The organism is Barnesiella sp. ET7 (assembly GCF_024733785.1).
In the GTDB taxonomy this organism is placed as follows: domain Bacteria; phylum Bacteroidota; class Bacteroidia; order Bacteroidales; family Barnesiellaceae; genus Barnesiella; species Barnesiella merdigallinarum.
The window spans coordinates 171,200-228,870 of sequence record NZ_JANRHM010000003.1 but is presented as its reverse complement, the minus strand read 5'-3'; the positions used below and the strand labels follow the sequence as shown (position 1 = coordinate 228,870).

At 51.2% G+C, this 57,671-nt stretch carries 48 protein-coding genes and 1 tRNA gene (1 of these 49 cut by a window edge); 22 read left to right on the top strand and 27 right to left on the bottom strand.

Annotated elements, in window-relative coordinates; translation table 11 throughout:
• Positions 1-163: 163 nt before the first annotated feature.
• From NW211_RS03445 to NW211_RS03425, 5 genes are all read right to left on the bottom strand, one after another.
• Positions 164-1,372, bottom strand: a complete 1,209-nt coding sequence (locus NW211_RS03445; protein WP_258326923.1) for a hypothetical protein — start codon at positions 1,370-1,372, stop codon at positions 164-166.
• Between the two features lie 3 nt (positions 1,373-1,375).
• Complete coding sequence (locus tag NW211_RS03440) at positions 1,376-1,981, bottom strand: hypothetical protein (protein WP_258326921.1); 606 nt, start codon at positions 1,979-1,981, stop codon at positions 1,376-1,378.
• Positions 1,971-2,333, bottom strand: coding sequence for a hypothetical protein (locus tag NW211_RS03435; RefSeq protein WP_258326920.1), 363 nt, complete (start codon positions 2,331-2,333; stop codon positions 1,971-1,973). The genes NW211_RS03440 and NW211_RS03435 overlap by 11 nt, the downstream gene beginning before the upstream one ends.
• Positions 2,334-2,337: 4 nt before the next feature.
• Positions 2,338-2,676, bottom strand: a complete 339-nt coding sequence (locus NW211_RS03430; RefSeq protein WP_258326918.1) for a TerB family tellurite resistance protein — start codon at positions 2,674-2,676, stop codon at positions 2,338-2,340.
• A gap of 585 nt (positions 2,677-3,261) precedes the next feature.
• Positions 3,262-3,345: transfer RNA gene (locus NW211_RS03425), tRNA-Leu, on the bottom strand.
• Positions 3,346-3,488: 143 nt separating this feature from the next.
• Here NW211_RS03425 and NW211_RS03420 point away from each other — a divergent pair.
• Positions 3,489-4,565, top strand: a complete 1,077-nt coding sequence (locus tag NW211_RS03420; protein ID WP_087407868.1) for a mannose-1-phosphate guanylyltransferase — start codon at positions 3,489-3,491, stop codon at positions 4,563-4,565.
• 89 nt (positions 4,566-4,654) lie between these two features.
• On the opposite strand, the gene deoC is transcribed toward NW211_RS03420, so the two are convergent.
• From deoC to NW211_RS03380, 8 genes are all read right to left on the bottom strand, one after another.
• Complete coding sequence (gene deoC / locus NW211_RS03415; RefSeq protein ID WP_258326917.1) at positions 4,655-5,548, bottom strand: deoxyribose-phosphate aldolase; 894 nt, start codon at positions 5,546-5,548, stop codon at positions 4,655-4,657.
• On the bottom strand, positions 5,538-5,879 hold the full coding sequence (locus NW211_RS03410; RefSeq protein ID WP_087407870.1) for a nucleotide pyrophosphohydrolase: 342 nt from the start codon (positions 5,877-5,879) through the stop codon (positions 5,538-5,540). The genes deoC and NW211_RS03410 overlap by 11 nt, the downstream gene beginning before the upstream one ends.
• A gap of 6 nt (positions 5,880-5,885) precedes the next feature.
• Positions 5,886-6,338 (bottom strand): D-aminoacyl-tRNA deacylase, encoded by a 453-nt coding sequence (gene dtd, locus NW211_RS03405; RefSeq protein WP_087407871.1) that lies wholly within the window; start codon positions 6,336-6,338, stop codon positions 5,886-5,888.
• 236 nt (positions 6,339-6,574) lie between these two features.
• A complete protein-coding gene (gene uvrC, locus NW211_RS03400) occupies positions 6,575-8,371 on the bottom strand; it encodes an excinuclease ABC subunit UvrC (protein ID WP_087407872.1) in 1,797 nt (598 codons plus the stop codon).
• A gap of 6 nt (positions 8,372-8,377) precedes the next feature.
• Entirely contained in the window at positions 8,378-8,902 is a 525-nt protein-coding gene (locus NW211_RS03395; RefSeq protein ID WP_087407873.1) for an adenine phosphoribosyltransferase, read from the bottom strand.
• A 74-nt stretch (positions 8,903-8,976) separates the two neighbouring features.
• Positions 8,977-10,851, bottom strand: a complete 1,875-nt coding sequence (mnmG, locus tag NW211_RS03390; RefSeq protein WP_258326916.1) for a tRNA uridine-5-carboxymethylaminomethyl(34) synthesis enzyme MnmG — start codon at positions 10,849-10,851, stop codon at positions 8,977-8,979.
• A gap of 78 nt (positions 10,852-10,929) precedes the next feature.
• A complete protein-coding gene (gene ybeY / locus NW211_RS03385) occupies positions 10,930-11,343 on the bottom strand; it encodes an rRNA maturation RNase YbeY (RefSeq protein ID WP_087407875.1) in 414 nt (137 codons plus the stop codon).
• Positions 11,344-11,543: 200 nt separating this feature from the next.
• The gene (locus tag NW211_RS03380) at positions 11,544-12,776 is read right to left on the bottom strand and encodes a nucleoside recognition domain-containing protein (protein WP_258326915.1); all 1,233 of its coding nucleotides are present in this window, start codon (positions 12,774-12,776) and stop codon (positions 11,544-11,546) included.
• A gap of 621 nt (positions 12,777-13,397) precedes the next feature.
• On the opposite strand from NW211_RS03380, the gene NW211_RS03375 reads away from it, so the two are divergent.
• Complete coding sequence (locus tag NW211_RS03375; RefSeq protein WP_258326914.1) at positions 13,398-14,099, top strand: DNA alkylation repair protein; 702 nt, start codon at positions 13,398-13,400, stop codon at positions 14,097-14,099.
• A gap of 9 nt (positions 14,100-14,108) precedes the next feature.
• Here the strand turns inward: NW211_RS03375 and NW211_RS03370 are convergent, their stop codons facing one another.
• Positions 14,109-14,993, bottom strand: coding sequence for a glycosyltransferase family protein (locus tag NW211_RS03370; protein WP_258326913.1), 885 nt, complete (start codon positions 14,991-14,993; stop codon positions 14,109-14,111).
• A 234-nt stretch (positions 14,994-15,227) separates the two neighbouring features.
• Here NW211_RS03370 and NW211_RS03365 point away from each other — a divergent pair, with 234 nt between their 5' ends.
• The 5 genes from NW211_RS03365 (at position 15,228) to NW211_RS03345 (ending at position 21,179) form a co-directional block, all read left to right on the top strand.
• Complete coding sequence (locus NW211_RS03365; RefSeq protein ID WP_258326912.1) at positions 15,228-17,225, top strand: glycosyltransferase; 1,998 nt, start codon at positions 15,228-15,230, stop codon at positions 17,223-17,225.
• Between the two features lie 74 nt (positions 17,226-17,299).
• Complete coding sequence (locus NW211_RS03360; RefSeq protein ID WP_258326911.1) at positions 17,300-18,277, top strand: glycosyltransferase family 2 protein; 978 nt, start codon at positions 17,300-17,302, stop codon at positions 18,275-18,277.
• A complete protein-coding gene (locus NW211_RS03355) occupies positions 18,277-19,245 on the top strand; it encodes a glycosyltransferase family 2 protein (protein WP_087407882.1) in 969 nt (322 codons plus the stop codon). Before NW211_RS03360 ends, NW211_RS03355 begins: the two co-directional genes overlap by 1 nt.
• Before the next feature lie 9 nt (positions 19,246-19,254).
• Positions 19,255-20,385, top strand: coding sequence for a glycosyltransferase family 4 protein (locus tag NW211_RS03350; RefSeq protein ID WP_087407883.1), 1,131 nt, complete (start codon positions 19,255-19,257; stop codon positions 20,383-20,385).
• On the top strand, positions 20,382-21,179 hold the full coding sequence (locus NW211_RS03345; protein ID WP_258326910.1) for a DUF5672 family protein: 798 nt from the start codon (positions 20,382-20,384) through the stop codon (positions 21,177-21,179). Before NW211_RS03350 ends, NW211_RS03345 begins: the two co-directional genes overlap by 4 nt.
• Positions 21,180-21,206: 27 nt before the next feature.
• On the opposite strand, the gene NW211_RS03340 is transcribed toward NW211_RS03345, so the two are convergent.
• A complete protein-coding gene (locus tag NW211_RS03340; protein ID WP_087407885.1) occupies positions 21,207-22,415 on the bottom strand; it encodes a glycosyltransferase family 1 protein in 1,209 nt (402 codons plus the stop codon).
• 321 nt (positions 22,416-22,736) lie between these two features.
• Here NW211_RS03340 and nadB point away from each other — a divergent pair, with 321 nt between their 5' ends.
• The 3 genes from nadB (at position 22,737) to rbr (ending at position 27,356) form a co-directional block, all read left to right on the top strand.
• Positions 22,737-24,320 carry an L-aspartate oxidase gene (gene nadB, locus NW211_RS03335; protein WP_258326909.1) on the top strand — a complete coding sequence of 528 codons (1,584 nt, stop codon included), beginning with the start codon at positions 22,737-22,739 and terminating at the stop codon, positions 24,318-24,320.
• 157 nt (positions 24,321-24,477) lie between these two features.
• The gene (locus tag NW211_RS03330; RefSeq protein WP_258326908.1) at positions 24,478-26,616 is read left to right on the top strand and encodes a prolyl oligopeptidase family protein; all 2,139 of its coding nucleotides are present in this window, start codon (positions 24,478-24,480) and stop codon (positions 26,614-26,616) included.
• Positions 26,617-26,777: 161 nt separating this feature from the next.
• On the top strand, positions 26,778-27,356 hold the full coding sequence (gene rbr / locus NW211_RS03325; RefSeq protein WP_309249694.1) for a rubrerythrin: 579 nt from the start codon (positions 26,778-26,780) through the stop codon (positions 27,354-27,356).
• 110 nt (positions 27,357-27,466) lie between these two features.
• On the opposite strand, the gene NW211_RS03320 is transcribed toward rbr, so the two are convergent.
• Entirely contained in the window at positions 27,467-28,750 is a 1,284-nt protein-coding gene (locus tag NW211_RS03320; protein WP_258326907.1) for a DUF2851 family protein, read from the bottom strand.
• Between the two features lie 222 nt (positions 28,751-28,972).
• Between NW211_RS03320 and NW211_RS03315 the strand changes: the two genes are divergently transcribed.
• The 9 genes from NW211_RS03315 to NW211_RS03275 all read left to right on the top strand — a co-directional run bounded on the left by NW211_RS03315 (position 28,973) and on the right by NW211_RS03275 (position 37,977).
• On the top strand, positions 28,973-29,692 hold the full coding sequence (locus NW211_RS03315) for a 4-hydroxy-tetrahydrodipicolinate reductase (protein ID WP_087407890.1): 720 nt from the start codon (positions 28,973-28,975) through the stop codon (positions 29,690-29,692).
• 51 nt (positions 29,693-29,743) lie between these two features.
• Positions 29,744-31,150 carry a S26 family signal peptidase gene (locus tag NW211_RS03310; RefSeq protein ID WP_258326927.1) on the top strand — a complete coding sequence of 469 codons (1,407 nt, stop codon included), beginning with the start codon at positions 29,744-29,746 and terminating at the stop codon, positions 31,148-31,150.
• Between the two features lie 3 nt (positions 31,151-31,153).
• On the top strand, positions 31,154-32,050 hold the full coding sequence (gene lepB / locus NW211_RS03305; protein WP_258326906.1) for a signal peptidase I: 897 nt from the start codon (positions 31,154-31,156) through the stop codon (positions 32,048-32,050).
• Entirely contained in the window at positions 32,047-32,673 is a 627-nt protein-coding gene (locus NW211_RS03300; RefSeq protein ID WP_258326905.1) for a WbqC family protein, read from the top strand. The genes lepB and NW211_RS03300 overlap by 4 nt, the downstream gene beginning before the upstream one ends.
• A 149-nt stretch (positions 32,674-32,822) precedes the next feature.
• Positions 32,823-33,725: a serine O-acetyltransferase EpsC gene (gene epsC / locus NW211_RS03295; protein WP_087407893.1), complete on the top strand. Its 903-nt coding sequence runs from the start codon at positions 32,823-32,825 to the stop codon at positions 33,723-33,725.
• Between the two features lie 24 nt (positions 33,726-33,749).
• Positions 33,750-35,261 (top strand): THUMP domain-containing protein, encoded by a 1,512-nt coding sequence (locus NW211_RS03290; protein ID WP_258326904.1) that lies wholly within the window; start codon positions 33,750-33,752, stop codon positions 35,259-35,261.
• Between the two features lie 19 nt (positions 35,262-35,280).
• Positions 35,281-36,549, top strand: a complete 1,269-nt coding sequence (purD, locus tag NW211_RS03285; RefSeq protein WP_087407895.1) for a phosphoribosylamine--glycine ligase — start codon at positions 35,281-35,283, stop codon at positions 36,547-36,549.
• A gap of 4 nt (positions 36,550-36,553) precedes the next feature.
• Complete coding sequence (locus tag NW211_RS03280; RefSeq protein ID WP_258326903.1) at positions 36,554-37,528, top strand: hypothetical protein; 975 nt, start codon at positions 36,554-36,556, stop codon at positions 37,526-37,528.
• Positions 37,507-37,977, top strand: a complete 471-nt coding sequence (locus tag NW211_RS03275) for a YqaA family protein (protein ID WP_087407897.1) — start codon at positions 37,507-37,509, stop codon at positions 37,975-37,977. The genes NW211_RS03280 and NW211_RS03275 overlap by 22 nt, the downstream gene beginning before the upstream one ends.
• Here NW211_RS03275 and NW211_RS03270 read toward each other — a convergent pair.
• The 6 genes from NW211_RS03270 to nadA form a co-directional block, all read right to left on the bottom strand.
• Positions 37,974-38,513, bottom strand: a complete 540-nt coding sequence (locus NW211_RS03270; RefSeq protein WP_087407898.1) for an NUDIX domain-containing protein — start codon at positions 38,511-38,513, stop codon at positions 37,974-37,976. The two genes, NW211_RS03275 and NW211_RS03270, sit on opposite strands and share 4 nt — an antisense overlap.
• A gap of 11 nt (positions 38,514-38,524) precedes the next feature.
• Positions 38,525-40,906: a two-component regulator propeller domain-containing protein gene (locus tag NW211_RS03265; RefSeq protein ID WP_258326901.1), complete on the bottom strand. Its 2,382-nt coding sequence runs from the start codon at positions 40,904-40,906 to the stop codon at positions 38,525-38,527.
• Positions 40,907-40,915: 9 nt separating this feature from the next.
• Positions 40,916-41,491: a non-canonical purine NTP diphosphatase gene (locus tag NW211_RS03260; RefSeq protein WP_087407900.1), complete on the bottom strand. Its 576-nt coding sequence runs from the start codon at positions 41,489-41,491 to the stop codon at positions 40,916-40,918.
• A 173-nt stretch (positions 41,492-41,664) separates the two neighbouring features.
• Positions 41,665-42,534 (bottom strand): YitT family protein, encoded by an 870-nt coding sequence (locus tag NW211_RS03255; protein WP_087407901.1) that lies wholly within the window; start codon positions 42,532-42,534, stop codon positions 41,665-41,667.
• Between the two features lie 104 nt (positions 42,535-42,638).
• Positions 42,639-45,410: a leucine--tRNA ligase gene (leuS, locus tag NW211_RS03250; RefSeq protein ID WP_258326900.1), complete on the bottom strand. Its 2,772-nt coding sequence runs from the start codon at positions 45,408-45,410 to the stop codon at positions 42,639-42,641.
• A gap of 45 nt (positions 45,411-45,455) precedes the next feature.
• Entirely contained in the window at positions 45,456-46,448 is a 993-nt protein-coding gene (nadA, locus tag NW211_RS03245; RefSeq protein ID WP_087407902.1) for a quinolinate synthase NadA, read from the bottom strand.
• A 503-nt stretch (positions 46,449-46,951) separates the two neighbouring features.
• On the opposite strand from nadA, the gene NW211_RS03240 reads away from it, so the two are divergent.
• Positions 46,952-47,482: an RNA methyltransferase gene (locus NW211_RS03240; protein ID WP_258326898.1), complete on the top strand. Its 531-nt coding sequence runs from the start codon at positions 46,952-46,954 to the stop codon at positions 47,480-47,482.
• Here the strand turns inward: NW211_RS03240 and NW211_RS03235 are convergent.
• A complete protein-coding gene (locus NW211_RS03235; protein WP_087407904.1) occupies positions 47,477-48,079 on the bottom strand; it encodes a DUF4294 domain-containing protein in 603 nt (200 codons plus the stop codon). The two genes, NW211_RS03240 and NW211_RS03235, sit on opposite strands and share 6 nt — an antisense overlap.
• 437 nt (positions 48,080-48,516) lie before the next feature.
• Between NW211_RS03235 and NW211_RS03230 the strand changes: the two genes are divergently transcribed.
• Complete coding sequence (locus tag NW211_RS03230; protein WP_258326897.1) at positions 48,517-49,296, top strand: radical SAM protein; 780 nt, start codon at positions 48,517-48,519, stop codon at positions 49,294-49,296.
• 193 nt (positions 49,297-49,489) lie between these two features.
• Positions 49,490-50,050, top strand: coding sequence for a hypothetical protein (locus NW211_RS03225; RefSeq protein ID WP_258326896.1), 561 nt, complete (start codon positions 49,490-49,492; stop codon positions 50,048-50,050).
• Between the two features lie 180 nt (positions 50,051-50,230).
• Here the strand turns inward: NW211_RS03225 and NW211_RS03220 are convergent, their stop codons facing one another.
• The 4 genes from NW211_RS03220 to NW211_RS03205 all read right to left on the bottom strand — a co-directional run.
• Positions 50,231-53,176, bottom strand: a complete 2,946-nt coding sequence (locus NW211_RS03220) for a T9SS type A sorting domain-containing protein (RefSeq protein WP_258326895.1) — start codon at positions 53,174-53,176, stop codon at positions 50,231-50,233.
• A gap of 166 nt (positions 53,177-53,342) precedes the next feature.
• On the bottom strand, positions 53,343-54,746 hold the full coding sequence (locus NW211_RS03215; protein ID WP_258326894.1) for a tetratricopeptide repeat protein: 1,404 nt from the start codon (positions 54,744-54,746) through the stop codon (positions 53,343-53,345).
• Positions 54,747-54,923: 177 nt separating this feature from the next.
• A complete protein-coding gene (locus NW211_RS03210; protein WP_087407908.1) occupies positions 54,924-55,679 on the bottom strand; it encodes a succinate dehydrogenase/fumarate reductase iron-sulfur subunit in 756 nt (251 codons plus the stop codon).
• A gap of 43 nt (positions 55,680-55,722) precedes the next feature.
• Positions 55,723-57,671 carry the 3' portion of a fumarate reductase/succinate dehydrogenase flavoprotein subunit gene (locus tag NW211_RS03205; protein WP_087407909.1) on the bottom strand. Its footprint extends 73 nt past the window's final position, so only the last 1,949 of its 2,022 coding nucleotides appear in the window; its start codon lies beyond the right edge, outside the window; its stop codon occupies positions 55,723-55,725.

Sequence of the window (57,671 nt, the reverse complement as noted above, 5' to 3'; positions counted from 1 at the left end):
TGTGTTGCCACGATGAAATTTAAAACTTTTATTCTCTTGTATGATGTCATTAACCCCGAATGTCGGGCGAGCAATTCTTTCTCTACTTCCACGTTTAGGACACAGTCCTTAAAATCTAATCAATACCTTAAAAGACCACAAACATATTGATTATTGGGGAATGTTAACTATTACGCAAATCTTTCATGTCTTTATGTAAGTCAACACCAGCAGCCAAAATACGGAAGAACAACCGCTCAATCTGTTTTCTTGTCAAATAAATATTTCCTTGTGAGTCTTTGTCGTAGATTTGCTGTGCGACAACTCGTGAGCGTATTCTGCATCTTTCTATAATTTCCATCCATCCTGCATCCTCTATCACGGTATAACCTCCATCTATTGTCGGATAATTGAGGTTACCATATTGGTACATCTTTTTAGAGTCCCATAGACATTGTATATAAAAACCGCTGACTAATTCTGGACAAGTTTGTGAAGCGGTACGATAAGCGAGAAATTTATCAGAAGAAAATTGTAAGTCTGGAATAATGGCATAAAAACCGCCATCAATAAACAAACTTTGCATTTCTGTTGGAAAGAAATAGAACAACTCCGCGCGATTGGAATAGATATCTGCTGTTTTTATTTTATTAGGATTAAGTTCAATATATCTACTCATATACAAAAACAATAATCTGAGCAATTTACAGAAGATTAGAGGTTCATCAATTCCTTCTTCATTTCCAGATATTTGAGCAAGTTTACTGAGACGGATTACTTCCCATATTGATTCAATATACCCGATTATGGCTCTTTCATTATGCCAGTATATGTTAGGCATTACAACTGCTCTTGTGAGTGCATTGAAAAGATATCCTATTCCTCTGTGTTCTCCACCAGCAATTAGAGCTTTACCAATGGTGGATTGAATCAATGGGTGGGCAGCATGTTTGTATTTCTCTAAAAAGGCCTCGTCATATGTATAGACTTCATATAACCAACATTCTCTATATGATTTATACCGTAGGCTTTGTTCGTCTGTATATTCCCTTTGACCAGTTCTCCTGCTTTCCCATTCCTTAATAAAATCTTCCAAGTCATACTCTTCTAATTTCAGATATGGGTTAAACTGTCCTAAAGTAATATGCCGCCTTTCATTATCGCCAATTTGGTAAAATTCGGTATATTTTTTTGCCTTAAATAAGGCAATTTTCTCTTGCAGGATTTTGAACCATAGTTCATTGTCAAAATCTGGAATCTGTTTTCCTTTGCAATATGTCTGAAATTCAGCGGCATATTGGCTTATGTCGCTGAATTTCTTTCCTTTTAGCTGACGAATAAATTCATAAGCTAATGGATGACCAGCCAGGAATGAGCTCAAATCTTCGTTCATAATTTATGGCAATGGGGTATATCTGTCTTGCAAAAAACGAGTAGTATATAATTGACCTAACCCAACAGTTAATGTGTTATAGTCATTTAAAGGCATCGGTTGGATAATTGCACCAGAAACTTCTGTAATCGCTTTTAGCGGCGAAATCCCAGTCGCACAGAAAGCTGCCCACGCCAACGTAGCCTTATCACTTATCAGATAATGAAGATAAGAGAACTCCAGTTCTTCTTTTGCAGGCTTGCTTCCCATCTGAACTCTTTGGATTAAGCCGATAAAATCTCTATAATGAATTGCACCAACAATCTCGTCTGGATTGTTATTAATCCACGATTCTAAAAAAGGCTGAACTTTGGTTACTGCCGTTTTTGAGTAAAGTTTTTCTAAGGCCATAGCTGCCCCTTGGAATGAATTGTATGATTTTTGATTGACAATATTCATCAAATCATTCCACATTTTGCTCATGGTATAGCGTCTATAAAAGATATTCAGTACAATTTTTCGGGGATATTCGGTACTTGAATATCTATTCCTCCATGTAATAAGATTATTCGTTCCCTCTGTAAGGGCAGGTGTCATATCTATCATAATAGCAATAATTTTAAAATCCAAACATTTTTCCAAAAGAGTCCATCATTTCATCAACATCAAACACACTGTTCATTTGCTGACTACTTGCCTTGCCTACCTGCATATTTTGAGGGTATCTTGACGTATACTCTGAATAAGTGATTTCATGTACTCCCTCGGGGAGAACTGGTACAATTATTTTATCTCCACAGCGTACTATCAGTATGCTACCTTCACAACATTGCGCTTCGCCAATTATAACACCTACTACCCCCTTGTTTGGGTAGAAAGAGTACTGTTTCCAAGTATTCATGTTTGCTTGGATTCCAGAGATAACTAAATTCGTATTGCTACGCACTTTTGCGCTATTTGTTATTTCCACGAATGTTTCCATAATCTCAAATATTATGTAAATTAGTAAATTTCAATGCTTCGTTTAACTTGAGAAAATACATTCTTTCCCTATCGTCAATGTGTCCATCTACTCGTGCCATATCCTGAAGGAAGTATGCTAATAAATTTCTTTTGTCTTGCGACATATCTTTTAGAATATGTACAGCTGTTTCATTTTGCATTTCCAATGCTTGATTAAACTCATTTTGTCCAACATGCATCATTGAACAAATCTTGTTCAATAAATCCATTTCTTGAGAAACAACGGTTCCATCAGCCGCCATCATGCATTTAATAGCGTATAAAATAGCTATTTTCTCTTTGTACGACAAATCCAAATTCATAGTTCAAATACATATGCCTATCAGTTCCTATCTGCTTTTACTTATTAAACCACGAAGCGTGGAACTGTATGCCACGTCTCTGTGATTAGGTGCTAGGAAAACCTTGAATGAAGATGTGGGAATAACAGCCCCACGCATATGCGTGGAGACCATTACGCCATCTCTTGCATTCGTGATGTTCAGTTTCCTAGGCTTTAATCACACAAGAAGAAGACATAACGCCTCTTATTTTCAATATGTCTTGGAAAGAGTCGCCTCTCACCAAATACAAAGATAGGGAATTTCCGTGATATACAATCTTATTTAGATAAAAATCAGTGATTTGATACTTATTTTATTATCTGTTTGTACCTCTATTGGCCCATGATAGACTTAATATATTGATTTTCACGAATACTCAATTCCCCGACAATACTAATCGCCTTTCCATATATTCAATAATATTGCAAGAGGAATAATATTTAAGCGTATTCAATCTCATTTAAAGAGCTGGCGAATAAGTCCGTGTGGGAACAAAGCGGGAACAATAGGTACAAAATAAAATCGGCTAAGTATTGATATTCAATTACTTAGCCGATTCCCTCGTACCCAGAGCCGGGATCGAACCGGCATGGAGGTTAATCCACTGGTGTTTGAGACCAGCGCGTCTACCGATTCCGCCATCTGGGCAGAAAAGACGTGGCAAAGGTAAGGATAGATTTTGAATGCGCCAAATAATCTGTGTTTTTTTTCAAAAAAAGTTGATTGATACATCTTTCTAATAAAAAATAATTACATTAGCGGAATAATTAACATAAAAAAATGGCTCGCCCATGGAAAATAGATATTGCGTAATTATGGGAGGCGGCGTGGGAAGCCGCTTTTGGCCGTTCAGCCGAAACAACAGACCGAAACAATTTCTCGATTTCTTCGGAATTGGGCGTTCGTTGCTCCAAATGAGTTTCGACCGTTTCGCCAAAATCATACCCAAGGATCACATCTTCATCGTCACCAACGAAATCTATGTCGACCTGATCAAGGAACAGCTCCCCGACCTGCCGGCCGAGAATATTCTTTTGGAGCCGGCTCGCCGCAACACGGCTCCTTGTATTGCCTGGGCCTCGTATCATATCCGGGCAATCAACCCCAAGGCCAACATCGTGGTGGCTCCCTCCGATCACCTCATTCTCAAGGAGGATGAGTTTGCCCGCTGCGTAAATCAGGGTCTCGAATTCGTAGCTAAATATCCGGCTCTGCTCACACTGGGTATCAAGCCCAACCGACCCGAAACGGGATATGGCTACATACAGATTGGCGAGGATGCCGAGGGTGACATCAAAACGGTAAAGACCTTTACCGAGAAACCCAACCTCGAGTTTGCCAAGATGTTTGTCGAGAGCGGCGAATTCTTCTGGAACTCGGGTATATTTATCTGGAATGTACAGACGATTATCAACGCCTTCCAGAGATTCCTGCCCGATATTTCCAACCGATTCGAAGAGCATAACGAGGTATTCAATACGCCGGCCGAGAAACAGTTTATCGACGAGAATTTTGCGGCTTGTCCCAACATTTCGATCGACTTTGGTGTGATGGAGAAGGCCTCGAACGTATTCGTTCTTTGTGCCGACTTCGGCTGGAGCGACCTGGGTTCGTGGAGCGCCCTGTATGACCACTCGCCCAAAAACAAAGACGGCAACGTGGCCCAGGGATGCAAGACCCTGCTCTACAACACCACAAACAACGTCATTGCCGTGAAGGGCGACAAGCTGGTGGTTGTCGAGGGGCTGAAGGACTACATCATTGCCGAGGCCGACAACGTGCTGCTCATTTGCCCCAAGAGCGAGGAGCAGAAAATTAAACAGTTTGTAACCGACGCCAAGATGGCTTTCGACGATACCTACATCTAAACCGTCGTACAGCGTCGACACGATACAGGAAGAGCCGGAGGTTTTCCTCCGGCTCTTCCTGTTATTTAGCGTACACCAAACGGTCTCGATTAAAAGAATTTGGTGGGGACGCCCCAAATGTCGGTGAGCAGGTTGTTGGCCAACCGGCTGGCACCGATTCTGAAGTGCTCGTTGTTGAGCCATTGCTCGCCCAGCACCTCTTTGACCACGCAATAATATTTCACGGCGTCGACCGTCGTAGAGATGCCTCCGGCCGGTTTGAAGCCAATCATGGTTCCCGTCTGCTCGTAATACTCCTTGATGGCCTGGCACATCACATAGGCAGCCTCGAGCGTAGCGGCGGGCTCGGTTTTACCGGTCGATGTCTTGATGAAATCGGCCCCCGAATAGATGGACAGCAGCGAGGCCTTCTTGATGTTCGAAGCCGTCTTCAAGGCACCTGATTCGAGGATAACCTTCAGATGCGACTCCTTGCAGGCGTGTTTCAGCTCCTCGATCTCCTGGCACATCTCTTCGTAATTCCCGGCCAGGAAGTTGCCTACGTTGATTACAATATCAATCTCGTCGGCCCCGTCGGCAACGGCCAGAGCCGTCTCGGCTACCTTCACCTCGGTAAAGGTCTGCGACGAGGGGAAACCGCCCGATACGGCAGCAATATTCACGGCCGACACGTCGAGGTTGGCGCGAACGGTTCCGGCAAAGTTGGGATAGACACAAATGGCAGCCACGTTGTCCATCTCGGGATGCTCCTCTTCAAAATCGTTCACCCGCTTGGTCATGCGCGTAATCGACTCGGTGTTATCCTCGGTATGCAGCGACGTCAGGTCGATGCAGTGGAACAAAAACTTGTACACATCGGGTGTACTGTTTGCGGCCAGATTGTCGCGAACGATTTTCTCTACGGCAGCCGCTACTTGAGCATCGTCCAAATCGGTGTTGTACCGACTCAACATTTCTTCGTATTTGTCCAGTTTATTCTCCATGTTTGGTCAGTTTAGGATTATTGATATGTCTTGTTTTATCTCGATTGGTTTTCTTCTCGATATTCTTTTCGAATGCAGCGGTCAGGTCCACGCCCGTCTGGTTGGCCAGGCAAAGCAGCACCCAGAAGACGTCGCACAACTCGTCCGACAGGTCGCTCTGCGCCTCTTCGCCCGGCTTGAACGACTGGTCGCCGTAGCGGCGCGAAATGATACGGGCCACCTCGCCCACCTCTTCGGTCAGGATGGCCATATTGGTCAGCTCGCTGAAGTATCGCACCCCCACACTCTTGATCCAGGCGTCTACCTGTTCTTGTGCCTCTTTGATTGTCATAATTCCTTACTCCTTGTTTTTGGTATCCATGCAAATGGTCACCGGGCCGTCATTTATCAATTCTACCTGCATGTCAGCTCCGAAAACACCCGTGGCGACCTGTCGACCCACCTCCTCGGAGAAACGCCGGCAGAAGGCCTCGTACATAGGCACAGCCACCTCGTGACCCGCAGCGCGTATGTACGACGGGCGGTTCCCCTTCTTGGTCGAGGCCAGCAGCGTAAACTGGCTCACCACCATGGCCTCGCCGCCCACATCGAGCAACGAGCGGTTCATCACCCCGTTTTCATCGTCGAAAATGCGCAGGTTGGCACACTTCTTGACCAGCCATTCGAGCTCCGAAAGCTCGTCGCTCTCTTCCACGCCCAGCAAAATCAAGAGCCCCCGACCGATTGACGAATGCAACTCACCGCCTATCGTTACCGAAGCCCGCTTTACCCGTTGAACAACTACTCTCATGTGAAACTCTCCATTTTTATCGGTGCAGATGTCGAGCCTATCCCCCACCCGATCTTAACCGACCGGCGCAATTCATACTCCCCTCTGCGTAAAGCACAAAGATAATACAAACGACAACAGAAACAAATTTTATTTCATCCTTCTCCCTCAGGTCAGCGATAAGCTATCGCTTCCCAATTAAACGGAATTGCCCTTGTATGGTATATTTATAACACTGATAATCAACTATATAAAAATCAAACCAGATGCTCTTTGATGATGCGGGCCTTGGCCTCGCCCACCACCGAGGCCAAATCGGCCTCCGACGCCTCTTTGATGCGCTTCACACTCTTGAAGTGCGTCAACAATGCATCGCGGGTTTTTGGCCCTATTCCGGCAATGGAATCGAGAGCCGACTTCACCTGCCCCTTGCTCCGCTTGTTGCGGTGGAAGGTTATACCAAACCGGTGAGCCTCGTCGCGCATGTGCTGAATCACCCGCAGCGACTCCGAATTTTTGTCGATATAGAGCGGCAGTGAATCGCCGGGAAAATAGATTTCTTCCAACCGCTTGGCAATACCCACGATGGGCACCTTGCCCCGCAGGCCCAACGCCTCGAGCGACTCCAGTGCGGCACTCAACTGCCCCTTGCCGCCATCGACTATGATCAGCTGCGGCAGCTCCTCCCCTTCGTCGAGCAACCGACGATAACGACGATAGATAATTTCGCGCATCGAGGCAAAGTCGTCGGGACCCACCACGGTCTTAATATCGAAATGTCGGTAATCTTTTTTCGAGGGTTTCCCCTTCTTGAAGACCACGCACGAAGCCACCGGATTGGTGCCTTGGATATTGGAGTTATCGAAACACTCCATATGCCACGGCAGTTCGGGCAAACGAAAATCTTGCTGGATGCGCGAAAGCACCCGCATCACCCGCTGCTCGGGATTCAGCTTTTCGTTTTGCTTCAGCCGGTCTATCTTGTACTGCTTCACGTTCTGCTCCGAGACCGCCAGCAATTTCTTCTTATCACCCCGTTGCGGAACCACAAATTCCACATCGTCGAAACTCGACTCGGGCAGGAAGGGAACCAGAGCCTCCCGGGCCTTACTGCCAAACCGCGACCTCAGCTCGGCAATACCCAGCGACAGAATTTCGGGAGCCGATTCATCGAGTTTTTTCTTATACTCGATGGTGATACTTTGTACAATCGACCCACCCCGCACGTGCATATAGTTGACGAAAGCTACCCCCTCGTCTTCATCGTAAGAAAAGACATCAATCTCGTGCAACGACGGATTTACGATAACCGACTTGGCCTTATATTTCTCGATTAAATCGTACTTCTCCTTAATCGCCTGCGCCTCCTCGAAACGAAGCTCGGCCGACAGACTCTGCATCTCCTCCAACAGGTGACGGCTCAACTGGTGAATATCGCCGTTGAGAATCTGGCGCACCTGCTCGATATAACCGTCGTACTCCTGTTCCGAAATCTTCCCCTCGCAACACCCTTTACAGTTTTTGATGTGGTATTGCAGACAGACCCGGAACCGTTTTTTTGCGATGTTTTCGGGGGTAAGCGCATAGTTGCAGGTGCGTATCGGATAGAGCTCGCGTATCAACGCCAGCACCGTCTTGGCCAAATGCACGTTGGCATACGGGCCATAATATTTCGAGCCATCCTTATTCACCCTACGGGTAAGAAATACCCGTGGAAAATGCTCGTTCCGCAAGCAAATCCACGGGTAAGTTTTATCGTCCTTGAGCAAGACATTGTAACGCGGCTTGTACTCCTTGATCAGACTGTTTTCGAGATGCAGGGCATCCTCTTCGGTCTTCACGACGATATACTGCAAGTCATAGATATTCTTCACCAGCATATTCGTCTTGGCCGAATCGTGCACCTTGTTGAAGTACGAAGAGACCCGACGCTTCAGGTTCTTCGCCTTCCCCACATAGATAATCTTGCCCGTCTTGTCGAAATACTGATACACGCCAGGTGTATCGGGCAAGAGGGCAAGTTTGTTCTTAATATTTTCGTTTTTCTCGATCAATCCGTATCAATATTTGATAAGAGCCTCTACCTCGACATCGTCGGGGAAAGCCTCGCGGCCCTTCAAGAACTCCAGTTCGACCAGGAAATTGACATAGATTTTTTTCGGATTAAACCGTTTCACCAGCTTATAGGCAGCCAGCATGGTTCCACCCGTTGCCAGCAAATCGTCGTGCAACAGGACCACGTCGTTTTCGCAAAGGGCATCCTTGTGAATCTCGATTACATCTACCCCATACTCCTTGGTATAACTCTCCTGCCAGGTCTCGGCGGGCAGCTTGCCCGGTTTACGCATGGGCACAAATCCGGCCCCGATGCGGGTAGCCACAATAGGTCCCATGATAAAACCACGCGACTCTATGCCCACCACTTTGGTTATCCCCTTCTCGGCATACATACGGGTGAGCATATCCGACAACTCTTTCAAGCAGTCGGGCTCTTTGAATACCGTTGTCAAATCTCTAAATACAATTCCCTTTTGCGGGAAATCGACCACGTCGCGAATCTTGCTTTTAATAATCTCTAAACTCATTTTTTATTCTTGTTATTTTGTTTGTCCTTCCCTTTTGTAATAAGGCTTTGCCCGATTTTGTTTCACGTGAAACATCAACGTCCGCACAGCAGCAACAAGATGTTTATATCGCTCGGCGAGATGCCTGGTATACGCGAAGCCTGTGCGATGGTTTCGGGGTCGATTCGTTCCAGTTTCTGACGGGCTTCGGTCGACAGCGCATGTATCTCGCTATACTTGAATCGTCCTTTTATGCGAATATGTTCAAGTCGGGCTATCTTCTCGGCAATCATCTTTTCGCGATCGATATAGCCCTGATACTTCATCTTTATCTCGGCAGCTTCTACAATTTCGTCGCGTCGGTTTTTGATTGAATCCAACTCCCGTTTCAAAGCCGGAACCAGTTGCGAGAGCTGTGCCAAATCGAGCTGCGGACGTAAAACCAAGTCAATCAACCGCACTCCCTGTTTCAGCGGCGTAGTACCCAAAGCCTCCAGCCCGGCGTTGATATAGGCCGGTTTTATCGAATAATGTTCGGCAAAATGGATTAAATGGTCTATCCTATCCCGCTTCTCCCGCAACAAATCGTAGCGGTCAGACTTGGCCAACCCCAACCGATAAGAGCGCTCGGTCAACCGCATGTCGGCATCGTCCTGACGCAGCAAGATACGGTATTCGGCCCGCGACGTAAACATACGATAAGGCTCGTCGACCCCCTTGGTCACCAGATCGTCGATGAGCACACCGATATAGGCCTCGTCGCGTCCCAATGTAAACGGCGCACCGCCGTGACAGTTGATATGAGCGTTTATACCGGCAATAAGCCCCTGCCCTCCGGCCTCTTCGTAACCGGTTGTTCCGTTTATCTGACCGGCAAAAAAGAGGTTGGCAATCTGCTTGGTCTCGAGGTTATGATTCAGCTGGGTGGGGTCGAAATAGTCGTATTCGATGGCATATCCCGGTCGATAAATGCGCACGTCGCGCAACGCCGGAATCGCCTGCAAAGCCCGCACCTGCACATCGAGCGGAAGCGACGAAGAGAAGCCGTTGAGGTAATACTCCTGCGTCGTCTCGCCCTCGGGTTCGAGAAAGAGCTGGTGCTCCGTTTTATCGGGGAAAGTCACGATTTTGGTCTCGATACTGGGGCAATAACGGGGCCCGATACTCTGGATTTGCCCGTTGTAAAGGGGCGAATCGGGCAACCCGGCACGAAGAATATCGTGCACGTGCTCGTTGGTATAGATGGTCCAGCAACTGCGCTGTTTCAACGGGCGGGGCTGAAAATCGAGGAACGAGAATTTATGGAAATCGTTCTCGCCCCGCTGCTCGGCCGCCTCTTCGAAGTGGATGCTGCGGCCGTCGATACGCACCGGAGTACCCGTTTTCATACGGCCGGCCGTAAAGCCCAGTTCGACCAATTGCTCGGTGATTCCGTACGAAGCCGGCTCCGAAATACGACCGCCACGCAACTTGGTGCGGCCGATGTGCATCAGACCGTTCATAAAGGTACCGGTCGTGAGCACCACGCATTTGGCGGTAAAGGTTACATTCATGGCCGTAACTACGCCCGTTACCCTTTCGTCTTTTACAAGAATCTGATTTACAGAATCTTGCCACATATACAAGTTGTCTGTATTCTCGAGAATCGAACGCCAGGTCGTGATAAACTTGGCGCGGTCGCTCTGCGAACGGGGGCTCCACATGGCAGGCCCTTTCGAGCGGTTCAACATCCGGAACTGGATGGCCGTCTCGTCGGTCACAATACCCATGAAACCACCTAAAGCATCGATTTCGCGAACAATCTGACCCTTGGCAATTCCACCCACGGCCGGATTGCAGCTCATCTGAGCTATCTTGTTCATATCCATTGTGATAAGCAAGGTCTTCGAACCCAGATTGGCCGAAGCGCATGCCGCTTCGCAACCGGCATGACCGGCACCCACCACGATTACATCGTAATTAAAATCCATTGTATTGTATTTCTCCATGACCTATGGGGGAGAAAAAGCGAACGCTTCCCCACCCCCCTGGTCATATCTGTTTCTCGATTATCTCAGTTTCAGAGCCTCGTCTTCACAACGGGTCATCGCTTCGCGCTCACCCGGTCCTTTATCGTTGATTCCGCACAAGTGCAGAATGCCGTGTATGATGATGCGATGGAGCTCCTCGTCGTAGTCGGTCCCAAACTGTTCGGCATTGGAACGGACCGTATCCACACTGATGAAAATATCGCCGCTTATCTTATCGCCCTCGGTATAGTCGAAGGTGATGACATCGGTATAATAGTCATGCTGCAAATAGGCCTTGTTCACCTCGAGAATCTTCTCGTCGGAGCAAAAAATATAGGCTATATCGCCGCATTTTTTCCCGTACCCCGAAGCGACCCGACGAATCCAATCGGTCGTTTCTCTCTTTTTTATCGCCGGCATCTTGACATCTTCGGCAAAATAACTCACAGCCATAACTCGTACTTTTTTATATTCTTATTGTCACTGCAAAGATAGTGCAAACCCGGGGGAGAAGCAAGTATATTCGTGCAGGAGAGGCATTCACAACCTCCTGAAGAGGTCAGACCGTTCTACCCTGTCCAGATTGTTTCCATCGCCACACAGGCCGCATTTCGCAGCATACGGTCAAAGATACACATTTATTCCGTTCCTTTCTATTTGAAGAAGAAATAAGAGACCGTAATGGCCGAAATGGCCCCTATCACATCGGCCAGCAGAGCATACCCCACGGCATAACGGGTCTTGCGCACCCCTACGCTACCGAAGTAAACGGCCAATATGTAGAAGGTGGTATCGGTCGAACCCTGCACGGTACAGGCCACCCGACCTACAAACGAATCGACTCCGTAGGTCGACATGGCATCGACCATCATCCCTCGCGAACCGCTACCGCTCAGCGACTTCATCAGCGCCGTAGGCAGCGCGCCCACAAACTCGGTATCGATACCCAACCACCCGAAGAAGGAAGCAAAGCCCTCGACAATATAATCCATGGCTCCCGAGGCCCGGAATATCCCGATGGCTACCAGAATAGCCACCAGGTAGGGAATGATCATCACCGCCGTCTTAAAGCCCTCTTTGGCCCCTTCGATAAAGGCATCGTAGACATTGATACGCTTCACCAGACCCGAGACGATAAAGACCACGATAATGGTAAACAGGATGCTGTTGGCGGCAAAAGCCGAGTAGGTAGAAATCTTGTCTTCGGGCAACGACGAAAAGTAGTAGAAGACCCCGCCCACAAAAACGGTGAGCCCGAGTCCCCACAGCACGATTACCCGATCGAAGATATTGATACGCTGCTTGATACACAAGGCCAGAAGCCCTACAAAAGTAGCCATAAAGGTGGCGATGAGAATAGGCAGAAAAACGTCCGACGGATTGGCCGCCCCCATCTGAGCCCGATAGGTCATCACCCCGATGGGTATCAGGGTAAGCCCCGAGGCATTCAGCACCAGAAACATCAGCATCGCATCGGTGGCCGTGTCTTTTTTGGGGTTCAGTTCCTGCAACTCCTTCATGGCCTTCAGCCCCAGCGGGGTAGCGGCATTGTCGAGTCCCAGCATATTGGCCGAAACATTCATAAACATCGAACCCAAAGCCGGATGCCCCTTGGGTACCCCCGGAAACAGGCGGGTAAAGAGCGGACTAATCAGGCGCGACAGCACGGCCACCATACCACCCCGTTCGCCGATTTTCATCAAACCGAGCCACAAGGTGAGAACACCCGTCAACCCCAACGAAATATCGAAGGCGGTACGGGCCGAAGAGAACGAAGCATTCATTATGTCGGTCCAAATGGCCGTATTGCCATACACTACAGTCTGTACCACCGCCACCACAAAGGCAATGACAAAAAATGCAATCCAGATGTAATTAAGAACCATACGACTGTTTTTGAATGTTTTTCGTTTCTTGGGACAAAAATAGTGAAAGGCGAGCGCAGAGACAAATGGAAAACAAAGTTTTCAACATTTGACTATGCCGAGCCGCATCCTGTTTTCTGTAAAAATAGTGAAAGGTGAGCGCAGAATGAAATATCGAAACTTGTTTCAGATATTTTTTATGCCGAACCGTATCCTATCTTCTTCAAAGATAGTGAAAGCTGAGAGCAGAGGCAAATGGAAAACCAAGTTTTCAACATTTGACTATGCCGAGCCGCATCCTGTTTTCTCAGAAAACAGCCATTTTAGAGAGTCGCACACTCGCTCGAGGCTTAAAAAGAGAGAGGGCAACAACAGGCCAGCCGACACCGTTCTATTTCGCGTTTTTTTTGCACGTTCCAAAACGCACATATATCACTACAAATCAAACAATTATCTAATTTTTATCTTCTGGAGAATCGAATATTTTCTTTCTTTCGATTACCTATGCGTCATTTTTTCAGCCAGGAGCCTCTATTTTAACAATTTGAAATATTGTCATCGACAACTGTTTTAAAAAGCAACAAACCTCCGCAATCGACCAGTCGAAAAATTCACTACCTTTGTTCCAAATGACACATCACCATGCACACAGCTCAAGATATCGAGAAAGCCATCCGGGCAGCAGCCAATCCGGCAAAAGCAAAAGTTCTCTCGGGATTCTTCAAAACCGGAAAGGGAGAATATAGCGAAAACGATATTTTCATCGGGGTGCCCGTTCCTGTCACACGAAGTATCGCCAAGCAATACCTCGACACTCCACTTGCCGAACTCACCACTCTGCTGCATAGTCCTGTGCACGAGTTGCGCATGGCAGCTCTCCTCTGCATGGTCGAGCAGTTCAAGAAAGCCGACGAAGCCCAACGCACGGCCCTGTACAACACCTATCTGGCCCACACCGCTTGTATCAACAACTGGGACCTGGTAGACCTCTCGGCCTCGCAAATCGTAGGGGGCTATCTCGAACACCGCGACCATGCCCCGCTCTACCGTCTGGCTCAAAGCCCACAGCTTTGGGAACAGCGTATCGCCATCGTCGCCACCTGGCAATGGATTCGCCGCGGTCACCTCGACGATACCCTGGCTCTGGCCGACCTGCTGCTCCACCACGAGCACGACCTCATACGCAAAGCTACGGGTTGGATGTTGCGCGAGGTCGGCAAGAAAGACAAAGCCCGCCTGTGCCGATTCCTCGACACCCGTTACCGACAGATGCCGCGCACCATGCTACGCTATGCCATCGAGCGATTCACACCCGAGGAGCGCAAACATTACATGCAAAAATAGAAATATGATTCAAAGTCTGCCCTCGCGACGCCACTGACGTTTGTACTTGTAAAGGCGTTGCAGCAGTTTGAGCGAACTGATATGCCAGTAGTAGCGCTTGAAATGCTCGTGACAGCAAGTCTCGATAAAATCCCAACTCCCCACCCGTTTCTTCATCAACATTCTGATAAAGCGAAACGACATCTTTATCTCTCTGAAATAGGCTACCAGCGAGTTGGGTTTCTTGAGGTAGAAGGGCAAACGGTCGGCCCATTTCTTGTGAAACTTGGCCGTATCGTCGAGCCAAGCCTGGTTGTACGAGCCCTCCGAAAAGTGTTCCAGCAATATATCGTTCGTCACATAGTTGGTATACTTCTGACCCACGGCCATCGAAATATCCAGGTCGTACAGATGGAATCCGCGGAAGGTATCCTCGTCGAACCGAAACTCGGCCCACACGTTCCGACGCATGAACAGACACATGCCATCGAGCACAATCACCGGCGAAGCCGACACCTTGTCGGGGTTGGTAATGAAATATTTGATCGAGCCGTCTCTGAACCGTTGAATATAGTTGTAGCGCGTGTATTGCTTCAGCGAGCCCCACCCCGAATAGGTAGCCAATTTGGCCATCGAACCGGCAAAGCCCACGACCCCGGTCGTTGGTGTCTGCAGCAGCGACACGATGCGTTCGCCCCAGTTGGGTGTCCTGAAAAAAATATCCTCATGTGCAAAGCAGAGATACTCCCCTTTTGCCTTCTCGGCGCAATGGTTATACACATGGGTAATACTGTCACCAGCCTCCCTGTTGTCATAAATAATAAATTCGCAAGGCAACCCTATCGTTTCGAGAACATTTGTCCGGAATGCCTCTGCCTTGGCCGGATTAATGGAACAAACGATGATAGAAATCATAACAACAAACCTCCTGCCTACAACATATCCACACGGATACTTTTTTCAAGCAATGCCTCTATCCCGAAAATCTTTCAAATCAAGCTCTCAGCACTCCAATTTTTCAATCGGTTATTTACAGGCATCAATTTATAAATATTATCTTTGTCAAAGATAAAGCAACAATATTTTTCGTACATATTATTTCGACCAATCGCCGTTTTATATCGAAAAAAATAACCAAGTCACCCCGAAATGGAACACATTCACCTGTTTTTCGCCTTGAACGACACCTACTGTCGGCACTGTTGCACGACAATAGTTTCCCTCCTGGAGAACAACCCCGACGACTTCTTCGACATCTACCTCCTCTCGGACTATATCTCGCCCGAGAACCGGCAGAAACTCTCGTCGCTCGGGCAACGATACAGCCACCACACGATACATTTCCACATCGTCGACGATACCGACTTCCGCAACTTCAACCTCAACATCGGGTACATCACCCTGCAAACCTACTACCGGTATGCCATCGCCGAGTGGTTTCCCCAACTCGACAAAGCCCTCTATCTCGACTGCGACCTGGTGGTAAACGGCCCGCTCAAAGCCTTGTGGCAGACCGATATAACCGACTATATCTGTGCCGGGGTCCCCGATTTGTGGATTGAGAACATCTACTACAAGCCCGAGATAGGCATGTCGCTCGACGAACTCTACATCAACGCCGGGGTACTCCTGCTCAATCTGAAAAGAATGAGAGAGGAACACACCGGCCGACTCTTGTCACAGGCCACCGCACAGCCGCCCTGCAAAATAAAATTTCAGGACCAGGACATCATCAATCTCGTGTGCCGGGGCAAAATCAAGGCTCTGCCCGAGAGGTTCAACTTCACGACCGAAAACGCCTTCAAACACCCCGACCAACGGGCCGAAGCCACCATCATTCACTATACCGGCGAACGCAAGCCCTGGTGCGGCGAGGTCTGTGCCAACCCCTTGAAACACCTGTATTTCGACTATCTGAAAAAAACACCTTATAACGATACGCTAAAAAAAGACTCCATGTTGAAACGACTGACCCACCTCTTTTCCCGCAAACCGAAAGAGTCGTCTCGCCCCATACGCGTGGCCCTGCTCATCGACGAGTTTTTCGGCGGTGCCGGAACGGCATTCGGCGGATACGGTTTTCTGGCACGACACTATATAGCCAAATATATACCTTGCGACGATATACAAATCGACGTATTGCTACGGCTCGACTACCAGCGGAAAAAGAAAAAAGCGACCAAAACCCGGGTAGACAACGTCGACGTATATGTGCTGCCCGGACGGAAATATGCCGCTGCCTGGCTGAAGAGAAAGAACTACGACCTCTACTTCTCCATCGAGCTCACCAGCTCGTTCCTCAAATACGAACCCAACCCCAACAAGCGGCTGCTTTTGTGGGTACAAGACCCGAGGCCCTGGAAGGACTGGCTCGAAATACAAACCGTCAAACTTTTCCCCGAGTCGTGCTACTGGAATACCGAGGTCTACGAACTCGTACACCGCCTTTACACCGAGGGGCGTGTCACCTTCGTTACCCAGGGCCGGTTCCTCATCGAGAAGGCACGTTGCCTCTACCGACTCTCGCCCGAGACCCCCATCGCCTATCTGCCCAACCCGGTAGATATCGACCCCCAATTCGACGTGAAGAATTTCCCCAAGAAAAACCACATCATCTTCATCGGCCGCATCGAGTCGGTAAAGCGAGGCTGGCTCTTCTGCGAGATAGCCAAACGCATGCCCGAGTACGAGTTCTACATGCTGGGGCAATCCTTCCGCGAAAAAGCACAGAACGACTCGGTCATGGCGCAATACCGGTCGGGAATCAAAAACCTGCATTTCACGGGACATGTCGAGGGAGAAGAAAAATTCAACTATATCAAAGAAGCCAAAATTCTTGTCAACACCTCCATACACGAAGCTCTGCCCGTGACCTTCCTCGAAGCACTCGCCTGCGGAACCCTGCTGGTGAGCTGCCAGAATCCCGAGGAGCTCACCGAGAAATTCGGGGTCTATACCGGCCCCGTGCTGGGCGACGGATTCGACAAAATCGACCTTTTCGTCGAGGCCATTCGCTCCCTCATGGAGAACGAAGAGAAGCGGAAAACTCTCTCCATCGCCGGATATGAATATGTAAAACAGGTACACAACGTGCCCGACTTCATACGCAACACCCGCGAACTTATCCGTCGCGAAGCCCGCAAATAAAAATCTCTTTGCCAACCCACGAGCCTATTGCCGTATAATCACTACTTTTACAAAAAAGAAAAAACGACAAGAGCATGACACCCCAAGTATCGGTCATCATTCCCGTTTACAACGTAGGCAAATACCTCGAAAAATGCCTCTCCTCGGTCGTGGAGCAAACCTTTACCGACCTGGAAATCGTTGTCGTCAACGACGGCAGTACCGACGACTCGCCCCAGATCATTGCCCGATTTGCCCGACAGGATTCACGCATCGTGGTCATCGACAAGTCGAACGAAGGGCTCGCCTATGCCCGCAAATCGGGTGTAGAGGCTGCCCGGGGCACCTATATCTACCACCTCGACGGCGACGATTACCTCGAACCCGATGCTATCGAGCTGATATATGCCCAAGCCCGGGAAACTGATGCCGACATGACTATAGCGCCTTTCGTAATCGACTATCCCGAGACCGGCCAGTCGCAGCACTCGCTCGTGCCGGGTCGCGAAAGCTACACCGGGCTGGAATACTTCTCCGAAATTGCTTTCACCCGAGCCCATTGGTCGGTATTCAGCTACCTGCACAAGCGCAACCTGTATGACCATGTCACCTTTTGCAAAGGGCTAAGCTACGGCGAAGATGTTTACCTCACCACACAATTAACCTACTACTCCTCACGTATAGCTGTCATCAAAGGCAAGCCTCTCATGCACTATATCATACGGAATAGCTCCATCACCAACAGCAGGTTCAGCGAGCAAAAAGCCCGGGATATATTGCTCTATCCCGACCTGGTAAACGACTTTTTCAAAGATAAACCCGAATACAACTTGCTGCAAAAAGAGCTCGGGGCTATCCGCATACAGGCCTATAACACCCTGTTGAGCAAGCGATGGTTCAAAGATGCCCACCGGCTGAGCCGGGAGTCGCTCGCCATCTTGCGCCAATACCCCGACCTCAGGAACGTCCCCCAGATACGGGCCTTCCGCAAACTCTTCACTCTCTATGCCCACAGCCGGGTATTAGGAAGATTGTATGCCCAGTATTATATTTGCAAAAAGAAAATCAAGTAATGGCACCCCGAGTCTCTGTCGTCATTCCCGTTTACAACGTGGGCAAGCAGCTCGAAACCTGCTTGCAGTCGGTTGTCGGTCAAACTTTTACCGACCTGGAAATCGTTGTTGTCAACGACGGCAGTACCGACGACTCGCCCCAGATTGTCGCCCGGTTTGCCCGACAAGACCCCCGCATCGTAATCATCGACCGACCCAACGAGGGAGTAGCCTATGCCCGCAAACACGGTGTGGAGGCTGCCCGGGGAGAATACATACAATATCTCGATGGCGACGACTTCCTCGAACCCGATGCCATCGAACTGCTCTACCGGAAAGCTGTCGACGAACAGGCCGATATGGTAGTACTCCCCTTTTGGCTCGAAAGTGAAAACCGCAAGAAAGCCTCCAACCCTACACCGGGAACCTACGATTCGGTATCGTTTTTCTACTCCCTGGCCTTTTGCCGCAACTATTGGGCCGTGTGGTCGTTCCTGCACAAGCGGTCGCTATACGCCGGGGTACATGTCGAAAAAGGATTGAGCTATGGCGAGGACGCCTATCTGGCCTCGCAACTGACCTACTTTGCCCGCAAAATCGTGGTACTCGAGTCACACCCGCTGTTGCACTATGTCATTCACAGCGGCTCGGCCACCCTGAGCGGGTTCTCCGAAAAAAAGGCTCGTGACATCGAACTGTATCCTCAACTGCAACGGCGTTTCTATGCCGACAAGCCTACCTATCGACAAGTAGAAAAAGCTCTTGCCAATGTCGAATTGGGAGCCATCGTCCTGTTGTTGAGCAAACGCTGGTTCGGCGAGGCCCGACGCCTGGCCCTGCGAGCCATGGAAATCGAGAAACAATTCCCGGGGCTGCTGCACCAGCGCCCCGCCCGCCATTATCGCAAACTGCTGAAAGCCTATGCCCGCAGCGAATTTTGGGGCAAGCTGATGGCTCGGTATTATCTCTTCACCCGGAAAATAAAATAGACACAAACCATGAAGATTCTCTTCTTTTCGCATGGAAAACGCGCCAACGGCGGCGCCGAACGCTGCTTGCTCGACCTCATCAAAGGAATAAAGCAAGCCCACGAGTCGTGGGAAATCTATGTGGTCTTCCCGGGACAAGACGAATTATGGGAAATGTCTCGTCCCTACCTGTCGGGGTATGCCTTCATACGACAACCCTGGTGGCTGGTTCGTCCCAAAAAGAACGGCTGGCGCAAGCGGCTTCTCTTCAACATACAGAAGCGTAATGCCATACGCCAAACCCGCAATTACCTCCGCACCGTCGCCCCCGACATAGCTATCACCAACACCCTGGCGACCCCCATCGGTGCCTGGGCAGCACGGGAAGAGAACATCACACACTATTGGTTCATACACGAAATTCCCCCGTTGGCACGCAATCTGGTCTACCTTTTCAACGAAGGGAAAAGCCTCAAACAAGTCGGTGCCCTGTCGCAGAAAATCATCGTCCCCTCCGATTTCGTAGGCGAATATTACAAAGCCCATTTCCCCGAAGCCGGGAAAATAGAGGTCGTGTACCAGTCGGTCGACATCGTGCCCCCCGCACGTCCCCGGGTCGACCAGCCCTTCACCATAGGCATGCTGGCCAATTTCGAGCCCAACAAGGGACAACATATCGCCATCGAGGCCTTTCGCGAGGTCGTGAAAGAGTACCCCGACACACACCTGCTGCTCATCGGCGGCAACCACAGCCGATATGCCCAGGAAATCAAGGAAAGCGTCATTGCCTACAAACTGGAATCGAATGTCTCGATTGTCGAGCACACCATTCACCCCCACGACTACCTCATACAGGCCGACGCCGCCCTGGTATGCTCGGGTTTTGAATGTTTCGGCCGGGTAATCGTTGAGGGACTCAAATGCGGGCTGCCCGTCGTTGTTCCCGACAAACCTTTCGGCCGGGAACTGATTCGGGAGGGATACAACGGTTTTCTCTACAACCGCGACGATGCCCATGACCTGGCCCGCAAAATCATCTTGCTACGCCGGCAAGACCTCTCTACCTTGAAACAGAATGCACTGGATTCGGTCGAGAACCGCTTCTCGGTCCATTCATTCGCCCAAGATTTTACTGCTATCATCAATCCTGCAAAGTCATGAACAAGCCCTCGGTAATCATCGTCATACCCATCTATACAACTCGACTGAACGATTGGGAGCACGCTTCGCTGCGTCGGTGCTTCGAGGTACTCTCCGCTTACGACAAGTGCTTCGTAAAGCCCCGGTCGCTCGACCCGAAGCCACTTACCGACCTCTACCCGGCCGACCTCGTGGTCAACTTCCCCGATACCTGTTTCCTGGGCATCGCCGCCTACAACCGACTCATGATGTCGCCCGAGTTCTACGAGGCTTTCGAGCAGTGGGAATACATGCTCATCTATCAGCCCGATGCCTGGGTCTTCGCCGACAACCTCGACGACTGGTGTGCCCGCGGCTACGACTATATAGGGGCTCCCTGGATACCCAAACCCAAATACGGCCGGCTCTACTATCGCCTCTTCAATCGCCTGAAACGGGCTCTCAACCGGGTGGCGGGGGCTTCGGACTACAGCCAGCTCTACTACCGGGTAGGCAACGGCGGGCTGTCGTTGCGGCGCATCGCCCTCTTTGCACGCACCGCTCGCGACATGGAACCGCAAGTAGCCCGTTATTTGAGCCATCCCGGGGTCGATTTCTACAACGAAGATATTTTCTGGAGTCTCGAAGCCAACCGCGACCAAGAGCGGCTGAAGATACCCCACTGGCAAGAGGCGCTCCAATTCTCGTTCGACAAGAACCCGGCCGTCTGCTACGAACTCAACGGCCACCGGTTGCCCTTCGGGTGTCACGGCTGGAGCAAAAAAAATATGTTGCCCTTTTGGGAACAACATATCCAAACACTTAGACACGGCTAATCGCACCGTCCCTAACCCTCCTCTCGCTTACAGGAAAGGAAGGTATCGCGATATTTTCTTCCGCATGTTCGACGAAGTCTGCACAAAACGCTCCTCGCCCGAAGCATTGTCGTCGAAACATTTCAGATACACGGCATTCATCTCGTCGGCCAACCGTTTCGGGTCGAACCGCACGACATACGCCTTGCCCTGCTCGATCATCTCGTGGCGCAGTTTCTCATCGCTCATCACCCGCTTCATGGCATCGGTCATACCGGCCACATCGTCGGGACCTACATAAATCGAGTGAGGTCCGCCGGCCTCTTCGAGGCACGACCCCGTGGCGGCTATTACCGGCACACCGGCCGAGAGAGCCTCGACAATGGGAATGCCGAACCCTTCGAACCGCGACGGATAGACAAACGCCGTAGCCAGATGATACAGTACGGGCAGATCGCCGAACTTCAGATTATGAATAATGTGTACCCGATTGCTCAACCCATGAGCCTCGACATAGGCCTTCACCTTCTCGGCGTAAGGGGTGCATTTGCCCACGGCCACCAGATGCACATCGCCCAACCGCTCGATAGCCTTCACGGCCAGCAGCAGGTTTTTACGCTCCTCGATAGTGCCCACACTCAAGATAAAGTGGTCGGGCAGCCCGTAGGCCTGACGCACACGCTCCTTCTCACCGGCTGCTACCGGCTTGGCAAAAACAGGGTCGCAACCCTGATAAACCACATCGATCTTGTCGGGCGAGATGCCGTAAAACTTCACGATGTCGCGCTTGGTACACTCGCTCACCGCCACAATGCGGTTGGCCTTGCGGCACGCATACCTGAACTTGTAGTTATAGATTTTTCTATCCAACCAGTGATAATATTGGGGATAGCGCAGGAATATCAGATCGTGAATGGTCACCACACTGCGGATACCCGTGCGATGGAGCCCCATGGGAAGTTCGTTGCTCAATCCATGATACAGCTGTACACCGTCTTGCAGTAACCCCCGTTTGATAAAGAAGGTACGCCACAAGGCCTTGCAACTTTTCATCAAGAAAGTGCGGGGCAAAATCGAAGCCACATTCTTGTGCTTCAACAGGGAATCATACGAGGCATTCTTGCATCTTTTGGGTATATACATACGGTACTTGTGCTCGTTGCCGTACGTAGCCATCGTATCTACCATGAATCGGCTGTAATTGCCCAATCCGGTAAAATTGGCGTTAGCCCTTTTTGCATCGAATCCTATAATCATCCTTAAATCTCAATTTACGGTTTACATAAGAATAGATGTATTCTACACCTATTTTGCTGCATGCCTCTCAAAAAATTTTAGGTTTTTCTTCCATTTCTCGAACAGGCAAAATAAATTTCTCATTTTTAAAACATTATAGAGATACGTTTCCCCTATTGCCATTTCCTGTTTTTTTCATCTATCTCGACAAGCGACTTTGCCCGGCGACAACTATTCTACACAGAATCCGGGCACAAAGGTACATTTTGTTGCAATTATTTTTATCTTTGTGCAAATAAAAATACGGTATATCCCCCGTATTTCCCGCAAAAAGAAAGAGAGATGGTACACAAATTCGACTTTTTAGTCATCGGTTCCGGTATTGCCGGAATGAGTTTTGCCCTCAAAGTGGCTCACAAAGGAAAAGTAGCCCTCATTTGCAAAACCGAATTGGAAGAGGCCAACACCTATTTCGCTCAAGGAGGCGTAGCTTCGGTAACAAACACATTGATCGACAACTTCGAAAAACATATCGAAGACACCATGATAGCCGGCGACTGGCTCAGCGACCGCGCCGCTGTCGAGAAGGTCGTGCGCGAGGCACCCTCACAAATCAAGGAGCTCATCAAATGGGGTGTAGACTTCGATAAAAACGAAAAAGGCGAATTCGACCTGCACCGCGAAGGCGGTCACTCCGAGTTCCGCATCCTCCATCACAAGGACAACACCGGTGCCGAAATCCAGGACAGCCTCATCAAGGCCGTCAGACAACACCCCAACATCACCATCTTTGAGAAACATTTCGCCATCGAAATCATCACCCAGCACCATCTGGGAGTTACCGTCACCCGACAGACGCCCGACATCGAGTGCTACGGAGCCTATGTACTCGACCTCAATACCGGCAAGGTAGAGACCTTCCTTTCCAAAGTGACCCTCATGGCCACCGGCGGCGTGGGTGCCATCTACCAAACCACCACCAACCCGCTCGTGGCTACCGGCGACGGAATCGCCATGGTATACCGGGCCAAAGGTACCGTCAAGGACATGGAGTTTATCCAGTTCCACCCCACGGCTCTCTACCATCCCGGCGACCGCCCCTCGTTCCTCATCACCGAGGCCATGCGCGGCTACGGTGCCGTGTTGCGTACGCTCGACGGTAAGGAGTTCATGCAGAAGTACGACCCGCGCCTGTCGCTGGCTCCCCGCGATATTGTGGCCCGGGCCATCGACAACGAGATGAAAAACCGGGGCGACGACCACGTCTACCTCGACGTCACTCACAAAGACCCCGAAGAGACCAAGAAACACTTCCCCAACATCTACGAGAAGTGCAAGAGCCTGGGCATCGACATCACCCGCGACTACATACCCGTAGCCCCGGCCGCCCACTACCTGTGCGGCGGTATCAAGGTCGACCTCGACGCCCGCTCGTCGATCAACCGCCTCTATGCCGTGGGCGAGTGCTCCTGCACCGGTCTGCACGGCGGTAACCGGCTGGCATCCAACTCGCTCATCGAGGCCGTAGTCTATGCCGATGCGGCTGCCAAACACAGCCTCAAGGTCATCGACAACTACTCCTATCAAGAGAATATCCCCGAGTGGAACGACGAGGGGACCGTAGAGCCCGAAGAGATGGTGCTCATCACCCAAAGTGTCAAGGAGGTGGGCCAGATCATGAGTACCTATGTAGGTATCGTCCGCTCCAACCTGCGCCTCAAACGGGCCTGGGACCGTCTCGACATCCTCTACGAAGAGACCGAAAGCCTCTTCAAGCGCAGCAAGGCTTCGAAAGAGATTTGCGAGCTGCGCAACATGATCAACACCGGTTATCTGGTGATGCGTCAGGCCATGGACCGCAAGGAGAGCCGAGGGTTGCACTACACCATCGACTACCCGCACCCCGACACCACACCGCACAAGTAACCGGTCGAAAACACGACTGTCGACCCACGCGTAGTACCGCATTGCTTATATCAACGGGGCTGTGTAGAAATGATTCGTTTTTCCCACAGCCCCTTGTTGTCGATAGCATGCACCATGCCGCCCGGGAAAAATAGAACTAAAAAACCAATATATTGTTATGAAAAATCGTATCATCCCCGTTGCCATAGCGACAATAGCGATGACAACCTTTTCAAATTGTAATCAAGTGAAGAAAATAGAACATCTGCCCTACCCCGAAACCGAGCGCGGCAACGTGACCGACAACTACTTCGGCACCGAGGTGGCCGACCCGTACCGCTGGCTCGAGGACGACCGCTCCGAAGCGACGGCCGCCTGGGTAAAAGCCGAAAACGAAGTGACCTTCGACTACCTGTCGAAGATTCCCTTCCGCCAGGCCATCAAAGAGCGACTGACCGAGCTGTGGAACTACCCCAAAGAGAGTGCCCCCACGAAAAAGGGCGACTGGCTTTACTTCTCGCGCAACGACGGTTTGCAAAATCAAGACATCATCTACCGGCAGGCCAACCCCGAAGCCGAAGCCGAGGTATTCCTCGACCCCAACCAACTCTCCGACGACGGAACGGTAGCCCTGGCTTCCACCTCGTTCTCGAAAGACGGCAAATACTTTGCCTTCGCTACGGCTGCATCGGGCTCGGACTGGGTCGAGATACACGTCATGGAGACCGAGGGTAAACGTCTGCTCGACGACTGCATCGAGTGGGCCAAATTCTCGGGAGCCACCTGGAGCCCCGACAGCAAAGGCTTCTATTACAGCCGATACGACGAACCCAAAGAGGGCGTGTTTACCTCCAAGAACGAATATCAAAAGGTCTATTATCACCAAGTAGGCACTCCCCAAAGAGCCGACCGCCTCGTCTATACCGACCCCCAGCATCCGCTGCGATACTTCTCGGCCTGGGAGAGCGACGACAGCCGCTGGGTATTCGTCCTTTCGTCCGAGGGTACATCGGGTAGCGAGATTCTCTACAAACGCAAGGGCGACTCCTCCTTCCAGGTTCTGCTCAAGGGCTTCGACTACGATTACAGCCCCGTCGAGTGCCAGGACGACCAGCTCTACGTCATGAGCAACGAAGGGGCCGAGAACTACCACCTCATCAAAATCGACCTCAACGACCCCACAAAACGCCAGGTAGTCATCGCCGAAAAGGAGAATCTGCTCGAGAGTGTCAGCTCGGCCGGTGGCTGCCTGATGGCCATCTACCTCGAGGATGCGCAAAACAAGGCCTATCAATACGGTCTGGACGGCAAGCTCATCCGCGAAATAGAACTGCCGGGTATAGGCACAGTCGAAGGCTTCAACGGCGAAAAGGAGGATACCGAACTCTACTACTCGATTACCACCTTCACGGCCCCGGCCACCATCTACTCGTTCAATCTCGAGAGCGGCAAGTCTACCCTCTACTTCCGTCCCGAAGTGGCCTTCAACCCCGACGACTTCACCACCGAACAGATATTCTTCACCAGCAAGGACGGCACACGCGTGCCCATGTTTGTCTCGCACAAGAAAGGGATGAAGCTCAACGGCAACAACCCCTGCTACCTCTACGGTTACGGCGGTTTCCAGATTAACCTCACCCCCTCTTTCAGCCCTTCGTCGATCATGTTCATGGAGCAGGGCGGCGTGTATGTCTTCGTCACGCTGCGCGGCGGACTCGAATATGGCGAGAAATGGCACCGGGCCGGCATGCTCGAGAACAAGCAGAACGTATTCGACGACTTCATCTCGGCAGCCCAATACCTGATAGACAACCGATACACCTCGTCGAAAAAACTGGCCATTGCCGGCGGCTCGAACGGCGGTCTGCTGGTAGGTGCCTGCGAGGTACAGCGGCCCGACCTCTTTGCCGTGTGTCTGCCCAGCGTGGGTGTTATGGACATGCTCCGCTACCACAAGTTCACCATCGGTTGGGGATGGGTAGTCGAGTACGGCTCGAGCGACAACCAGGAGCAGTTTGAATACCTCTACAAATATTCGCCGCTGCACAACATCAAGAAGGGCGAGAAGTACCCCGCCACCCTCATCACCACGGCCGACCACGACGACCGGGTAGTACCGGCCCACTCGTTCAAGTTTGCGGCTCAGATGCAATATGCCCAGTCGGGCAACGCCCCCATACTCATACGCATCGAAACCAACGCCGGGCACGGTGCCGGCAAGCCTACCTCGAAACGTATCGACGAGGCTACCGACTGCTACGCCTTCCTGTTCCAGAATACAAATACTCCCTATATTCCTGTCAATCAGAAGAAATAAAGCAGATATTCCCTCCTGAGAAAAGAGTTCGCCCCCCAGCCGGGGGCGGACTCTTTTGCGTTTCCACACACCCCCGAAACAAATTTATAGCCAACTCTACCCCTACTTTCCCGAACCATTTCTCTCCCCGGTTGTTCTTACCATACAAAAAGCAATCTGCCATGATGAAATCGATTCAAGAAACCCAGACCGAACAGAACCTGCTCAAAGCCTTTGCCGGCGAGTCGCAGGCCCGTAACCGCTACACCCTCTTTGCCCGGAAGGCGCAGGAGGAGGGATATGAACAAATCAGAGCCGTCTTTGCCGAAACGGCCGAACAGGAGCTGGCCCACGCCACCCGCTTCTTCAATTTCCTGCAAGGGGGCATGGTCTCCATCACCGCCGAGTATCCGGCCGGACGCGTAGGCACCACGGCCGAAAATCTGCTCGAGGCTGCCGAAGGTGAACGCCTCGAATGGAGCGACCTCTACAACAACTTCGGACAGGTAGCTGCCGACGAAGGTTTCAAGGATGTGGCCACGGCCTTCAAGATGGTCGCCCAGGTCGAGAACTTCCACGAGTGGCGCTACCGCAAACTGCTCGAACGGCTCCACGACGACACCCTCTTCAAACGCGAGACTCCTATTCGCTGGCAATGCCGCAACTGCGGCTACATCTACGAAGGTACCGTGGCTCCCGCCCGATGCCCGGCCTGTCTCGAACCGCGCGCCTTCTTCGAGCCCGCCCGCGAAAACTATTGAACAAAACTATCTATCTTTTCATACGACCCAGCCCGTGGTTTGCGACTCCCCGTCGCCGCCACGGGTCTCTTTTTTGTAGCCCCTCAAGCCGTTACCCGAGTCCCCCTCGCCTATGGCTTCATGGCCGAGCGGGCGAGCAACTTGTGCCCGATGCGGCAATAGAGACACTTGTGTGCCTGGCAATATTCGTTGTTCAGCTGTATCACGGCCTGGCTCTCGAGCGCACTGTTGACCCCCACCCCCATTGAGGCGAAACGGCGCACAATCGAGTTCTTCTCGGGACGCAACGACTCGAGCAACGCCAGGGCCCGGTCGGTCATCGCCTCGTTACCGGTCGATACCCCACAGGCATAGAGCAGCGGGGCCACGGCGTTGATGAGCACGATGTCGATCGCACTCTCGCCCAGCACCGCACTCGACTCGGGCGAGGCATGCCCGAAGAGGTAGTGTGTAGTCCAATAACCCGACAGCTCGACCTTGAAGATAGCCCGCAGCGCCTCGTCGCTGTCGGCCTCGCAGATGCGCGAAAAGAGGTTGAATCCCCGGTGTATATACTGGGCCAGCATGGCAATGCGCCGGTGGGGAAAGTTGGCCGGCCGCAGCCTGAAGAACTTCCAGCTGTCGGGGTTGATGGGCGTGAGCCCGAATTTGTTTCGCAAGAAGGCATACTCACCCGTCAACCGCGTATAGTAGTCGTCGCCCGCATGCTCCCCCTCGACCAACAGCCCCGCCTGCCCGAAGAGGAAAGCCTCGACCTGCGCCAGCGAGTCGGCATGCTTCTGCATGAAACGCAGCGGCAGACTGCGGGCCAACCGCTCGAAGGCGTCGCCGTTGATGCCGAACCCCAGGCTGCGCGATACCGCCACGTAGCACACCTCTTCCCAACTACCCCGATAGAGCTCGAGCCAGTCGTGCAGACGCTGCGCCTTGGCCTGCAACCTCTCCACGGCCAGCGACGAAATCCAGTCGGCCAGCAACACCGGATCGAAATCGCCGATGTACCGGGCACACGACTGGCTGGGCGAGTGGGCCACCAGCGATTCGTAATCGGCCCGGAACGTGGGCGAACACGACAGCACCAGCGTGGGAATCTCCTCACCGTCGGTGCGGTAGACCGGGGTATCGGCCACCTCGACCACATGCAGCACCACCGAGTCGTAGGCCGGGTCGAGGTGATGGTTGTGCCGCCGCCAGTCCGAAGCCCGCCGGTGAATTTCCACGTTACCGGCCCAGACGTAACCGTCGATTCCAATTTTGGCATTGAAAAAATCGGGGCCCGAGTCGGTATTCAACCGCCCCACGTCGATTACCCGCACCTTGCGGCCGTCGACCGTCGTCAGTCGCGACGGGTCGAAGAGCCGGTGCTGCCACACATATTGCATGAGTTTTTCCATACGAGCAAGCTGTTTGCGTGTTTTTCATCTTTTCCGTCCATTCCCCTACCCGGGAAAAAGGGAGAAAACGACAGAGATAACTCCCGAAAACGGTGTTTTTATTCGCCTCGGCGCTCACCATTCTCTATCTTTTACTATCTTTGTCTCTGCATATATGCAAATTAAATGAACCTTATTGAATAAACCGGTATAAACCGAGATGTTTTGTAACAGAAGTTCGATATGAAAATAGCGCTTATTGGATACGGAAAAATGGGACATGCCATCGAAGAGATAGCTCTGTCTCGCGGACACGAAATTGTGTGTCGCATCGATAAAGACAACCAGGACGATTTTGATTCACCCCAGTTCAAGAGTGCCGACGTGGCCATCGAGTTCACCGCTCCCACCGTGGCACTGGGCAACTACCGCCGGGCCTTTGCCGCCGGTGTTCCCGTGGTATCGGGTACGACGGGCTGGCTCGAGCATCTGCCCGAAGTGAAAGAGGCCTGCGAGAAGGGTCAGACCTTTTTCTACGCCTCCAACTTCAGCCTGGGCGTGAACATCTTCTTTGCCGTGAACAAATACCTGGCCGGCATCATGAACCACTTCCCGCAATACGAAGTGAGCCTCGAAGAGATTCACCACGTGCACAAGCTCGACCACCCCAGCGGCACCGCCATCACGCTGGCCGAAGATATTATCGGCCAACTCGACTCGAAGCATTCGTGGACCGAGGCCCAGCCTGCCCCGGCCGACGCCATTCCCGTCGTAGCCCGTCGCGAAGGCGAGGTGCCCGGCACCCATATCATCACCTACGACAGCGAGGTCGATACCATCCGCATCTCTCACGAGGCCAAGAGCCGCAAAGGATTTGCCCTAGGAGCCGTCGTTGCCGCCGAGTTTACGGTGGGCAAGAAAGGTTTCCTCACCATGCAAGACCTCTTCTCGTTCCTCAAATAATCCCCTGTCATGGATCAAAACACCGCTTCGAAATACAGCCTCGCCGAACGGCTGAAACGGGTCAAAAAGACCCGCTGGATACGATTCTCGATCGTAGCCCTCATCTACATCGGCTGGACCATCTGGCTCAACAACTACTACGTGCTGTTCGGCCTCCTGCTCCTCATCGACATCTACCTCACCCAGTATATCCCCTGGGGCTGGTGGAAGACGAGCAAAAACCGCGCCGTGCGCACCGTCATGGAGTGGGTCGATGCCATTGTCTACGCCCTGGTGCTGGTCTACTTCATCTTCATCTTCATCTTCCAGAACTACCAGATACCCTCCTCGTCGCTCGAGAAGTCGATGCTGGTGGGCGACTATCTGCTGGTGAGCAAGATGAGCTACGGTCCGCGGGTACCCAACACCCCGCTGCACTTCCCCTTGGCCCAGCACACCCTGCCCATACTCAATACGAAATCGTATATCGAGTGGCCCCAGTGGCCCTACCACCGGCTCAAGGGCTTCGGTAAGGTGGAGCGCAACGACATCGTGGTCTTCAACTTCCCGGCCGGCGATACTGTGGCTACCAAACAGCCCAACCCCGACTACTACACCCTCTGTTTCTACGACGGACGCGAAGCGGTGAACCGCAACAAGGCACTCTATGGCGACATCATCTACCGTCCCGTAGACCGTCGCGAGAACTATGTGAAGCGCTGCGTGGGATTGCCCGGCGATACCTTCAGCATCGTGAAGAACGACATCTACATCGACGGCGTCAAGCAGCCGCGCCCCAAACACATGCAGCTCAACTACCTGGTGAAAACCAACGGCCGCTACCTGGCCAACAGCGATTTCGAGAAGTGGGGCATCAGTGTCGACGACCGCATCCCCCTCGACATCTCGAGTGAAAACGCCCGCAAAAACCTGGCCAGTTGGGGCATCACCCCCAACCCCGACGGCAGCATGAACCCCGTCTATGAACTCCCCCTCACGCAGGCCATGATTGCCCAGATGCGCAAGGACCCGTCCATCGAGCAGATAGTCGAAGAACCTGGATTCCTGGGCGGACAGACCTACCCGCTGGTGACCTCGAACACCTGGACCCGCTCGGACTACGGCCCCGTGTGGATTCCCAAGAAGGGAGCCACCCTCAAGCTCACCCTCGAAAACCTGCCCATCTACGAGCGACCCATCACCGCCTACGAGCACAACGACCTGCAAGTGAAGGATGGCAAAATCTATATCAACGGGCAGGAGACCGACTCCTACACCTTCAAGATGGACTACTACATGATGCTGGGCGACAACCGCGACAAGTCGGCCGACAGCCGCTACTGGGGCTTCGTACCCGAAGACCACATCGTGGGCAAACCCATGTTTGTATTCCTCTCGCTCGACAAGGACAAAGGACTCTTCGACGGTAAGATTCGCTTCAACCGCATGTTCCGGTCGGTCGACAGCCTGGTCAACTAACAGATGATGAAACGAGAGACTATACGCACGATTCTGGTCACGGTAATTGTCATTATCGCGATTGTATGGTCTGTCCGCTTTTTCGTGGTCGAACCCTACCGCGTACCGCCCGGCCAGATGGAGAACAGCCTCTTGCCGGGTGACCGCCTGTGGGTCGACAAGTGGTCGTTCCGCTGGGGCCATCGCACCCCTGCGCGCCGCGACCTGCTGGTCTTCACACTGCCCTCGCTACACCAGCCGCAGAGTGCCGGCGACGAGGTGGCCATGGCCCGCTGCATAGGTCTGCCCGGCGACACCATTCGCAGCACCGGCAACCTCCTGTTTATCAACCGTAAGGCGGTAGCCCAACCCCCGCTCATTCTCGAGGCTTACCTCTCGCCCGACTCGATGCGCAACGACGTGAACCGCACCTTGCGCCAAAACAAGGCGCAATTTGTCGAGCAGGGAAAGGTGGGCAGTGACCGGCTGCTCTTCCTCTCGCGCTACGACTACGACAAGGTACGCAAGCAGCTTGCGCCCGATTCGCTGCTCTATCCCGTATTCCTCAACCGCGACAGCTACGAAATCACACTCCCCCGAAAAGGGAAAAACATACGAGTCACCCCGCAGAATGCCGAGATGCTGGCCTACCTCCTCACCCAATACGAAAACTGTCCCGTGACCTGTCGAGAGGGCAAAATCTACCACGGCGACCGGATTGTCACCCAGTGCCGGCTCTCGCAAGACTACTATTGGGTCATCGGCGACAACCGCGCCGGCATGGCCGACTCGCGCACCTTCGGCCCCCTGCCCCACTCCCTGCTCATGGGCAAAGGGCTGTGGATAGGCTACTCGCGCGACCCCGAAAAGCCCTTCTGGCAATCGTTCCGTACCGACCGTTTCTTCACCCGACCGCTATGACCACCGCCTACCTCTCTACCGCCTACTTTGCCCCGGTGTCGTACTACATGGCCCTGCTTGCCTACGACCGCATCGTGATTGAACAGTGGTGCAACTACACCAAGCAGACCTACCGCAACCGATGCCACATAGCCGGTGCCAACGGTGTGCTGTCGCTCTCGGTGCCGGTAGTCAAGCCCGATACCCTCAAGTGCCCCACCCGCGACATCCGCATCTCCGACCACGGGGAGTGGCGTCACCTGCACTGGAACGCCATCGCCTCGGCCTACGGCTCGTCGCCCTTCTTCGAGTATTACCAGGACGATATTCGCCCCTTCTTCGAGAAGCGATACACCTTTCTGCTCGACTTCAACGAAGCCATCCGACAGACCCTCTGCGAACTCATCGGCTTGGAACCGCACGTTGAATACACCGACCAGTATGCCCAACCCGCCCCTGGCGAAGCAGACCTGCGCGAAGCCATACACCCCAAACGAAATATTGCCGAGACTATCCCCTCGATGCACCTCAAACCCTACTACCAGGTGTTTGCCCCCAAATATGGTTTCCTGCCCGACCTGAGCATACTCGACCTCTTGATGAATATGGGACCCGAGTCGATTCTTATCCTCAAAGAATCATAAGAATTGCCCCTTTAAGAGTTCTTTATCGGCTATATTTCTTATCTTTGCTCCCAAATACAAAATAGGCTGCTCTCCAGTGCGATATTCTTGTGCGAACCTCAATCTGCCGACAGCGCTATCTTGGCTCCATCAAATAGTTAACATTGTACATGAGCAGCTATAAATATGCCGAAAATCTGAAAGAGACGGTCAAGAAACTGTCCGATTTCCTTTCGCTCGAAGAGTTGCACCACCAGAGTTGCAAGGGAGAGATGCTCCCCTCGGGACAACAACTGCAAGAAATCATCGCGCTCTGTCGCTCGCTCATCTTCCCCGGTTTCTACGGTTCGCCCGATGTGAGCGACAAAAACCTGCTCTACCACACCGGAATCAACACCGAAAAACTGTTCGACCTGCTGGTGAGTCAAATCTCGGCCGGACTCCTGTTTGTGACCGACGACCCCCTTATCCATTACGACCCGAAACAACTCGAAGGGGTAGCCGAACAGAAGGCGGTCAACTTCATATCCTATCTGCCCGAGATGCGGCGCATACTCTCGACCGACGTCACCGCCATGTACAACGGCGACCCGGCCGCACAGAGCAAGGCCGAGGTCATCCTGTGCTACCCGGCCATACGGGCCATCGCCAACTATCGCATCGCCCACAAACTGCTCGAACTGGGAGTCCCCCTCATACCCCGCATCATCACCGAGATGGCTCACTCCGAGACGGGTATCGACATACACCCCGCCGCCACCATAGGCGAATACTTTGCCATCGACCACGGCACGGGCGTCGTCATCGGGGCCACCTCGATTATCGGCAACCGGGTGAAACTCTACCAGGGTGTCACGCTGGGGGCCCGCAGCTTCCCGCTCGACGAGAACAACAATCCCATCAAGGGAATCGCCCGCCACCCCATCATCGAAGACGATGTAATCATCTACTCCAACGCCACCATTCTGGGCCGAATCACCATCGGCAAGGGGGCTGTCATAGGCGGTAACATCTGGGTGACCGAGAATGTGGCCCCCGGCGAACGCCTCGTACAGGCCAAAGCAAAACAGTAAAAAACCAAACAATATACACGCGTCGTGAATACCGAAAAATTTGAAATCGTAGCAAAAACTTTCCAGGGGCTCGAAGATGTCCTGGCCGAAGAGATCAGACAGCTCGGCGGCGAAAACGTGGAAACGGGCCGGAGAATGGTCTCTTTCACAGGAGACAAAGCCCTGCTCTACAAAGCCAATCTGGCCTGCCGCACGGCTCTGAGAATACTCAAACCCATCTATAAGTTCGAAGCCTCGGACCCCGACGAAGTCTACGAAAAGATGAAGGCTTTCCCCTGGGAGACACTGCTCTCGCCCGAGACCACCTTCTCGATCGACTCCGTCACCAACTCCGACAGTTTCAGACACTCCAAATTCGTCACCTACCGCGCCAAAGATGCCATTGCCGACTACTTCATGGAGAAGAACGGCAAACGCCCCTCGGTACGCCTCAACGGGGCCGAGGTGGTGCTCAACCTGCACATCTCGCACATGAGCTGCACCCTCTCGCTCGACAGTTCGGGCGAATCGCTCCACAAGCGTGGCTACCGCGTGGGACAAACCGAGGCTCCCATCAACGAGGTACTGGCTGCCGGCATGATTCTCAAGACCGGTTGGCACGGCGAGAAAGACCTCATCGACCCCATGTGCGGCTCGGGTACCATCCTCATCGAAGCCGCCCTCATCGCTACCAATACCTATCCCGGCATCTTCCGCAAGAACTTCGCCTTTGAGCGGTGGAAAGATTTCGACGAAGAACTCTTCGAATCGCTCTACAACGACGACAGCCACGAACGCGAATTTACCCACCGCATATACGGCAGCGACATCTCGCCGCGGGCCATCGACATCGCTACCCAAAACATAAAAAGTGCCGGCGTAGCCAAATACATCGACCTCAAAATCATGTCTATACAACGGTACGAAACAGCTCCGTCGCCCGAGGGAATCCTCATCACCAACCCGCCCTACGGCGAGCGCATCTCGTCGAGCGACCTGCTGGGTCTCTACGAGTCGATAGGCAACCGGCTGAAACACGTATTCAAGGGGTACGATGCCTGGATTATCAGCTACCACAAAGAGTGTTTCGACCGCATCGGTCTGAAACCTTCGGTGAAGATAGAGCTGATGAACGGGGCCCTCGAATGCGAATACCGCAAATACGAGATTTTCGACGGCCGCTACAAGGAGTTCAAAGGCGAAGGTCACAACCTCGACAAGCGCCACGACTCGCCCCGCCGCTCGGGGCCGCGCGACCAGTCGACCTTCGGCCGGCGAAAGAGCTACGGCCACCGCGACGAACGCCCCGAACGAAGCGAACGATTTGAACGCGGTGAGCGAGGCGAACGTCCGGAACGTCCCTTCCGCCCGGCACGCCCCCAAGGGAAACCCTTCGAGCATCGCGACCGCGACCGGTTCAAACCCGAAGGCGAGCGACCCAAGCGGCTGCACGGCGACGAGGCTTTCCAGAAATTCGTCACCTTCAAGCGCCCCTCGATCAAACCCAACGACGAGGATACGAAACCTCGCACCGACGAAACCGACACCTCAAAATAAACCCTAAATAACGACTATCATGAACATATTGCTCTTAGGTTCGGGCGGCCGCGAATGCGCCTTGGCCTGGAAACTGAAACAGAGTCCCAAAACCGACCGCCTCTTCATCGCTCCCGGTAATGCCGGGACCGCCGCTATCGGCACCAACGTAGAAATATCGGCCACCGACTTCGACGCCCTCGGCCGTTTTGCCGTGGAAAACCACATCGATATGGTGGTGGTAGGCCCCGAAGACCCGTTGGTAAAAGGTATATACGACTATTTCGTCGCACACGACGAACTGAAACATATCCCCGTCATCGGCCCGTCGAAAGAGGGTGCCCGCCTCGAGGGCAGCAAGGAGTTTGCCAAGGGCTTCATGATGCGCCACCACATCCCTACCGCCCGCTATCAGAGCTTCACGAGCGAAAACATCGAAGCTGCATACGCTTTCCTCGAGACGCTCAAGGCCCCCTACGTACTCAAGGCCGACGGTCTGGCAGCCGGTAAGGGCGTGCTCATCATCGACAACCTGCAAGAGGCCAAGGAGGAACTGAAACAGATGCTCGACGGGATGTTTGGCAGTGCCAGCAAAACCGTGGTTATCGAAGAGTTTCTCTCGGGTATCGAGTGCTCGGTATTCGTACTCACCGACGGCAACGACTACCGCATACTGCCCGTAGCCAAAGACTACAAACGCATAGGCGAAGGCGATACCGGCCTCAACACCGGCGGTATGGGTGCCGTTTCGCCCGTACCTTTTGCCAATGCCGACTTTATGAAAAAGGTCGAAGAGCGCATCGTGAAACCCACCATCGAGGGGCTGAAAGAGGAGAAAATCACCTACAAGGGTTTCATCTTCCTGGGCCTCATCAACGTAGGCGGCGAACCCATGGTCATCGAGTACAACGTGCGTATGGGCGACCCCGAAACCGAAGTGGTGATGCTGCGCATCCAGTCCGACCTGGTAGACCTGCTCGAAGGGGTGGCTCAGGGCAATCTGTGCGACCGGGAGCTCGTCGAGGATCCTCGCTGTGCCGTTACTGTCATGCTGGTATCGGGCGGCTATCCCGGACACTACGAGAAAGGCAAGGAGATTACGGGTCTCGACCGGGTGACCGACAGTATCCCCTTCCATGCCGGTACAGCCTTCAAAGAGGGCAAGATTGTAACCAACGGCGGACGTGTCATCGCCCTCAGCTCTTACGGGGCTACCAAGGAGGAGGCTCTCGCCAACTCGTTCAAGAGTGCCCAAGCGGTCTCCTTCGAAGGGAAATATTTCCGTTCCGACATAGGAGCAGACCTCTGAAATCATGAATCTGAAGCTATTCATAAGCGGTAAATACACATCGGTCTGGTGGATTATCCTCTACCTGACCGGTGTTTATCTTACCGGGCGGTTGACTACACTACCGATGGTCGAATCGCACGGCGGATTGCTCTGGCCCGGAGCCGGACAATGGCTTGCCCCTGCGCTGCTCAACCGGGTCGTAAACTGCCTGCTCGTCCTGTTGTGCGGAGTCTTGCTGCTGCGTATCAACAACCGCTTCTCCCTTATTCAGAAGCATACCCTGCTGCCCTTTCTCTTCTTCCTGTTGCTCGAGCTCGCCTCCCCCGCCCTCTCCCTGTTGGGCGACGGAACGGTCACGACCGTGATATTGCTCTTGCTGCTCGTTCTCTTTTTCCAATCCTACCAATCCGACAGAGCACAACCCGCTTTTCTCATCTTCGGAGCCCTGGCATTGGGTACCCTCTTCTGTACCCGGTTCGCCTACTTTGTACCACTCTTTCTCATAGGTTTTTCGCAAATCAGATACCTGTCGGTAAAGTCGCTGTCGGGAGCCCTCATCGGGTTCATCACCCCCTTCTGGTTTATTGTGGGCATAGACCTGATACCCTTCTCGCAACTGACGTTGCTGCTACCCGACTTCACCCCCGCCCTGCCCGCGAGTCTGCCTTATGACCATCCACAATTCTGGATTGTTGTTTTAACGGCTCTTCTGGGACTTTTCTCAGGTACGACCATGCTCTATACCTCTTTCAACGAGAAACGCCAAATACGGGCCTATAATGGCTTTGTAAACCTGCTTTCGGTTTATACGGCACTCCTGCTCATACTCGATTACACGCATTACGCCTATTATCTGCCCGTGCTCAATGCGGCAGTCTCCATGCAGGCGGCCTTCTTCTTTACCAACAACGGCAACCGCAAACCGGGCGTAATTCTGTTTTACCTTATACTCACCCTTTACATAGCTCTGTTTATATGGAATTTATTGCCAGCCTAAGCGAATGGGGATATTTAGGACTCTTTATTGCCGCCTTCCTGGCCGGCAGCATCATACCATTCAGTTCCGAAGTGGTTCTGGGAGTCCTGCTGGTCGCCGGATACGACCCGTGGGGATGTGTCATTTCGGCCACGCTGGGCAATTGGTTGGGCGGAGTCACTTGCTACTACATAGGCTACCTGGGAAAAACCGAGTGGATACACACCTACCTGAAGATGCCTGAAGAGAAACTGGCCAAGATGCAACATTTCCTCCAGGGCAAAGGTTCGCTATTCGGGTTCTTTGTCTTTATACCGGTCATAGGCGACATCATGATTGTGGCCCTCGGACTGATGCGGGCCAACCCCATAGGCACCCTGCTCTCGATGATGGCCGGCAAATTTTCGCGTTACTACCTCGTGATTATCGGGGTAAACTACTTGAAAGAGTGGTTTCCCAATCTGTTTTAATCGACTTGCCAACAGGCGTCGTCGTTCAATAAGAGCGTGATGGCCCGGCGTACCGACTGGAAGGCAAATCGGTCGGGGTGAATCTCGTCGCGCGAAAGCCAGAAACACGACTCCACATCGTCGTGTGCGGCCAGTGCCCCCGAATCGCCCTTGTATTTGCACAGAAAGAAGAGATCCATCGTATGCACGTCGAAACCCGAATAACGGTAAATGTTGGGAAAAGAGTACATGTAACGCATCTGGTCGGGGTGCCACCCTATCTCCTCCGAAAGCTCCCGGGCCACAGCCTCCTCGACCGTCTCGCCGCACTCGGTAAATCCACCCGGCAAATCAAGCATCCCCTTCGACGGCTCAAAGGCCCGACGGCAAACCAACAGCCGCGACCGATTGTCCATCACAAAGGCTGCAACTGCCGCTTTGGGATTGATGTAGTAGACAAAGCCGCAATCTTCGCAACGCTTCGACGAAGCATTGTTCTCTACAAACCGGTGCGAACCGCACCGGGGACAATATTGAAACAGATGAAGCGGGTGCATAATCTCCCTGTTTAGTTGACAACCAGTATTTTGGTAACCACTCCCGATTGACTGCCGCTTGCACTCGACGAGGCAAAGACCAGATAGACACCGGTTTTCACCCGCTTGCCGTTGCGGTCGCGACCGTCCCACGAAATTTGTCCACCGTTGGAATACCCTTGGAAAAAGAGGTTTCCGGCCGTGTCGGTTATCTTCACCAGACTGTTGTCCATCAATCCCGTTACCGAAATCCACCCCTCGTAATCGGGCCGTACCGGGTTGGGAAAAGCATAGACACTGCTGTAATCTTCGCTGGCCTGCACGGCATCGGAACGGTAGGCGGCCAGACCGCTGGTCGTCCCCACATAGGCGATACCGGTCACCGGGTCGACCACTACCTCGGTCACAAAGTCCGACGGCAGCTTGCTGTTCTCGGTTGTAAAGTGCTCGAGCACCTCCGACCCATCGGCACTCACCACATAGAGCCCCGACTCGCGGGTACCTATCCACTTGCGGTTGGCACCGTCGATAAAAATGTCGGTAATGTTGATATTCTGCAACAGATAGTCGGCATTGTCGGTACCGTCGTTACGGGCTATCTTGATGCGGGTACAGCGGAAATTGTCACTAAAGACATTGTCGGGATTCGTAATGACGATAGGTCCCGACGAGGTTCCTATCCAAATCTGGCCGTTATGATCCTCGGCAATGCAATTGTAGTAGTTGGGGGTAAAGGTCTTGTTGTCCTGGTCGATAAACGAAACCAACTTTCGAGTCCGGTCATCGGCTGTTGTATTGTAGGTACCCTTATCGTCGAAAGCAAAAACCCAACCCGGCCAATCGCCATAGATAACCCACTTGGGAGTAGACTGCTCGGGTATAAGCAACTTGGCATATTTGTTATTCACAATATCGGAATACTTGAACTGATACCAATCACTCACCTTGAGTTGGTCGGTACTGATTGACAGTTTCGATTTGGGCAGCATGCACACACCTACATCGCCGGTATGAGCTACCCACAAGTTACCCTCCTGGTCAAAGGTCACCACAGGCACACTCAATGCCCAATCCATATACTTCGTAAACGGAGAGTTTTCGGTCGTATAATGGCCTACACACTCGAAGTTCGTAAACTTGTATATACCTTCGAACCAGGTTCCTATGTAGAAAGTATTAGGGTCGTCGGGTGCAAAAGCCATCTTGTAACTCGAATACAGGGAAGCGGCATGCTTATAGTTCACCAAAGGCAATTCACCGAAATCTATAGCGGTCCAATTGTTTTGATCCAGTACGCTCATGCGAGTTTTTTCATACTGCTCTTCAGTTCCCCGACGAGGTCCCGAGTTGCTCACATACAACTTGTTGTCGTTGATAACCAAGTTCCAGGGATTGGCAACATTCAACACGTTGGGCATAAAAGGCTCTTTCAGCATGGTCACCTGGTCATTTTCCATCTTGAAATGGCACAAGCCATATTCACCCAAAGCCCATATCGACTGATCCTTTTCATACGACGAGGTCACTACATCTGTCAGATACTCCGACTGATCGCCAAAATTGAAAACATTCTCTATCTGTATCTGGCCGTTCACAATATCGGGTTTACAGAAAGCCACAAATACCAGTCCTCGAAGAACAAAGCTATCGTAATACCGGTCTATGTACCTCACACCCATACTCAAGGTTCCCAACAAAGAGAAGTTGTCTTGCGTAATGTCATAAAAATGAACAGTACCACCTTTGGAATAGAGCAAATACTTGTCGTTAAAAGACAACATTTCGTACATGATATTCCCGTCGACCGAATCCAACACTTTCCAGTTCGACAAACTGTATTTCGTAGCCGTACTCTCTATGTAGCAAACCGACTCGTCTGAAATCAAAAACCAATATTTACTGCTGGCCCCTATCAGATTTATCTTCTCCCCGTAGTTGTACGACTCGCTCACCTCATACTTCTCGTCGTTGAGTACAACGATACCGAAGTCGGTGGCCAGATAGATGCGGTTGCCGTAAAACTTTACGTCGTTGACAGCCTTCGACGAGGTCATAATGGCATTCTTGATATCGGGAATATTGTACACCTTGCCGTTGTCGTAGAGAATATCGATATTCGAGTTGGCATATACCACCACCAGATAGTTCTTATCGTAGTTGTAATAGATATTTGCCACATCTATATCGTTCAACAGGTTGTTCTTGTTGTAGGACTCCATCTCCTCGGTCTCCTTGTCGAAGCAGAAGAGCGAAATACCCGACACGTAATAGACCCTGTCGCCGGTATCTATCACCTTCACGGGATCGCCCATCGACGAGTAGATCTGCCAGCTACCCACAGCCAACTGCGCCCGCGTCAAAAACGCAAACGACAATACGATGAAACCTATTAAAGCCGATATTCTCCTTGACATATCAAACGATTATAATGTATTCAAAAATTCCGACAACCTCTTCACGGCCCGAGCCCGATGACTAATCTTGTTTTTCTGTTCTTCACCCATCTGGGCAAAGGTTTCGTCATGACCTTCGGGTACAAATACCGAATCGTATCCAAACCCCGACGAACCCCTGCGTTCGTCGATGATACTTCCATCTATCTCGCCATAGAACAGATGTTCCTCACCCCCCAGAATCAAGGCTATGCAGGTAATGAAACTGGCTCTTCTATCCATCCGGTTTTCCAGATTGGCCAGCAGTTTGTCTATATTTTTCTCCGAGTCGGCAGGCTCGCCGGCATACCGGGCCGAGTATACACCGGGCTCGCCGTTGAGTGCTACCACCTGCAAACCGGTATCGTCGGCAAAGCAGTCGTAACCATATTTCTCCTTCACATAACGGGCCTTTTGCAAGGCGTTTCCTTCAAACGTATCGGCTGTTTCGGGTATGTCGTCGTGACAGCCTATGTCGTTCAAGCTGAGAATCTCTATCTTATCACCGACAATAGCCGAGATTTCTTCCAACTTGTGTTTATTATTCGTGGCAAAAACCAGTTTCATAATCAAAACCTTTTTTGTAAAAATAAGAATGCAGCCAAATTTCTGCTTCGAAAAATTCAACTGCCCTCCTCTGTTTATCTATAACGATAAATATCTCTTTTTATTTTAGATACCTATCGGTTGGGAGAACATCTGTCTCTCCCTGTTTTCCTAATATGTCGTATATTTCTGAATCAAGTCTTTATCTTGTCGAATCCTTCGCCGTAAACGCCTACGACATTCGATTGCGAAATGAAGGCCTTGGGGTCTATCGACTTGATCAACCGGAATATCTTCACCGACTCGTTACGTTTGGCCAGAATCATCAGCACCTTCTTGGGCTGTTTGGAGTACCATCCCATGCCATCAAGCACGGTTACACCCCGATGTATATCCTGGTTGACATGCGTAGCTATCTCTTCGTACTTGTCCGACAAAATCAGTATCTGTACCGACTGGCGCTTGCCGTTGATAACCATATCCATCGTGTAGCTCATCACACCCATCACCACATAACCGAAAATCATCTTCTCTATGCTGTGGAACAGCACGTACGAGCTGGCAATGATCAGGAAGTCGATATACATCATCATCTTGGCAAACGAGATGTTTTTGTACTTGTTGACGATGGCGGCGATAATATCGGTTCCGCCCGTACTGCCGTTCGATACAAATACCAGACCTACTCCCAAACCGCACAAAATACCACCGATGATGGCCGACATGAAGGGCTGCTCCTCGACCAGAGAGTGAGGTATGAACTCGGGCAGTATTCCCAGAAAGAACGAACACATGAACACACTGAAAATCGTGCGTACAAAAAACTTAAGTCCCAATACCTTGATAGCTGCCAACAACAGAACCACGTTGATGGTAAAATACGACACCGATACCGGTATCTTCGTTCCATAATAGATTAAGGCTGCAATACCGGTCACACCGCCGGTAGTAATTTCGTTGGGCAGCAAAAATCCAACCCAACCCAGCGCATACAGCAACAAGCCGAATATGATGACCATATAGTCTTTTACGGCATACAATACACTGTTAAAAGGCAATCGCATATTACTCTTTGTTTCTAAACTGTTTACTCCTTCTTATTATATTCTTGTATATCAAAAAAATATCCATGCCCACCACTCATGGCAAGCATGGATCAGGTATTTCATTATATCACAATATTGACAATCTTGTTGGGCACCACGATAATCTTCTTGGGGGTCTTACCCTCGAGCCATCGGGCCGACGATTCGTGGTTGAGAACAATCTGCTCTATCTCTTCGCGCGGTGTACCGGCCTTTATCTCGAGGCTGAAACGGGCCTTGCCGTTGAACGAGACGGCATACGTCACCACATCTTCCTTCAGATACTCTTCGTTCCACACGGGCCACTCGGCATCGCATACCGTCTGGTCGTGACCCAACTCGTGCCACAACTCTTCGCTAATGTGCGGGGCAAAAGGTGCCAACAGAATAATCACCTTTTCGAGCATCTGCTTATTGCGCGATTTCAGCGCCGTCAGTTCGTTTACACAAATCATAAAGGCACTGATCGAGGTGTTGTACGAGAAATTCTCCACATCCCACGAAATCTTCTTGATGAGCTTGTGTACCGATTTCAACTCCTCTTTCGTAGGCTCGGCATCCTGCACGGCCAGCTTGTCGCCCTGATAGAAAAGGTTCCACAGTTTTTTCAAGAAGCGGTGTACACCGTCTATGCCGTTGGTATCCCACGGCTTGCTCTGCTCGATGGGGCCCAGGAACATTTCGTACAGACGCAACGTATCGGCTCCATATTTCTCGACAATATCGTCGGGATTGACGACGTTGAACATCGACTTAGACATCTTCTCTACGGCCCAACCGCAGATGTAGCGGCCGTCGTCTTCCAAGATAAACTCGGCCGTGGCAAACTCGGGACGCCATTTCTTGAATGCCTCTATGTCGAGCACGTCGTTGCTCACGATGTTTACATCGACGTGAATGGGAGTCGTGTCGTACTCCTTGCGTTTGTTGAGCGTGACGAACGTATTGGTATCCTTGATACGGTATACAAAGTTGGAACGACCCTGTATCATACCCTGGTTGATAAGTTTCTTGAAAGGCTCATCCTCGCAAATCACCCCTTTGTCGAACAGGAACTTGTTCCAGAAACGGCTGTAAATAAGGTGACCCGTAGCGTGCTCGGTACCACCTATGTAGAGGTCGACATTGCGCCAATACTCGTTATTATCTTTCGATACCAGCTCCCTGTCGTTGTGGGGGTCCATATAGCGCAGATAGTAGGCCGACGAGCCGGCAAAACCGGGCATCGTGCACAACTCCAGCGGATAGTGGTCTTCGGTCTCCCAGTTCTTGGCTCGACCCAGCGGGGGTTCACCCGTCTCGGTAGGCAGGAACTTGTCTACCTCGGGGAGTTTCAACGGCAGCTTGCTCTCGTCGAGCATATAGGGCATGCCCTCCTTGTAATATACCGGGAAGGGTTCACCCCAGTAACGCTGGCGGCTGAAGATGGCATCGCGCAAACGGTAGTTCACCTTTACACGGCCTATGCCTTTCTCTTTAATGAATTTCTTGGTAGCGGCAATGGCATCCTTTACCTCCATGCCGTTCAGGTCGAGACCGTTGCCACACGAGTTTATCATCTTGCCCTCCTTGGCATCGAAACTCTCTTCCGACACGTCGCACCCCTCGATCAAGGGAATGATAGGCAGGTCAAAATGCTTGGCAAAGGCGTAGTCGCGGCTATCGTGAGCCGGTACCGCCATGATGGCACCCGTACCGTAACCGGCCAATACATAGTCGCTCACGTAGATAGGAATATGTTTGTTGTTCAACGGGTTGATGGCATAGGCACCCGTAAACACACCCGTCACGCTGCGGTCCATCAGACGCTCGCGTTCGGTGCGGTGTTTGATGCTCTCGAGGTATTTGTCGACAGCCTCTTTCTGCTCGGGAGTTACCACCTGTTGCACATACTCGCTTTCGGGAGCCAGTACCATGAAGGTAACCCCGAATACCGTATCGGCACGCGTCGTGAAGATGGTAAACTCTACGTCCGAGTCTACTACCTTGAACTGCATCTCGGCACCCTCCGAACGGCCTATCCAGTTCTTCTGCGTCTCTTTCAGCGAGTCGGTCCAGTCGAGTTTGTCGAGTCCGTCGAGCAGACGTTGGGCATAAGCCGATACCCGGAGGCACCATTGGCGCATCACCTTCTGCTCTACGGGATAGCCACCCCGTATCGATACTCCTTCGCTCACCTCGTCGTTGGCCAGCACCGTACCCAGTTTCGGACACCAGTTTACCATCGTGTCACCCAGGTAAGCAATTCGGTAGTTCATCAACGTCTCCTGCTGCTCCTTCTCGCTCTTGGCTTTCCACTCGTCGGCCGTGAACGAAAGCTCTTCGCTGCAGGCCGCATTCAACCCTTCAGTGCCTTTCGTCTCGAAATGTTTTACCAGCTCTTCAATCGAACGGGCCTGTTGCTTGTCGTTGTCGTAGTAGCTGTTGAACATCTGTATGAAGGCCCATTGGGTCCACTTGTAGTACTCGGGATCGCAGGTGCGAATCTCGCGGCTCCAATCGTAGCAGAAACCAATCTTGTCCAACTGCTCGCGATAGCGGTTTATGTTCTTCTCGGTCGTAATGGCCGGGTGTTGTCCCGTCTGTATCGCATACTGTTCGGCCGGAAGTCCATAGGCATCGTAACCCATGGGGTGAAGCACGTTGAAACCTTTCAGCCGTTTGTAACGGGAATAGATGTCAGAAGCAATGTATCCCAGCGGGTGACCTACGTGCAGACCTGCACCCGAAGGATAGGGGAACATGTCCAATACGTAGTACTTGGGTTTCTCCTTGTTTTCGGTAACCTGGTAGATGTGATGCTCTTTCCAGTACTTCTGCCACTTTTTCTCTATTTCTTTGAAATTGTATTCCATGATGAACAATATGTGATAGGTGATATTTTTTTAGTTACTCTTCTATTAAATTCCCAGCGAAGCCGATATGTCGAGCATACGGCGTATGGGTTTGATGGCCTCCCGGGCTATGGCTTCGTCGACCGTGATTTCGGGCAACTCGTACTTGAGGGTATTGTACAGTTTCTTCATCGTGTTCAACCGCATGAAGTTGCACTCGCTGCAGCCGCAGGTACTGGCATCGTCGGGAGGGGCCGGAATGAACTCCTTGCCGGGGTTGCTCTTCTTCATCTCGTGCAGGATACCCGACTCGGTAGCTACGATAAAGCGTTTGCAGTCCGACTGGGTAGCAAAGCGCAACAAGGCGGCCGTCGAACCCACCTTGTCGGCCACAAGCAGAATGTCGCGTTTGCATTCGGGGTGGGCCAGCAGCAGGGCATCGGGATACTCCTTTTTCAACGCTACGATTTTCTCGAGCGAGAATTGCGAGTGCACGTGGCAGGCACCGTCCCACAGCAACATGTTCCGACCCGTGACGCTGTTGATATAGTTTCCCAGATTTTTGTCGGGACCGAAGATAATCTTCTCGTCGGCCGGGAAGCTCTCTACTATCTGTTTGGCGTTCGACGAAGTCACCACCACGTCGGTGTGTGCCTTTACGGCGGCCGAGGTGTTCACATACGAAATCACCTTGTAGCCGGGATGCTGTTTTACAAACTCGGCAAAGGCATCGGCCGGGCAACTGTCGGCCAGCGAACAACCGGCATTCAGGTCGGGGATGAGCACCTTTTTGTCGGGGCAGAGTATCTTGGCTGTCTCGCCCATGAAGTGCACGCCGCAAAGCACCAGTATCGACGCATCGGTCTTGGCGGCCCATTGGGCCAGCGCCAGCGAGTCGCCCACATAGTCGGCAATATCCTGTATATCTCCCGACTGGTAGTAGTGAGCCAGCACGACGGCATTCTTCTCACGCTTCATTTTCTCGATCTCGGCTACCATATCCACGCCTTCGGGAACAGGCATATCCACATAACCTTTGGAGATATTTACATCGAACATATATATTATTCCTTTTTTATTTTTTAATTTAAAATTCTTATTGTTGATGATAATAGGCTGTTGACAGTAAGGATAACTTCTTGTTAAAATAGTTGCTTTTTATCTTATCAACCTTCGGGGGTTACGTTATCCGCGTCTTGTCAACGTCATTATCTTGTTATAATGAGCCTATTAAATTCCTTATCAACTCCCTGTTTACAAACTGCAAAGTTAATAACTTTATTCTATTTGTATGATTGATAAATAGATATTTTGAGGTGGATATTTCAACTCACAACTGGTGCATATATTATTTGCATTTTTACGGAGAGGGGTAGTATAGAGGTAATTTTCTGATTTCAAAATTTTGTACCGCTTTTTAAGCCCTCATTTTATAACGGCTTATCCACACTTGTACACACGGTTATTAACGATGCTGTTTACAGGGTAGGAGACGGGTAAAAGGAATTGGCTTTGTCGGGTGTATGTATTATCTTTGTCGATGCTTGTAAAGAGAGTCGTTTATGAAGAAAAAGAGTATTTTCGACCTGCACCGGGTTTCGCAAGAGGAGTTTAAACATCTCGAAAAGATACCGTTAGTAGTTGTGCTGGACAACGTGCGCAGCCTCAACAACATCGGGTCGGTATTCCGTACGGCCGATGCCTTCAAGGTGGCCTGCATCTACCTTTGCGGAATCACCGCCACACCGCCGCACACCGATATACACAAGACCGCACTGGGGGCCGAGGATAGTGTCGACTGGATTTATGAGCAAGATACCTATACGGTTGTTGATAAGTTGTTGGCGGCCGGTTACGAGGTTTATGCCATCGAACAGGTGGAGGGGAGTATCAGTCTCAACGACATCGAGTTGGACAAGAACAAGCGATATGCCGTGGTGTTGGGCAACGAGGTAAAGGGGGTACAGCAGTCGGTTGTCGACAAGTGTACGGGCAGCATCGAGATACCCCAGTTCGGTACCAAACATTCGTTGAATGTTTCGGTTACGGCCGGTCTGGTCATTTGGGATTTTTTCAAACAACTGGGGTTATAGCGAACCCTGTTCTACCAGAATGCAGATGCGCTCAATGGTCTTGTCTTTACCTTCGGGTTGCCAATCGGTCTTGAGCGAGGCGCCGAACATCTTGCCGAAGAATTGCCAGAAGTTGGCCCTGAAGCTTCCCAGAAAAGCCTTTATCAACTCGTAGGACGATTGGTTACACTCTCTGTTTATCAGCTTGATAAGCATCTTGCCTTGCGACAAGGTAAACTTTTTCAACACCGGTTTATATTGTTGAAAAACCTCTTTCTCCATACGTTTCATGTGCTGCTCGCGAGCCTCGTCGTCGGGGAGAGTCTCCATATATTCATACGTCTCTATGAAGATATTGTAGATGAGTTTGGCATAGGGTAGGGTCTTTTTCACATCGCGTACGGTTTTCCAGTAAAATTTCTCCTCCTTTTTGTTTTTGAATTTTTCGGGGGGAAATACATAGAAGGTGCGTAGTCCTATCAACGCTACCGTATCGTTGTCGATAACTACCCGATAAAAATGTTTATAAGCCGGATGTTCCTCCTGAAAGATCTGTGCCTGAAGGCTCGGAACCATCAGAAAGAGAAAAAGAAACAATATGGACCATCCTCTTTTCATCGGGTACAAATGTAAATCTTTCGATTTTTCGATGACTATTTTTTTGCAATAATTATAATATTAACCGGTGTTGATAGTGTATGTGTACAGATTGTCCATATCTTGTGGATATGATTGTTTATTTATGGTTAATAGTTTAATAAATAGAATTTTACAAATTGTTTATAACGTGAGTATTTTTTGTATTTCGGTGGTTGAAAACCCGTGGATAAGCTGTTGGTATGGCTGTTTTCAGACTTTTGTCTCCCGATTGTTTTTTCATAAGTTGATAAATCGTTGACATCCTTGTTTATTATTCTTATATATAATTGACATATAAATAGATATAGTTTATTCACAACTTGTGTATAACTTGAAAAGGAGTATATAGATTTTACAAAAATCTATGGTTGGATAGTAGATAAATTCTACCTTTGTAAAGTAAAAAGAGTATTGCTATGCAGACAGTGTTATTTCATGAAATCATTTACGGACCCGTGCACAGCCGTCGTCTGGGCATATCGCTGGGTGTGAATCTGTTGCCGACCGATGGCAAGTTGTGCTCGTTCGACTGTGTCTATTGTGAGTGCGGCTACAATGCCCAGGGAGTGGGCAAGAGCGGGTTACCCTCGGCCGACCAGGTAGAAGAGGTGTTGAAAACCCGTTTACAGGCCATGCACGAGGCGGGCGAAAAGCTCGATGTGATTACTTTTGCCGGTAATGGTGAGCCTACGTTGCACCCGCAATTCGAAAAGATTATAGATACTACGCTCTATTTACGCGACCACTACTACCCCGAAGCCAAGATAAGCGTGCTCTCCAATGCGACCCGCATTCACGACGAGTCGGTATTCAAAGCCCTGAACCGGGTCGACAACAACATACTCAAACTCGACTCGCTCCGTCCCGAAACGGTGGCCTTGATCGACAATCCCAACGACCCCCATTTCGATGTGAACCGTGTGGTGTGCGACTTGAAGCGCTTCTCGGGTAATGTAATCGTGCAGACCATGTTCCTGCGTGGCTGGCACAACGGACAGCGAATAGACAATACGGTAGAAGAGGAGCTCTCGCCGTGGTTGGAGGCGCTGCAGTACATTTCGCCCCGTTCGGTAATGATTTATACCATCGACCGTAAAACTCCCGAGGAATCGCTCGAAAAGGTCTCTCGCGAGGAGCTGGAGCAGATAGCCGACCGGGTAAGAGAGCTGGGGCTGGAGGTTTCGGTATCGGCCTGATTGCTGTTTACACGATATAAACATGATTTAAACAGAGGACTTTCCAATATGATAAAACTTGTCATACTCCTATCCGGCGGTGGCAAACGAACATGTTTTATGTCGGAAATACTATCTTTCAGGTTTGCTGACAAACATTGATTCTGCTAGACTAATTACTTGGAGAGAATTAAAAAACTAAAATGAAATCATTATGATAGATATGGAAAAGTGTTTTAGAGATGTTTTTAATTCGAAATCATTTGAAGTAATAGAATCTGAAAGTGGAAAATACGATATTACTAAATATGAGCTGACATTTAATGTTTGGAAAGGAAAAGCGATAAAGAATACGTTTGGGGGTAAGGTTTTAGTAGATGTAAATGGAAAAGCTTCTTTTGCTGAATTAGCTATTGTTGATTATCTAAAAAGGAATGGATGGAATGCCAGATGGATTGAAACATATGGTAGGCCTCCCATGGATCCTTTTATGTTGACGGAATGGAATGATGTATGTTATAGAGAGCAGATTCATGTACCAATAACAGATGTTGAAATATCTGAAACTTTAGTGGGGATAGCAAAACTAAATGGTAATAAGTTTAGTGGTTGTTGGGATGTGATTGCTTGGAAAAATGGATATATCTTATTTTTGGAAGCGAAAAGGAATAGACGTGATTGTATTCGTTTAAGTCAAATCAATTGGCTAAAGGCCTCATTAGCATATGGATTGAATTGTAATAATTTCATAATTATACAATGGAATATACAATGAATTTATAAAATAACCCCTAATCGAACAATTTTGAAATTTCCAATTATAGGATTACTGAAAAGACAAGCTTAAAGGTTTTGAAACATTTTAATTTATATTCCTTATAAACAAGTCGATAATACAAGAAAACCCGGTGCAGATTGTCTGCACCGGGTTTTCTTGTGAGGTAAAAGGGTGGTGTTATTTCACAACCACCTTTTTACTTTGAGTCGAGAGTACGTTATGAACTTTTACTATGTAGATACCTTGGTTAAGGTTTAGGTCTCTTTCGCCTATTACGCGGCCTTCCCATACGAGGCTTCCGCTTGTCGAGTATACCTGTACGGCAGCATCGTCGGCTACGATACGGAGTATACCGGGCAGGCTCCATACCTTGGCACCTGCGGCTTCGGTTTCGTCGATACCCGACTCGTCGGCAAATTCAGCAGTTACTACCGAAGCCATCTTCACGACAAACGAACCGCTTACGCTCACGCCGTTTACCTTTACGCTTCTCAGCAAGTAACCTTCGTCGGGGAGGGCCGTGATGGTAACCGTGCTGTTTTTGGCCACCTTGTCGCCCGAGTTTACTACTTCGTTATTCTCGTTGCGCAGCTCCAGCGAGCCGTTTTCCGAGGGTTCGATGGTGATGTAGGCCTCGTTGCAGCCGCTGCCGTCGCCATCGATAGAGACTTTCCAACCCTTCTTCGTAGCGATGGAGGTTTCGCTGGTTTCGGCTTCGTTTTCATTGCTGATACCGGCAATGAAGAGGTTGGCCGTTGTAGGCGTAGTAGCGCAGACGGGCAGGTGATAGTAGAGGTCGTTGAGCTCGCAAGCCGTCATACCGTTGCCCGAGCACTCGATGTAGTTCAGTTTCGTGTTGTTCGACAGGTCGATGGGTTCGAGTTGGTTGCCGTCGCAGAAGAGGCGTTCGAGCTCGGTATTTTTCGACAAGTCGAGGGTCGTAAGCTGGTTGTTCGAGCAGGTGAGTCGCACCAGTTGCGTGTTGTGGGTTACGTCGAGCGAAGTCAGGCCCATGTTGCTGCATTGCAGTTCCTGCAGGTTGGAGAGCATGCTCACGTCGATAGAGCTCAGTTGCGAGTTGTTCTGTACGTCAAGCAACATCAGTTTGGTGTTGTTGGCCAGAGTCACGCTCGAGAGCGAGTTGTTGCGTATCACAGCCTCTTCGAGTTCGGTATTGTTCGACAAGTCGATGGATGTCAATTCGCAGTTGTAGCAGGTAAGCGAGAAGAGTTTCGTATTCTTCGACAGGTCGAGGGTACCTATTTCGTTGTAAGAACAGTCGAGTTTGCCCAATTCGGGGTTCTTCGACAGGTCGAGCGAGGTAATACCCGTCCAATAGCAGTCGAGGGTAGCCAGCGTAGCGTTGTGGGTTACGTCGAGCGAAATCAGGTCGTTTTCGGAGCAATCGAAATAGTCGATCAAGCCGCTGATACGGATAGTCGTACCCTTGGAGTTGCCGTCGAGTCTCACAATCGATTCGTTGTCGATGGTCATGGTCTCGATTTCGCCGTTGCCCCAGTCGATTTCAACTTCGGTTTCAGGGTCAATTCCGCTTATTCCGAACGAGAAAGGCACGTTGTTCTCTACCTCCATGGCAATGTAGTTGTTGGCAGCGATGGGGATGAATACGGCCGATACGGTTACATTCTCCGAAGCAGCAAAAATATTGCTGTTGATGCGTTGGCCGTTCACCTCGTAGTAGCGCACCTGATAACCTTCGGCAGGCGAGGCGGTGATGTAGGTAGGTACACCCGATTCGAGCTGGTTGTTTTCGACTGCGTGCAGTTCGTGTGTTACCAGGTCGGGTTGCGAGAGGGTGAAGGTACCCAATTCGGAGGGTACGATTGTAGCCGTCACCGTGCCGCAGGTAGCACTGCCGTCGCCTGTAACGTCGACTGTCCATTTCGATTCGGTAGCGATGTAGGTGTCGCTGGTCTCGGCATTGCTGCCTTCGAGCAGCAGGTTGGGGTAGGGGCTTGCACTCTCCAGACCCGAGAGAGTCTGATACATGTAGTTGAGGCTGCAGGGAGTCATACCCTTGTTGTTGCGAATATCGATGGTATTGATGCCCTGGTTATAGTAAAAGTCAAGGTAGGTAAAGAGGTTGTTGGGGCCCCAGAATCTTGTCAGGTGAGTGTTTTGGCTCAAGTCTATTTCGGTAAGCAGATTGTCGCCACACTTGAGCGAAAGCAGGTTGGACATGTTCGACACGTTCAGTTTGGTCAGTTGGTTGCCATCGCACGAGAGGTTGGTGATTTTGCTGTTTCCTGTCAGATCGAGCCGGGTCAACTGGTTGTTGCTGCATACCAGGTCCATCAGGGCGGTATTGGCAAATACATTCAGTTCGGTCAGATAGTTGTCGTTGCAGAAGAGCTTTTCGAGTTTGGCATTTTGGGTCAGGTCGATTGACTGGATGTAATTGTAGCGAATGTCGAGCTGTTGCAGTTCGGCCAGTTTGGTAACGTCTATCTCTGCCAGAGCATTCCCCTCCAGGTTGATGGAGTAGAGATTGGGGCAACCCGACAGGTCTATGGCGCTCAGGTCGTTGTTGTAGGCCGTAATCGACTCCAGAGCACTGCCTTCGCTGGGCAATATGATGGTTGTAATGGATCCTTTATCGTCGGGGTCCGACGTATCGTTTTTATCGTACCGGCAATCGAGATTTCTCAGTTTTTTGTGTTCCGACAGGTTCAGGAACATCAGTTTGGGGTTATTGTAGCAGTTAAGGGTTTCGAGGTTAGGGGCACCCGAAATATCGAGGTAGGTACGTTCTATTTCATTGCGGTAGCAATCGAGGGTGGTCAATTCGGGCTCGTTGACAATCGAAATCGAAGTCACGTGGGCTTCGGAGCAGTCGAACGAACGCATGGGCGAGAGTATCCGTATCGTGTCGCCCACTTGATTGTCGCTCACACTGCGAGTCCACATACCGTCTACGGTATACTCTTTTTTAACACCGTCACCCCAGTCGACAATCACTTTACCGTCCGAGGCTACCGGCGAGGGGTAGAAGGTAAACTCACTGCCCAGTTCGAGCGAGGTGGTGATTTTTATTTCACCCCATGCCTCTGAAACTCCCAGAACGAGGCACAACGAAAATAGAAAACTTGTAAATTTTTTCATACGATTTGTTTTGTTTTGGTCTCTTGCAAAGGATATTTCTTTCGAAATGAAAATTCTGTAATACAAAAATGAGAAAAAAATAAGAAAATAACAATACGCGAGGTGTTGCTATTTAATCAGAAGTATATGTTGATTATCAGATAATTATAAAATGAAGCGTTGCAATTTAACGTTTCGAAAGATTTTCTTCGCCCAAAATGACCACACCCAGACCCTGGTCTGAAAAGTTTTGAGGTATTTTTTTTCGCAGTCGGGTGCGTTGCGAACGTATGGTTTCGTTGCTGATTCCACGGCATACGGCGCACTCGCGAGTCGAGAATCCCAGTTGAATGAGGGCACAGAGAAAAGCGTCGTTTCCCGTCAGCGGCACTACACTCGAGAGCTGTTGCAGGTAGGGGTCGAACTCTTTTACGACAATTGCCTGAAACTCCTTTTGCTCGTCGTAGCTGAGCGACTCCTTGCCCTGGGTAATCCGTCGGTACCACTCGTTGTAGGTGCTGGTTGTCTTGAAATCGCGGCTGCATCGTTCGCCGGCCTTGCGTATGATTTCGACCATTTGCAGTTCTCGGCTCTCGTTTTCCTGGGCCCGGGCCTCCTGTTTCTCCCATTTATGGGCAAAGAGTTGTTCGTTGCGACGTTTGAGGTGTTGGCGATAAAACAGGAATACGGCTACCGAGATCAACAGCAAGGCTACCACACATATCGTTATGGCTACAATCAGGCGTGTGTGGCTCTGTTCCTGCAGATCGGTAGTAATGCGTATATGCTCCTGGCGATCTATCTGGTGGGCTATAGCCATGTTTTCGATCGAGTCGGAAAGTCGGTAAGCCTCTTGCAGATACCGGTATCGCAACGAGTCGGCTATACCGGCTTCGTCGGGTAGGTCGGCCAGTTTGAAGTAGGCCGATGCCCTTACCGACATATCGTCGCTACGGCTGGCCTGTTCGAGATAAAAGAGAGCCGAGTCGTATTGCATTTGCAAGGCAAAAAGCTGTCCCCTCACGGCATAATTGCGCAGCCGTTTCACCTTGTTGCGGGTCAGTGACAACGCTGCTGCATTGCATTGCAGGGCCCGGGCCAGGTCGTTGTGCTGTTTGTATGCGCTGGACAGGTTGTTGTAGACCGACGAGCGTTCCTCTCGGTCGGCTATCTGGTCGAGGAAGGCGAGAGGTTTTTCGAAGTAGAACAGAGCGCTGTCGGGGTCTTTGTAGAGGTAGTGATACTTGCCCATACCCCGGTAAGCGTGCGACAGATTGCTTTTGTCGGGCAGGTTTTGCGATACTTTCAGAGCCTGTGTGTAGGTGTCCCAGGCCGTTTCGTAGATATTGTGGTCGAGCAGAAGGTCGCCCAGCCGGTTGTATATCGACGCTTCCAACTCGGCGTTTTCGGTTCCGTCCAACTGTTTTAGAGCTTGACGATAGAGTACGATGGCCGAGTCGGGGATGTGGAGCTCTTCCATCTCCAGGGCTTGCTGATAGAGCGATTCGGCCCTTCCGGAATGGTAGCGGCTGCACGAGCCCAACCCTATCCATAACAATACGAATATGACGAATAGAAAACCTCGTCTCATAGCCAAAACACAAATACGCAGTCCAAAGATACGAATAATTCGTTATCTCGAAACTCTATTTGTTCTCGATTTTCGGTCCTAGTTCGATGCGATGAGTCGCGATGGGGTGGTGTTCTATAAAAAAACAATCCCGGGAAGGCCTTCCCGGGATTGTTTTTTGACGTATGAAAGAGGTGATTAGTCTTTCAGTTTGGCGCAGATGAACTCGCGGTTCAAGCGGGCGATGTTGGTGAGCGAGATGTTCTTGGGGCACTCGGCAGCGCAGGCACCGGTGTTGGTGCAGTTACCGAATCCCAGTTCGTCCATCTTGGCTACCATGGCACGGGCACGAGCGGCAGCCTCTACGCGGCCTTGCGGCAGCAGGGCATATTGGCTTACCTTGGCCGAAACGAAGAGCATGGCCGAGCCGTTTTTACAAGCAGCTACACAAGCACCGCAACCGATACAGGTAGCCGAGTCCATAGCCTCGTCGGCAGCCTCTTTCGAGATGGGTATAGCGTTGGCATCTTGAGCACCACCCGTGTTGATGGAGATATAACCACCGGCTTGCTGTATTTTGTCGAAGGCACGACGGTCTACCATCAAGTCGCGGATTACGGGGAATCCGGCCGAACGCCACGGTTCAACCGTGATTACATCGCCATCGTTGAACTTGCGCATGTGCAACTGGCAGGTCGTCACGCTGGTGTCGGGGCCGTGGGGGTGTCCGTTGATATAGAGCGAACACATACCGCAGATACCTTCGCGGCAGTCGTGGTCGAAAACTACGGGCTCTTTACCCTCGTTGATGAGTTGCTCGTTGAGCAAGTCGAGCATTTCGAGGAAAGAGCTGTCGGTAGATACACCGTTGAGTTTGTATTCCTCAAATCTACCTTTTTCTTTGGGCCCTTTTTGGCGCCAAATCTTCAGTGTTATATTGATTGTTTTTTCCATAACTTTATCGTGTTATACCGGAATTAAACGGCGATTAGACAAATTATTTCTTGTAGTTACGTTGTTGAACCTTGATAGCCTCGTATTTCAGTTCTTCTTTCAATAGTTCGGGCTTCTTATCTTCGCCTTGGTATTTCCAGCAGCTTACATACATAAAGTGTTCGTCGTCACGTTTAGCCTCTCCGTCTTCGGTTTGATACTCTTCACGGAAGTGGCCACCACAAGACTCTTCGCGGTTGAGAGCGTCGAGAGCCATCAACTTGCCTATTTCGAGGAAGTCCTCTACGCGCAGAGCTTTTTCGAGCTCTACGTTCAGTGTATTGGCTTCGCCCGGGATACGTACGTTGGTGTAGAATTCTTTCTTCACCTCGTCGATTTTCTTGAGTGCGGTTTCGAGTCCGGCTTTGTTACGGCCCATACCTACATACTCGACCATGATGTGGCCCAGTTCTTTGTGGATAGAGTCAACCGAGCGTTTACCCTTGATGTTCATCAAGCGGGCGATACGGGCTTTGACAGCCTTTTCGGCCTCTACAAACTCGGGCAGGTCGGTCGAGAAGCGGGGTACCTGAATCTGGTCCGACAGGTAGTTTTGAATCGTGTAGGGAAGTACGAAGTAACCGTCGGCCAAACCTTGCATCAGGGCCGATGCACCCAGACGGTTGGCACCGTGGTCCGAGAAGTTGGCCTCGCCGATAGCGAACAGACCGGGGATAGAGGTCATCAGTTCGTAGTCTACCCAGATACCTCCCATCGTGTAGTGCGAAGCGGGATAGATCATCATAGGCGTTTCGTAGGGGTTCTGGTCTACGATCTTCTCGTACATCTGGAACAGGTTGCCGTAGCGGCTGGCCACAGCCTCTTTACCCTTGATTTGGATAGCAGCGGCTTCTCCACCCAGTTTTTCGATTTCGTGGTGGTCGAGACCTTGGATGGCCTGTTTACCCAGACGCTCGATACTCTCTTTGAAGTCGAGGTATACGGCATACCCCGAGGGGCTTACACCGTAGCCGGCGTCGCAACGCTCTTTGGCGGCACGCGAAGCCACGTCGCGGGGCACGAGGTTACCGAATGCCGGGTAACGACGCTCCAGATAGTAGTCGCGGTCTTCTTCCTTGATATCGGTCGGTTTCAGTTTGCCGGCGCGGATGGCAGCGGCATCCTCTTTTTTCTTGGGAACCCAGATGCGGCCGTCGTTACGCAGCGACTCCGACATCAGCGTCAGTTTCGACTGGAATTCACCGTGTACGGGGATACAGGTGGGGTGAATCTGCGCATAGGCCGGGTTGGCAAAGTAGGCACCTTTGTGGTAGCATTGTACGGCAACCGAGCCGTTCGATGCCATGGCGTTGGTCGAAAGGAAGTATACGTTACCGTATCCACCGGTAGCGATAACTACGGCGTGAGCGGCAAAGCGCTCGATGTCGCCGGTTACCAGGTTACGGGCAATGATACCGCGGGCACGGCCGTCGATGATGACGAGGTCGAGCATCTCGTAGCGGGTATACTGTTTTACCGTACCTTTCTTTACCTGGCGGTTGAGCGATGCGTATGCACCCAGCAGCAGCTGTTGTCCCGTTTGACCCTTGGCATAGAAAGTACGCGATACCTGGGCACCACCGAACGAACGGTTGGCCAACTGGCCGCCGTATTCGCGGGCGAAAGGTACGCCTTGAGCCACGCATTGGTCGATGATGTTGTTCGACACTTCGGCCAGACGGTATACGTTGGCTTCGCGGGCACGGTAGTCACCACCCTTGATCGTATCGTAGAAGAGGCGGTATACCGAGTCGCCGTCGTTCTGATAGTTTTTAGCAGCATTGATACCGCCTTGTGCGGCGATAGAGTGAGCGCGGCGGGGCGAATCCTGAATACAGAAGTTCAGCACGTTGAATCCCAGCTCGCCCAGCGTAGCGGCAGCCGAACCGCCGGCAAGACCCGTACCAACGACGATGATGTCGAGACGACGTTTATTGGCCGGGTTCACCAATT

Coding starts and splice junctions, on each gene's coding strand:
- NW211_RS03445 (WP_258326923.1), bottom strand. CDS start 1,372: ATGAACGAAGATTTGAGCTCATTCCTGGCTGGTCATCCATTAGCTTAT.
- NW211_RS03435 (WP_258326920.1), bottom strand. CDS start 2,333: ATGGAAACATTCGTGGAAATAACAAATAGCGCAAAAGTGCGTAGCAAT.
- NW211_RS03430 (WP_258326918.1), bottom strand. CDS start 2,676: ATGAATTTGGATTTGTCGTACAAAGAGAAAATAGCTATTTTATACGCT.
- NW211_RS03420 (WP_087407868.1), top strand. CDS start 3,489: ATGGAAAATAGATATTGCGTAATTATGGGAGGCGGCGTGGGAAGCCGC.
- deoC (WP_258326917.1), bottom strand. CDS start 5,548: ATGGAGAATAAACTGGACAAATACGAAGAAATGTTGAGTCGGTACAAC.
- NW211_RS03410 (WP_087407870.1), bottom strand. CDS start 5,879: ATGACAATCAAAGAGGCACAAGAACAGGTAGACGCCTGGATCAAGAGT.
- dtd (WP_087407871.1), bottom strand. CDS start 6,338: ATGAGAGTAGTTGTTCAACGGGTAAAGCGGGCTTCGGTAACGATAGGC.
- NW211_RS03395 (WP_087407873.1), bottom strand. CDS start 8,902: ATGAGTTTAGAGATTATTAAAAGCAAGATTCGCGACGTGGTCGATTTC.
- mnmG (WP_258326916.1), bottom strand. CDS start 10,851: ATGGATTTTAATTACGATGTAATCGTGGTGGGTGCCGGTCATGCCGGT.
- ybeY (WP_087407875.1), bottom strand. CDS start 11,343: ATGGCTGTGAGTTATTTTGCCGAAGATGTCAAGATGCCGGCGATAAAA.
- NW211_RS03380 (WP_258326915.1), bottom strand. CDS start 12,776: ATGGTTCTTAATTACATCTGGATTGCATTTTTTGTCATTGCCTTTGTG.
- NW211_RS03375 (WP_258326914.1), top strand. CDS start 13,398: ATGCACACAGCTCAAGATATCGAGAAAGCCATCCGGGCAGCAGCCAAT.
- NW211_RS03370 (WP_258326913.1), bottom strand. CDS start 14,993: ATGATTTCTATCATCGTTTGTTCCATTAATCCGGCCAAGGCAGAGGCA.
- NW211_RS03365 (WP_258326912.1), top strand. CDS start 15,228: ATGGAACACATTCACCTGTTTTTCGCCTTGAACGACACCTACTGTCGG.
- NW211_RS03360 (WP_258326911.1), top strand. CDS start 17,300: ATGACACCCCAAGTATCGGTCATCATTCCCGTTTACAACGTAGGCAAA.
- NW211_RS03355 (WP_087407882.1), top strand. CDS start 18,277: ATGGCACCCCGAGTCTCTGTCGTCATTCCCGTTTACAACGTGGGCAAG.
- NW211_RS03350 (WP_087407883.1), top strand. CDS start 19,255: ATGAAGATTCTCTTCTTTTCGCATGGAAAACGCGCCAACGGCGGCGCC.
- NW211_RS03345 (WP_258326910.1), top strand. CDS start 20,382: ATGAACAAGCCCTCGGTAATCATCGTCATACCCATCTATACAACTCGA.
- NW211_RS03340 (WP_087407885.1), bottom strand. CDS start 22,415: ATGATTATAGGATTCGATGCAAAAAGGGCTAACGCCAATTTTACCGGA.
- nadB (WP_258326909.1), top strand. CDS start 22,737: ATGGTACACAAATTCGACTTTTTAGTCATCGGTTCCGGTATTGCCGGA.
- NW211_RS03330 (WP_258326908.1), top strand. CDS start 24,478: ATGAAAAATCGTATCATCCCCGTTGCCATAGCGACAATAGCGATGACA.
- rbr (WP_309249694.1), top strand. CDS start 26,778: ATGATGAAATCGATTCAAGAAACCCAGACCGAACAGAACCTGCTCAAA.
- NW211_RS03320 (WP_258326907.1), bottom strand. CDS start 28,750: ATGGAAAAACTCATGCAATATGTGTGGCAGCACCGGCTCTTCGACCCG.
- NW211_RS03315 (WP_087407890.1), top strand. CDS start 28,973: ATGAAAATAGCGCTTATTGGATACGGAAAAATGGGACATGCCATCGAA.
- lepB (WP_258326906.1), top strand. CDS start 31,154: ATGATGAAACGAGAGACTATACGCACGATTCTGGTCACGGTAATTGTC.
- NW211_RS03300 (WP_258326905.1), top strand. CDS start 32,047: ATGACCACCGCCTACCTCTCTACCGCCTACTTTGCCCCGGTGTCGTAC.
- epsC (WP_087407893.1), top strand. CDS start 32,823: ATGAGCAGCTATAAATATGCCGAAAATCTGAAAGAGACGGTCAAGAAA.
- purD (WP_087407895.1), top strand. CDS start 35,281: ATGAACATATTGCTCTTAGGTTCGGGCGGCCGCGAATGCGCCTTGGCC.
- NW211_RS03280 (WP_258326903.1), top strand. CDS start 36,554: ATGAATCTGAAGCTATTCATAAGCGGTAAATACACATCGGTCTGGTGG.
- NW211_RS03275 (WP_087407897.1), top strand. CDS start 37,507: ATGGAATTTATTGCCAGCCTAAGCGAATGGGGATATTTAGGACTCTTT.
- NW211_RS03270 (WP_087407898.1), bottom strand. CDS start 38,513: ATGCACCCGCTTCATCTGTTTCAATATTGTCCCCGGTGCGGTTCGCAC.
- NW211_RS03265 (WP_258326901.1), bottom strand. CDS start 40,906: ATGTCAAGGAGAATATCGGCTTTAATAGGTTTCATCGTATTGTCGTTT.
- NW211_RS03260 (WP_087407900.1), bottom strand. CDS start 41,491: ATGAAACTGGTTTTTGCCACGAATAATAAACACAAGTTGGAAGAAATC.
- NW211_RS03255 (WP_087407901.1), bottom strand. CDS start 42,534: ATGCGATTGCCTTTTAACAGTGTATTGTATGCCGTAAAAGACTATATG.
- leuS (WP_258326900.1), bottom strand. CDS start 45,410: ATGGAATACAATTTCAAAGAAATAGAGAAAAAGTGGCAGAAGTACTGG.
- nadA (WP_087407902.1), bottom strand. CDS start 46,448: ATGTTCGATGTAAATATCTCCAAAGGTTATGTGGATATGCCTGTTCCC.
- NW211_RS03240 (WP_258326898.1), top strand. CDS start 46,952: ATGAAGAAAAAGAGTATTTTCGACCTGCACCGGGTTTCGCAAGAGGAG.
- NW211_RS03235 (WP_087407904.1), bottom strand. CDS start 48,079: ATGAAAAGAGGATGGTCCATATTGTTTCTTTTTCTCTTTCTGATGGTT.
- NW211_RS03230 (WP_258326897.1), top strand. CDS start 48,517: ATGCAGACAGTGTTATTTCATGAAATCATTTACGGACCCGTGCACAGC.
- NW211_RS03225 (WP_258326896.1), top strand. CDS start 49,490: ATGATAGATATGGAAAAGTGTTTTAGAGATGTTTTTAATTCGAAATCA.
- NW211_RS03220 (WP_258326895.1), bottom strand. CDS start 53,176: ATGAAAAAATTTACAAGTTTTCTATTTTCGTTGTGCCTCGTTCTGGGA.
- NW211_RS03215 (WP_258326894.1), bottom strand. CDS start 54,746: ATGAGACGAGGTTTTCTATTCGTCATATTCGTATTGTTATGGATAGGG.
- NW211_RS03210 (WP_087407908.1), bottom strand. CDS start 55,679: ATGGAAAAAACAATCAATATAACACTGAAGATTTGGCGCCAAAAAGGG.